This is a genomic window from Pseudarcicella hirudinis (genome assembly GCF_900115665.1).
GTDB lineage: Bacteria > Bacteroidota > Bacteroidia > Cytophagales > Spirosomataceae > Pseudarcicella > Pseudarcicella hirudinis.
Map to the genome: position 1 here is coordinate 252,600 of NZ_FOXH01000004.1, position 57,671 is coordinate 310,270.

Here is a 57,671-nt window from a genome sequence, read left to right on the forward strand (position 1 = left end):
AAATAAGCAAACTGAGACATTTTCTGATAATTGTTCGTATGAGAACAAAGGCCTGTTCCCTGCTTTGCGGCAATAATCAGCAAAGGATAGTTATTGGCATCAACCAGGTCATTACAGTATTTAGTCCAGCGCTCCAGCTTCGCTTCGATAGACTTATATCCGGAAAGTTCGGGTTTTTGCTGAGCCTTTACTGGTGTAAACAGTGGTATTAGAAGAGAGAAAATTAACAGCCGGAAATAAGCCTTCATATTTTTCATAAATACTTGTAAAGGTTATTTAACATACGGATTACTAAGCTGAAAGGACTGATATTTATTATCTGAAATTAAAAATAAGCATAAAATCCGTTAGATTTAAGTTCATAAGGTAACTTAAATCTAACGGATTTGCTTTCATTTTTTCACTGGATTATTTCCTGATCACTTTTAGCAAGCCTGACTTCGTTTTAGTTTGCAGATACAAGAGATAAATCCCAGCCGGATGATATAGTAATTTGTTATTTATGGAATCATTTAATTCTCTCAGTTTTCCTGAATTTTGCCAAATAACTTTTCCTTCAATTGTAGTTAAAGCCGCGTCAATATTATCACCGCGTAAAGAAGGTTCATTACTCAGAATCTCAACAATTCCATCTGTTGGATTAGGGTAAATATAAAACCATGAATTATATTCTACTTCACTCGCTAATAAAATCTGGGTTATTGCATCTGCATTAATGAATTGAGACTTTCCTTCACTAGTCACACTTCGCAAACGATAATAATATTTCTTATTCGGTTCCAGACCAGTATCAGTAAAAAGAAATGTTCCGGAAGGAATGTCAGCTATTTTACTAAAATTAATATTATCTGCGGATCGTTCCAGCTCACTTTTTTTAACATCTTTATTATTATCCTTCCAAGTAATATTAATACTCTGGTAATCAGAAGAAATAGCTTGCATATCACTCGGAGGATTGATAATAAATTGAAACCTTGCTTTTACAGGATAATGGTAAGTCAACAAATTTTTAGTATAATTAGTATGAATCTCCAAATTTGTCGAATTTAACAAATAGCTATTTTCCAATTCATTAGAAACCATAATATGATCAGTCAAAAAAAGGTTATAATTAGCATATAACTTTTCATCTAAAGCCTTTGTAAGTATCTGATAATTTCCGGGATCATCAACAAATATCTTGTAAGTCGATTCTTTAGTAAGAGAGGTTTCTGAAGTTGTCCGGATTATATCATCATTAAAATCACCTGCAATAAGAAGATTGTCTTTAGCGTAATATTTATCTAAAGAGTCCTTTAAAACTGTTAAATCTATCTGACGACGGCGATAAAACATATTGACAGTTTCCTCTTTACCATCGAAATCATTTGCAGCTTGAATACCAATCAAATTAACTCTTTTTTTAACTCCACCAATGGTAACATTAACTGTAAACAGGTATGGGAAACGCCCTTCACTCCAGAAAAATTTTGAACCACCAGGATAGTCAGGCAAATTACCTGTTCCCTTTAACAAAGAACCTGCCTTTATAGAATCAACTATTTCCTTTCGATAAAGGAAGCAAACCCCTCCTGTTACATCTTTTGAATAGCCATTATCATGATCGGGTGAACACAAATATTTATACTCAGGGTGTTTTTGAACAAATCTTTCCAAGAAAGGAGTCTTCGAATATGCGGATCGTATAATAACATCCTGAAGAACAATAACATCTGCCTGAAGTGAATCTATTACTTTTTGAAATTCAGCTAATCTTTCATTTTCTTCGTAAAAACCCAGATTATAAACTTTCCAGGTTGCAATATCAAATGTCTTATCATAACCTATTCCCTGGATATCTGTTTTGTATGCTGTTACTCCGGGAATATCCTCAACAAAACGAGGCTTCAAAACGAAAGTCCCATTATTCTTGCTCACAATTCCTGTAATATTTGTCTTTCCTGAAGGTTTTGCCTGTCCTTTCAGGTTAGTATGACTGTCAACCAACATAAATCCTTTATAAGTTGAATCTGTTGCTGAAACTCTATTTCCCGAATGCATCTGGTTTATTTTATATACTCTATCATTCAGGAAAAAAAAACTCTTGTCTTCCAACTCAATATCGTTTATTATAACTAACTCCCCCTCATGCATAGGCATTTCTGACAACTTTATTGTCTTTGCTAAAAGAGGCTTGGATACAACGTTAATTTTCTCAAAAAACATTTTCCCTGATACTTGTATAAGTTCATTAGATTTATCAATTGTCCCAACTACTCTGATAGAATCCCCTATCTGTACCGATTTTGATAAAGAATCATCGACAATAGCAATTCCTCCTGTTCCATCCTGTACAAAAACGGTATTCCCAAATTGACTTGAGGTGATCACCCTTCCAAAAACCTCAACTACTTGTCCTTCCGCTGTCTGTTGTATCTGTTTTATACTAGGCGGCATTGGCACAGTTCCACCCAATAACACGTAGATAGGCTCTTTTCCTTTACTAGAAAATTTCACTTCGCCTTCATATTTCCCGGGAGCTAAGTTGGGAGCCAGTCTTATTTGAAAATATGATTTCAAATCTAGATATTCCTTGGATAATTGAAATTTTTTTACAAAACAATCACCTTTTTCTATACACAGTATTTCCGGTCGAATCTCAAATTCCCCACTTACTTCTCCTTCCAGTATATTCTCATTACTCCATGCTGCTGTGAAATTTTCTTTAAAACTATTGACTGGTGTTAGTTTTTTTAATAATTCAAATCTTTCTGCATCATGACTCATATACCAAACCATTAAAGCAGCATTATTCTCATATATAGTCGGGTAAAAAGTACCTTTTTGATATGGGTATGCCCCCGGAATTCCATCTGTATATTTATCACTAACATTCAGGTTATCTACAAACAATTTTGATCCGGAAGCCCTCAAATACAATGTGTTAATTGCTTCACCTATATCCTTTTCACCACTTTTGACTACTAAATCCGGAACAAAGGTTTTATCCAATGGACTTTCATTAACTGACAAAGCTACCTCGTCATCATTATTACTTTTTGAATTGAACTTATAGCGATAAAGAATGAAGTATGTCGTATGATACTCCAATCTTCTGGCAGTCAAATAAGTAGGATTATTTGTACTTTTAGCAATACCCACATTAAAGCCTGCACCATCCTTTTTCAAAAAAAGCCTCCCAACATGCAAGGATGTATCAGCAGAACCCGTCCCAAGACTAATCAACATATTTTGATTTTCTTCTAAAGAATCTAATTTGAGCAGAAAAGAAACATAAACTTCTGCACCATCTCCGTAAATACTTTTAGACAGCGATTTTGAGATAATCTCATCCCCAGGTTCTAAAATGGCAGAATGTCCCACTAAAAACTTCAGACCAAGGTATTCTGAAAGAAGGCTTTTCTTTATAATCTTTATATTTCCCGGATTTTTCCCTGAAAAAGATTGCCAGTAGTTTTGTTTATAAACAGGTGTACCCGGATTACCTATAAAACCTTCTGAAAGAAGTGACTGGCCTGTTGCACCAAACTGTAACATTATCAAACCCATCAGATAATTGTAGAATCTGTACTTTTTTTTCACTTATTTTTAAGTTTACGTTTTGAATAGAACATGAAATCTAAAACAAGCATTTTTGTCTTTCAGACAAAGTTAGTTTTTTAAATATTATCTAACCCTCTTTTTATACGTAAAAAGAAGATTGCTATCTGGCAGATATTCTCTAAACTATTTCAAATACTACATTTCATTCCAACAGTTCTTCACAGAAAGGACGGAATTTGTTTAACGCTTTGATAATAAATTGCGAAATATTTCTGGTATCATCTTCCAGCAAAACCTATCCCAAATTTTTCAGGACCAGTCATAATTAAAAATGCCGGAGATACGGTCTGTTGGCAAGTGGTGAAAACGGCCAGGGTATAGCAATAAAGATGATTAACAACGCTACGGCAAACCAGATAGTCATAGTCCTGTATTTTTCAAGGTCTGTTTCCTGCCTTTTGGATAAAGAAGAACCTATGGTTATCAAAATAACCGAAATCGTCATTAAGGCGATGTGGATCAACCCGAAAAATAAGAAATCTATTTGCTGCAAGGCTTGTCTGGTATTGGCGGTAAAATATTTAACCGTCGGGCTCTGGAAATAAAGCAGATAGCCGATAGTCATCTGAATATGGGAAATCGTAGCCGTCCAATGCCTTATTGCATTATCCGATTTAGTAAAAGCCCGGTTTCCCAACCATCCCCTCCTCCCCCGGTATATACTGTAAACTAAACTTGCCAGAACAAGCCACCTGACAAGAGAGTGGAAAAACAACAGAATAACATACATTTTACTGAGAATTAAGTTAAAGATTTGACACAAATTATTGATTACCAACAATTTTCAGACAAAACCATTACATTGATCTTAGCCTTCTTATTATTAGATCCGATAAGGCAAAGGTCTGCAAATTCTCAGAACAATGTTAGGATTTTCGAAGCGATATTCAGGACTTTTCAATCATTTTCCGAAATTCCTGAGGAGTAACACCTTCATATTTCTTAAAAAGACGACTGAAATAAGATTGGTCATAATGCCCGACTTCTATGGCAATTTCATTGATGGTCAGATTACTTTGGTGAAGCAACACTTTTGATTCGAGAACGATTGTCTCATCAATCCATTTTGAAGATGATTTCCCGGTAATGGCCTTAACCGATTTATTCAGGTGATTGGGCGAAACATTCAATAAAAGAGCATAATCGGTCACCCTGTGCTTTGTTCTGATATTTGAAGAAATCAACTCTTTAAACCTGTTGGTAAGAATACTTGCAGCGCTATAAGGAATATTTGAAATAGGTTTGTAAACATGGTTTATCTCGCATAGAAGCGCAAGCATATAAGACTGAATTATATCCTGATTCTGAATGCCGTTTGTTGCATACTCCTCTAAGATTCTTTTAAACAGGTTATTTACAAATCCGGAAGTCGGCTCGTTGAGCCGGATTTCAGGATTTCCCCATATTCTCAGAAATTCAAAGTCTTTCAACAAATCACTTTTTCCGAATTTGCCTACTACAAAATCATCATGAAAACTGCATAAATACCCTTTATTAATATCAATATTCCGGAATGAAAAAACCTGTCCGGCAGGTACAATCAGGCATTCATCCTTAAAAATCTTATATGTTTCACTCCCGATATTCATGACTGCCTCTCCTTCTGTCAGGTAAATGATGGTATGATTGGTCGTTCTGGCAGGAGGTACCGGCAGTTTCATGAGTAAAATCATCTCTTCTACTTTTACCATGAAAAATTTGCCAAAATCTGATTTTAACATGGAATCTACTTTCTGCCCGGACCGGATGTACTTATCCCGGTAAGATTCAGTATCGTAAGTTTTTATGGAATGTTTTTTAGTCAAAATAATATATTGGCATTTCGTATAACCCGGAAAGAAAGCCAGACTCAAATTTATTCAGAAATCGGCAATCCTGTTAATTAATTTTACCATAAAAAGCAGTTTTTTTGACCAAAAATCCTGAAAATATCCCTGAAAATGGACTAGTAGTGAGCAATTGACATTTGTTATTTCAAAGCTACAACTCCATTTCTGTATAAATCCAGTGCCTTTTGCAATATTCCTTCAATTGTTTCAATTGGTAAATCAATTTCAGGGTCAAAAAGCATAATTTTCATCCTCGAACGCTTTTCAACTATTAAAGCAGGATCATCAAATCGCTTCCCCTCCACAATACCGATATAAGGTTGATGGTATTTTTTATGAACCCATAAATAACAAAACATTTTGCCTTTGTAGCAGAAAAAAGGCATGCCATATTTCCAGGCAGGTGTTATATTTTCATCCTGTCGCAGGATAATTTCTTTTAAAGCCTGCAAGCAGCTTCTGACAGGTTCGTCTTTTTGTAAATAAAAATCATCAATTGCGCTTAACATATTTTCAGAGGTTAAAGTACTGCGCTATAAGGATACTGATTTCAGGCCGATTAAAAAGCCAGCGCAATACCCTCCATCAATGCTTTTTCATAATTTTCTTTGTCAAATTCATACAAAAACGGAGAACGGTGCGGCCCGATACTTCTTTGTTCATCCAGTTTTTTCAGAATCCCTAAAGACATCAGTTTTTTAGGAAAATTCCTTCTGTCCAGTTGTTTACCCAGAATAGTCTCATACAATACGTGAATCTCCGGCAGGGTAAATTTCTCCGAAAGTAAATTATAACCGATAGGTTGATGATAAATTTGTAACCTGATGGTCTGAATAGCTTTTTCAACCATTTCATTGTGGTCAAATAATAATTCCGGTATCGACTGAATATCACACCATTGGTACTCGTCATAGAAAATATCAGGACTTATGCTCACTTTTTCAAAATCTACTACCGCATAATACCCGATTGAAATAGTTCTTTCTAATAGCCAGTTATCTTCAGGAATCGGGATCAAAAGACGCTGATCCTTATCCCAGTCTTTCTTACTTAAGCGAAAAAAACTATCTCCGAATGTGTAGAATTGTTGCAGGAATAAATCTGACAGGCTGGTTTTCTCCATCAAAATACGATTGGCCGCTTCATTCAGCGTTTCTTCATTCATGATAAAACCACCCGGTAAGCCCCATCCGTTCAGATGTTTCCATTTTACCAGTAAGATTTTTAATTGCTGATCGTGATAACCAATAATTGCACAGTCAATCGTAATATGTCTGAGATAATGTTTGTGACCATTAAGAATAAAATCCTCTACTTCTTCTTCAGTTTTCATCCGCTAAAATTCAATGTTTTCTATTGTTTCTTCTTTACAAATAAGCCCGGAAAGCTTTAAAAAAGAAGACCCGGGGGCAAATCTAATTTTTTATTGCGTAAATTATACAAAATATCGAAATTATTGCATTAAATTTATTGCGTAAAATTTACAGAATCAAAATTATTTACAATTCCTATGAAAACAACTACTGTATTAAAGTTATTGGGATCCAGGTTTTTCTGGATGCTTTTTATGCTAACCGGGCTTTTTCACATAAGCGCAGGACAAAACCGGATTCTTGTTTTCAGTAAAACAGAGGGTTTCCGTCATGCTTCCATTGAAGTCGGTAAACCTGCTCTGAAAAAAATGGGACAGGAAAAAGGTTTCATTGTTGACCTGACCGAAGATGCATCTCAATTTAATGAACAAAACCTTAAACGTTACAGGGCGGTTGTATTCCTAAGCACAACCGGAGATGTTCTCAATCCTGCTCAGCAAACTGATTTTGAACGCTATATTCAGGCTGGCGGCGGCTATGTCGGAATTCACGCGGCAACGGATACAGAATATGACTGGCCATGGTACGGCCGTATGGTAGGTGCATTTTTTCTGGATCACCCTTCTACGCCAAGCAATGTTCAGAAAGGCAGGTACAATGTGGTAATGAAAAACCATTGGGGTACGAAAATGATGCCTGAAACTTTTGAAAGAGAAGATGAATTTTACAGTTTCAAACAGATCAGTCCTAACATCAATGTGCTGGTAACGATTGACGAAAAATCATACCAGGGAGGTAAAAACCCTGATTTTCATCCGATGAGCTGGTTTCAGGAGTTTGAAGGTGGCCGATCGTTTTATACGGCAATGGGTCATACTGATCAAACTTTTTCCGAGCCTCTTTTCCTTGAACACCTTTGGGCAGGGATAAATTTTGCAATGGGTGGAGAAAACCCGAAACCATTGGATTATTCAAAAGCACGTCCTGAAGAAAACCGCTTTACCAAAGTGATTCTGGAAGAAAAACTGGACGAACCAATGGAATTAACCTTACTTGATAATAGCAGAGTATTATTTATTGAACGGAAAGGTGCTATTAAATTGTATAACATTCAGACAAAACAGCTTAAAACCATTGCTACTCTCCCGGTAAGCACAAAATATACTGATCGTGAAGGCAAAATTACAGAAGCTGAGGACGGGATACTGGGTTTGAACAAAGATCCGAATTTTGCTAAAAACCACTGGATTTACCTGTATTATTCACCGGCAGGATCAGAAGCAAAAAATATTCTGACCCGTTATGAATTGCGCGGCGATGAATTGGTAATGGATTCGAAAAAGGTTCTTCTGGAAATTCCGGTACAACGTGAGCAATGTTGCCATACAGGTGGCTCAATTGACTGGGACAAACAAGGCAACCTGTACCTTTCTACAGGAGATAACACAAACCCACACGGTTCAAATGGTTACAGTCCAAGTGACGAACGTCCTGATCGCAGTCCCTGGGATGCACAAAAGTCTTCTGCCAATACCAACGATTTAAGAGGAAAAATCATCCGTATTCATCCTGAAGCCAATGGTACATATACAATTCCTGAAGGAAACTTATTTCCAAAAGGCACAGCCAATACCCGTCCTGAGATTTATACAATGGGGCACAGAAACCCGTTCAGAATTTCGGTCGATCAGAAAACCGGATTTGTATATTGGGGAGAAGTAGGTCCGGATGCCAACAAACCGGATGCGACACGCGGGCCGGAGGGACATGATGAAGTAGGGCAAGCCCAGAAACCGGGAAACTTCGGCTGGCCTCATTTTGTAGGAGATAACAAGGCTTACAACAAATTTGATTTCACAAAAAATGTTTCCGGTGAAAAATGGGATGCTGCCAAACCAACCAATACTTCTCCGAACAATACAGGTTTGAAAGAACTTCCTGCTGCACAAAAAGCACTTATCTGGTATCCTTATGCAGAATCCAAGGAATTTCCACTGGTAGGAAGTGGTGGAAGAAATGCAATGGCCGGTCCGGTTTTCTATACTGAGAACTTCAAAAATGCACCACATGCTTTTCCGCAGTATTACAATGGAAAATTAATTATCTATGACTGGATGCGTGGTTGGATTATGGCTGTTACTTTAGACAAAAATGGCAATTATTCCTCTATGGAGCCATTTATGCCTAGCTACAAATTCAGCAACCCGATGGATATGGCTTTTGCAGAGAACGGAGATTTATATATGCTTGAATACGGTTCAGGATGGTTTTCGGCAAATGATGATGCCCGCCTGATCCGTATTGAATACAACGGCGGAAACCGTAAACCTTCAGTACAGATTGCGGCTGACAAAATGGGTGGATCAATTCCTTTAAAAGTAAGTTTCTCTTCTGAAGGAACAAAAGATGCCGATGGAGACGTATTGAAATATTCATGGAAAATCACTTCAAAGAATGGTTTCAATAAGATTCTGACTGAAAATAACCCAAGCCTGACATTTAGCAAAGCGGGTGTTTATAAAGTCACTTTAACAGCTACAGATGCCAAAGGAGAAAGCAATAGCCAGTCTATGGAAATCAAGGCCGGTAACGAATTGCCTAAAGTTACTTTTGATTTAGCTGGAAGCAATAAGTCGTTCTTCTTCCCTAACCAGAATATCAATTACGAAGTAAAAGTAAGTGATAAAGAAGACGGAAGTCTGGCAAATGGAAAAATCAAACCGGAAGATGTTTCTGTGAACATTGACTATCTGGCAGAAGGTTATGACAAAGTTGCCATAGCTCAGGGACACCGTTCAGCTGACGCTTCAGTTTCTTTGACAAAAGGATTAAAATTGATTGAGGCAAACGACTGTAAAGCTTGTCATAGTGTAACTAAAAAATCGATCGGACCAACTTACACCCAGGTTTCTCAGAAATATAAAAATGACGGAAGTGCTTTAGAGCGATTGACCAAGAAAGTTATTGCCGGCGGAAGCGGAGTATGGGGCGAAACACCAATGAGTGGCCACCCTCAGCTGGCAGCTTCAGATGCGGCAGATATGGTGAAATATATCCTAAGCCTTTCAGAGAAAAAAGCAACGGCCAATTCTCTTCCGGTAAAAGGTGTTTACACAACCAAACTTCCTGCAAATGACAAAGGACAGGGTATTTATATGATGAGAGCTGCTTACAGCGATCATGGTGCCAACGGTATTCCTTCTTTGAGTTCTGAAGAAAATTTAGTATTGAGAAATCCTAAAGTAAGTTCGCATAAGTTTGACAAATATGAAGGTGTTCAGAAAATGAAATTCAACGGAATGGAGTTCATTATTCCAAATACATCTGCAAGTTATATCGGGTTGAATAAAACGGATTTAACCGGAATTACAGAAGTCCTTCTATCTGTTTCGGCTCCTAAACCACAGTTAAATGCAGCAGGCGGAACGATAGAACTTCGTCTTGATTCTCCGACAGGCAAGCTGATTAACGAACCGCTGGTGATTGAACCTTCTGATAAAATGTCGTTTGGTGATCAGAAAAGTATTAAACTGATCCCGACTGAAGGAGTTCATGATTTATACATTCTATTCAAAAACAGTAAGGCTTCTGGTCAGTCTTTGTTTGTAATGATAGATGCTGTATTCAAAACAGCTGATTCTGATAAACAGGCGGCTGTCAAACCGGAAGCTGTCAACCTGAATGATTATATTGGAAAGTTCAAAATGACCGGTCTTCCTTTCGAGTTTATTGAAGTTAGTTTAAAAGAAGGAAAACTCTTATTAAATGCCGGAGGACAGGAAGGTGAACTTACACAAACCGGTGATGATAAGTTTGATGCAAGTGGAAAGGCTACAATTCTTTTTACAAGGGATGAGCAGAAGAATGTAAATGCACTTAAACTTGAAGCAATGGGTGCCAGTTTTGAAGGCAAAAAACAATAATAATTGTATAAATCAGTAATTTAAAAGAGGTTGTTCCTGAAAATAAAGAGGGAACAACCTCTTTGCTTTTAATCTTTATTCAGGATGTTTGTTTAAAGCAATACCAAGTCTGTTCCAGGAATTAATTGCTATAATGGCCCAAATAAACCGGGCAGTGCGTTCTTCGCCAAACAACGCTACAGCTTTATCAAAAACTTCATCGCTCACACCATGATTTGCAATAAGAGTCACCTCCTCAGTCAGGGCTAAAATGGTCTGTTCTTCTTCGCTAAACCAGTTTATTGCTTCTCTCCAGGCACTGAGCACATAAATTCTTTTAGGATTTTCCCCATACCTGATGGCGTCCTGAATGTGATGATTCATACAATAAGCACATCCGTTGATCTGAGAAGCCCTTATTTTAATTAATTCTCTTTCAATTTTACTCATTCCGGTCGAGTCCAGGTATTTATCTAAGTCCATCAGAAACTGGTATCCCTGTGGCTGAACTTCCCGCATTTTAAACCTTGTTTTCATATTCAAACATTTTAAAATAATACACTTTCATCCTCTTCGTTATTTTATCTGAAAATCAAATGAACGATGACCTATTTTGTTTTCGGCAATACTTTCAAAATTACAGGCTCATTTTATTTATTTCCATGCCAGTTATAAAAACCGAAGTAGTCCAGCCTTCGTTTGTTTGCTAAACAGATACTGTATTATTCAGTAAAGAGCTTCTTTTTTGACGTTAGAACTTTAATTCATTATTTTTATTTCTGTCGATACCGGCAAAACTATCCTTACATCTAAATGAAACACCTCACAGCTTTTCTGTTCTTTTCTGTTTCTCTTTGGCTTTGCTGGGCTTGTAAAAGCACTGCTGAAGAAGTCGGACCAAATACCAATCAGCCACCTGCCGCTTTTGTAATCAAAGCAAGTCTTTCAAAAGACAGTACCGTCATAAACCTTGCCTGGACAAAAGCTATTGACCCTGACGGAGACAAAGTGAGCTATACTGTAGTTTCAAAAGATACCCTTATCAAAAACTTAACAGATACGACTTATAATATCCGGAATGTCAGTTTCAGCATTTACTACAGTGGAAAAGTGATAGCCACTGATGCCAAAGGATTAAGTACCGAAGCCAGCTTTACCATTTTCAAAAATGCCGTTTCAAAAATTAAGGATGCTAATTTTGAACAAATACTGGTAGATAAAAAAATTGACAGCGACGGTCTAGTAAACGGGCAGATTATGTCTGCGGATGCCCTGCTTATCACAGCATTGGATCTGAGTGGATACAACAAAACTGACGGCAAGAAAATAAAGAATCTGTCAGGAATAGAAGCCTTTCTGAATCTGAAAACGCTGGATTGCTCTTTTAACAAAATGGATAGTATTGATATTAGCGGAAATCCTTTTTTAATTTCATTGGAGTGTTATTCAAATAACTTAAAAACTTTAAATATCAGTAATAATCCGGGGCTGACATTTCTGGATTGCGGAGCTAATTTATTAACAAATCTGGATGTAAGTAAAGATACTCTTCTGACCAGTATAAGATGCGATACGAATCGATTGGTATCTTTGACACTTGGGAAAAATGGTCGTCTGACTAATTTATGGTGTCCCAGTAACAGCCTGACAAGTTTAGACCTCAGTGGAAATCCTGCATTAAGCAAACTGGACTGCAGTTTTAATATCCTCCCGGTTCTTGATTTGACAAAAAATACTAAGCTGACTTTTCTTTCATGTTCTTCGAATAAATTAACACGTCTGGACCTTAGTAAAAATATTAACCTGACAAGTTTATGGTATACCGACAGCGGTTTAACCACTTTGGATATCAGCAATAATACAGCCCTGACAGACCTGAGGTGTAATGGTAATCAGTTAACAGCTTTAGATATCAGCAAGAACACCGCATTACTTACCTTAAATTGCTATAACAATAATCTGACGAGTCTGAGCGTTAGCCTTAATACAGTTTTAGTCAATCTCGATTGCAGATCAAACCCTGCTCTCCAAACTATTTGTGTGAAAGATACCGCAGCAGCCAATCTAAAGACCACCTGGTTTAAAGATAGTAAGGCCAGTTATGCAATCTGTCCGTAATACATCTCAGTCCTTAAACATTTAGGAGCACTTTTGATTGTGAAAACCTTTTTTTTCTATTTTTGTTATACAACTGTCAGTAAGACTAAACCGACATGTGAATGAAAGTCCTTCGACCTTTTATATATCTGGTGGCTACTATTTGGCTTTGTTTAGCCTGTAATAGAAAAATTGATGATGAAAGTCCAAATCATCCGCCAAAAGCTTTTTCTGCAAAAGGCATTCTTGATGTCAATGGAACTACACTTTACGTCAGTTGGACAAAGGCTGTTGATCCGGATGGTGATAAAGTTACTTATACCATTATTACTAAAGATACGCTTGCCAGGAACATTGATGATACCACTTTAGTAGTAAGAAATTTAAGCCCGGAGAATGCTGTCAACGGTAAAATAATTGCAAGAGATTCAAGAGGGCTGAGCAATATCACCAGCTTTGTTCTGACAAAAACCCAGGCTTTGTTTATTCCTGATGTGAATTTTGAAAGGGAACTGGTAAATCAAAAAATTGACAGTGACGGGATGATTAACGGACAAATGAGTCCGAACGATGCCCTGAAAGTAACTACTTTAAATGTCAGCAATTTCGGGATAAAAGACCTAACCGGGATTCAGGCATTTTTAAAGCTAAAAAGCCTTGATTGTTCGAAAAATAGCCTCACTAGTCTGGAAGTTGACAAGATTACAGGCTTAACCAGCCTGACCTGTAATGCCAATCAGCTGACAGCACTGAATGTCAGTAAAAATACAGCGCTGACTGAGTTATATTGTTTTGACAATCAGTTAGCGAGTCTGGATGTCAGTAAAAACACTTCGCTAACCTCTCTGAATTTTTATTTAAACAAACTAACGACCATAGATTTAAGTAAAAATACGGCACTAAGTACGCTGGAAGTCGGGGCTAATCAATTAAGCAACTTAGATATCAGTCAAAATCTGATGCTGAAATATTTAGGTTGCAGTTCAAATAAATTAACTAATGTTGACGTCAGTAAAAATACACTTCTGGCAACATTTTTCTGTTATTCCAATCAATTGGCAAGTCTGGATGTCAGTAAGAATACGGCATTACTCAATATTCAATGTTATTCTAATAAATTATCCGTGCTGGATCTGAGTAAAATTCTGGATTTAAATATCATTGACTGCACTTCCAATCCTGCTCTTAAAACAATCTGTGTAAAGGATGTAGCTGCTGCTAATGCTAAAAAAGACTGGAAAAAAGATGCTTCTGCTGTTTATAATGTTTGTCAGTAAACCAGCTCATTGTCTTAAAGCGCTAATATCTGACAAATGAAACAAAGAATTGCCCATATCGCCTTAGTAGTAAATGATTATGACGAAGCTATAGCATTCTATACTCAGAAACTTCATTTCGATTTAATTGAAGATACCATTTTATCTGAAACCAAAAGATGGGTTCTGGTAGCCCCGAAAGGCTCATCAGAATGCTGTCTGTTACTGGCAAAAGCGGTTGGGGAAGAACAAAAATCAAGAACAGGGAATCAGACCGGAGGGCGGGTTTTCTTATTTCTCCATACAGACAATTTCCAAAGAGATTACCAGAATTTGCTGGATCAGCAAATCAGGATTGTCCGGGAACCTTCTCATGAAGAATATGGCACTGTGGCTGTTTTTGAAGATTTGTATGGTAACCTTTGGGATTTGATCGGACGATGAGAGAAATGCGGTAAAATCATTTCTCTCATCACCTTCAATCATTACATTCGGGGAATTAGTTTAGTTTATCCTTCTGAATTAAAAAATCAGGGTATAAATTTTTCCGGCTTCTGTATTCAAATCAAATAAATTAGTTTCTGTTATCCCAACAGGATGAAGTTTAGCCTTTTCTGAAATAAGAGGGCTGGCCACTTCCTCTACCTGATAAAATGGATTCGGATTTATCCCTGAAGCTTTTGCTAATCCATTACCTGATTTCGGTGTGGCGGAAGTACGAATTCTCAGATTCCCGCCTAAATTCGACTTAACAACGGCTTTTGTCAGTTTACCATTTTTCCATTGCATATCAAGGATTTCAAAACCTCCTCTTGCCCGTAATCCACTGATATTCCCTTCCGGAAGGGCATCAGGTAAAGCAGGTAAAAGATGTAAGGCTCCATCATGACTTTGAACCAGCATCTCTGCAATACCTGCCGAACAACCGAAATTACCGTCAATCTGAAACGGAGGATGCGCATCAAACAAATTGTTATAAGTACCGCCTCCTTTCATCACTACCCCCTCCTGTTTATTAGGTACTAATTGATTCTGAATCATTTTGAAAGCATGATTACCATCTAAAAATCTTGCCCAAAAGTTCACTTTCCAGGCCATACTCCAGCCTGTTCCTCCATCTCCTCTGTAAATTAAAGACGTTCTGGCAGCATCAAATAGCTCAGGGGTACGATAAGGCGAAATCTGTTTGGCCGGATATAAGCCAAATAAATGAGAAACATGACGGTGTTCATCTTTCGGATCGTCATAATCCTGCATCCACTCCTGCAACTGGCTATATTGTCCGATCTGCATCGGAGGCAAGCGTTTTCTGGTAGCTTTCACTTTTTCAATAAAATCTTTGTCTGATCCTAATATTTTACCTGCGCTGATTACATTTGAAAACAAATCAAAAACGATTTGATTATCCATCGTTGCTCCGGCAGTGATGCATACACTATTCGGAAGATTTGGTTTATTTTCGGGAGAAACAGAGGGTGAGACAACCAGCCATTTATGAACAGGTTCTTCAACCAGAAAATCCAGGTAAAAAGCCGCCGCACCTTTCATAATCGGATAGGCTTTCTGCAAAAATTTCTTGTCCCCGCTATACAGGTATTTTTCCCATAACTGCTGACAAAGCCATGCACCGCCCTGCGTCCACATACCTGAATTAATTCTGTCAACCGGTCCTGTTATTCTCCAGATATCTGTATTATGGTGTGCCAGCCAGCCATTTGCTCCGTACATTACTTTAGCTGTTTCCTGTCCGGTTTTAGAAATATCAGTAATAAGCTGAATCAGTGGTTCTGTCATTTCAGAAAGATTGGTAACCTCCGCCGGCCAATAATTCATCTGAGTGTTGATATTGATGGTATATTTACTATCCCAGGAAGGACTCATTTTGTCATTCCAGATACCTTGCAGGTTAGCTGCCTGTCCGCCGGGTTGTGAGGAAGAAATAAGTAAATAACGGTTAAATTGAAAATAAAGGGTCACAAATTGTGGATCATTCCCTGATTTAAAAGCTTTTAATCGCTCATCAGTTGGCATATTAGCCGCCTCATTCGTTCCAAGATTCAGTTTTACACGATTGAAATATTTCTGAAAACCTGCTACATGTTTATTCAGCAACTGAACATAAGATTGGGCTAAAACTTTTGATAAATTCTGTCTGACGCGCAGCTCCGGATTCGCACTGATATCATGGTAATTGACGAAATTAGTAGCAATAGTTACATAAATAATTACTTCATCGGCATTGGAAACAGTGATGGCATCAGCCTCCGCTTTAATTTCTCCTTTTATATTTTTGATTTTGACAAGGCTTTCAAAATTAACCTTTCCTTCAACATTTTCATGTGTACTCGTTGTTCCGGTAAGAATCAATTCATCGTTTCCTTTTGTAACAACACCCGAAGGCTGGTGCTGGGTATTTTGAGAAGCGGTAAAACTGATGCTTCCCTTTTTATTTGCCGTAATTCTGATAATGAGGGCATTATCAGCAAAAGAAGTAAATGACTCCCTGGTAAAAGTCACGCCATTTACGGTATAAACTGTTTTACTGACAGCTCTTTCAATATCCAGTTCTCTGTAATAATCTGAAACCTTTGAACTGTCATGCCCGGCGAAAGTCAGACTCAGGTTACCAACAGGCTGGAATTTCATACCCCAGTTTTTGGGAGTCTGAATTTTGGCTGTAGCCAGATTATGAGCTTCCTGGCCTTTACCTTCAAAGAGTAGTTTTCTTACTTCAGGTAAAGCAGCCAATGCATCCGGATTGTCATTTCTGTTTGGGCTGCCACTCCATACTGTTCCTTCATTCAATTGAAACACTTCTTTCTCAGGATTTCCGAAAACCATGGCTCCGATGAATCCATTTCCTATGGGCAGGGCAGAGTTCCAATCTTTCCTGGCCGGATTTTTATACCATAACTTTAAACCGGATTTCTGGGCAAAAAGACTGCCCTGAATCATTATCAAAGCAAGTATAAAGGCTGTTTTTTTCATTTATTTTGAGAATTTGGATAGTTAGTTAAACAGGTTCTCCCAACCCATTTTTTATAGGCAGGGAAATTATAAAAACCATTGATTTTTTATAAGAGCGCATAAATTTGCCGATATACTCACCTCCAAAATATTCTCGCTTTTTTATTTGTAATGAATACCCTGCCTTTTCGTTTTTCAGTATTTTTCATCCCTTTCTTTCAAAGCCTGAAAATGTATTATCTCCGGCTTATAGTCAATTAATTATCCGTCAGGATATAAAAAACTTGTGGTTTTTCTGAATATTCCGGTTATTGCAGCTTCAATACAAAACCTGCTTTTATGCGCCTGCTGAAGCTTTTTCCGATTCTCTTTTTTTCTTTATTCTGCACATTTTATGCTTCAGGACAAAATGCGCATTCTGCACTGAAAATCTCTCATCTTACCGGAGATTTTTATGTTTATACCACTTACAATATTTACAAAGGAGAACCCGTTCCTTCAAATAGCATGTACCTTGTTACCAATGCCGGAGTTGTGATGTTTGACACACCCTGGGACCCCTCCCAACTTCAGCCTTTGCTCGATAGTATCGAGAAAAAACATCATAAAAAGGTTATTTTGTCTATTTCATCTCATTTTCATGAGGACAGAACCGGAGGACTTGATTTTCTCCGGGAAAAAGGTGTAAAAACCTATTCTTCTCAGATGACTTATGAATTTTGTCAGAAAAGACAGGAGAAGCTGGCTGAGTTTCATTTTCAAAAAGATACGACATTTATTGTAGGACAACATACTTTTCAAACCTTTTACGGTGGAGAAGGGCATACTAAAGATAATATTATATTCTGGTTTAAGAAGGAGAAGATTTTGTATGGCGGATGTCTCATTAAAAGTGTGGAAGCTGATGATCTGGGAAATTTGAATGATGCTAATACTTCTGAATGGCCGAATACACTTCTGAGAATAAAAGCAAAATTCCCGAAACCTTCTTATGTTATTACAGGACATCAGGATTGGTCAAGTACTAAATCAATTGATCATACACTTCATTTGTTAAAACTTTATCGGAACAATAAAGGGAAATAGTACAAAAATCTAGTCTTTCATAAGAGAAGACTTTCCGCAGATGAGATCAGAATCAGGAATAATCAGACCCGGGAATAACGCTATTATATAAACGCACAAATTCCGGAAAATCTCTTACCGGTAATCTCAGACAAGGTTTATATCCCGAGATACAAAAGCGTCTGATATTATATTGTAATCAGAGTACGAACTTATTCGTGGTCAGTCATTTGAAACAATTTCCTGTCTTTTCCTTTGTATTTACTTAATTTGTAACTATTTTAATAGCAGAAACGTTAGTAAAACAAACTAAATCATTCTATACATCAGGAATCAAACGCTTTATGTCTGCTCTGATTAACCGACGTTCTTAGCTACTAAAGCAAATGATTTTCCTAAAGTATCCTTTTAAAAATATGACAATGTTAACTTGCGAGTCAAATATTGATAAAATCAGCCAAACTTTTGAAAAGGTCAGAAGTCTTTCCTATAATGAGAAAAGAAATTTCATCTCTACGGAGGAATCAATTAATACTCTTCTTGATACAATTAATGAATTAAAACAATCCGTTAATTCTAAAAAACAAACAATCGACTCATTTGTAGGCATTTTAGAGCAAATTACATGGCTAAATGATTTAGATGAAACCTGTTTGATTAAGATCAATGAAATTATTTCCTTAAGCCGGGACTTTCACGCTACATTAATCAGATATTATAATTCCTTAGCGGAGAATCTTATAGCAAAAGGTATTGCCAGAAGAGAAATACAAAATTTCAAATTGTCTATTGATGACTTAAAAGAAATCATTGAAGACCTGGAGTCAGTATTCTTCTATCTTCCTAAAATGCCTGATTTTCAAGAAACTTCCAGAATTCTTTCAATTATATAATGTTCATCTATTCTACAGAAGAATTCAAAAATGAATTCGAGAAATTAATTAAAAATAACTCCTATAGAGACCTTGAAAAGGAAATTATTGAATACTTTTTTGATAAAAACATTCAGGATTTATGTTCAGGAACAAGGTTAAATAATAGCAATGACGCGCCATACATTAAGAAAAGATTGAATGGCAAAGGAGGTTACAGAGTATATTTCTATCTCATCTTAAAAGATGATTGCCTGTATTTAATGTTCGTACACCCTAAAACCGGTTCTGAAGGATCAGACAATATTTCTAATGAATCTAAAGCACTTTTGTATAAGAAAGTTCTTGAATGTGTGAAAAGAAATACTCCGTTTTACAAAATTGAACTTCAGGTATTTGAAAATATTCAAAAATTAAAATTCATCCTTATCACACAAGAGAGCGACTAAGAATATCATACTCTCCTGTGTTTATTGGATTTTCCTGAACTTCTCCGGATTACAATATCTGATTAAATTCTATTCTTTCGCCATCCGGCCCCAGAATATTAAAATATTTGCAGCCCTTTTCCCAGAAAGGAAGGAAAACCGGTTCCGGTTCCAACACGATAAAATCAGCTGTTTTGAGTTTGTCAAAAACTACCATTATGTCTTCTACATCAAAAGCAATATGATCAATATGCCCATTTTTTCTTTGTCTGATTTCCTCCAGCTCTTTTTCCGGCATCTGGTATATTTCAACAATCACTTCACCGCTTTTCATCATGGCCACTTCCCCTTTTCCACCATTATATTCGAAAGAGGAAGACATCACATTTTCAAATCCGAGGCTTTTGTAAAATATTTCTGACCGTTCGAGGTTTGTTACCGGAATACCGATATGTTGAATCTTTTTTATGCTAATATTCATGCTCATATGAGTTTTATTATTGTTAAAAATGGTCTGTTTTCTTTAATCGAACAATTCCTGTTCTTCTGTATACTATGTTTTCCTTCCACCGGTTTTCAATACTAATGTTTCAGCACCAGCAGGACTTTCCTCCTTTTTGGAATGATGTATGTCCTTAAAATCCCTGATTTTTGCTTAAATATTCCGGAAAAATAAAATGGAGAAAAGATTTTTAAAATCACCTTTGAATTTAGCTCTTCACCATTTATGTGTGTAATACTAAAAATGAATCTGTTAGTAATCAATAAGACTTAAAATAATTTACTCAAAGAAAGTCTTGTTTGAAAGAATGGATAGTTTTACCCCATTTTGATATTCTCTTTAAATAATTGAACAGACGGGAGGCTAAAAAGTCTGGTTTGATAAGCCTTGCAATATTGTCAAACCAGCCTGTGGTAGCATCCCGCTTTTTGTATTGCGCAATATCATGAAATAATCTTTTGCCAGTAAGGAATCGGGGAATAATTAAGAAAAAACTAACGTTACGAAAACACACGTATATACAACTGGGTGAAATGTATTTCTGCTATGATTTAATTATTTCAGTTATTCTGGCTAAATGGTGGTCATCGTGTTCTGCAACAAAAAGAAACAAATCCATTGTTCTCATTGGAGTTTTAAGTCTTGGATGCAAAGAAAACTTAAATATAGTTTCTTCATCAATGTCCTCCAGCTTACTCAAAGTCAGATTTCTAATTGCTCTGAATTGCGACAAAAGATCTTCTATATCTTTTTCATTATGATTAGCTAAATCCGTTTGTGTATTCTGTAAATCAGTAGGTCTTAATTCCTTCTCGCTATTTATAATGTCTTCAAATCGTCCTTGCCATAGTGGTTCAAGGTCAATAAGATGTCCGATATTTTCCTTAATTGTCCAGGTACCATTGATTTTTAATGATAACTTGTTTTCAGCAATAGATTTCACTTTATCCTCTAACCTTATTGGTGTCCCTAAAAGTCTTTCCAAAATAGAAGGAAATATATTCTGGTCTGTCAGGAAGTCAAAATTTCTGTCAAACCATTTTATTTGTTTCATGTTTTTCAGGTTTTAAGTTATAAAATTTAGTGTTACTGTATCTGGTTACTTAACTCGCTAATGCTGAAGCATTAACAAACAAATATGATTGAAATGCAACCGACCAGGCCTCAGCACAAATCTACATCAGAAATACGAAAATTCAATTACTTTCGCTTCTACCCTTTTACCAGTACTTTTATACTGGGGAAAATTTAACAAATACTTTCACAAAGCGTCTGATTGGTAAGTTCACAAATATCAATACAAAAGAGCAAAACTAATCACTCTAGCAATAAACCAAATAATCAACGATTAAATCCAATTTTAATCATTCTTAAAAAATATTCTTAAATATATTTTGGCAATTAACATTTTTTTGCGCTATGTTTACCATCATATTCTAACAGGCAAAATTTGTTTTACACTCAGTTCAGCACCCTAAAAACCATTCTGCCTTTGGAATAACCTTTCATAAACCTCTTATTTAAATTCTACAAATGCTCTAAAATGAAAAACATTATTTACCGTTCTGCCTTTATTACCTTGTTTGCTCTACTTCAATTTGATTCATTCTCCCAGATTAAATTCAAACTTGAACGGCTTGACCTTAACAGTTACAGACTGAGTTTAGTATGTCAAAAAAGTCTGTCTTCCTCTGAAAGTATCACCGGAACCATGCAGATTTCTATGAGAGCCAGATCCTCCGACGGATTTATCATGGATCAGCCTATATCTGTTAATCCTGAAGTTAAATGGGCAATCGGAACCATTCTGAAATCTCCCAAAGAAAACCCGGATTATGATTATTTTGCTGTGACTCTGAGTACTATGGCTATTAAGGATTTCCTCTATAAAGAAGGGGTAGATATTCCACTTTTTACCTTTAAAAATATAGGTTCAAATCCTAAAGCTTCTATTCATCTGATTGACAATGAAACGGATCAACTGGCCACAGACCCCGGTAGCTCGTTTAATATCAGAAATCATATCAGTATTATCGGTTATGGCTTTAAAAATTCCTATGTGGGGAATATAGAATCTGAAGCTGAAAACGCTCTTCCCTTACTTCGGGGCATTAAATTATCCCCAAATCCGGCCAATACTTATACCAGAGTAGAATGGCAAAATCTGATCGAGCACGAAAAAGGTGTACAGGTTGCCCTTTCTATCGTGAATGTACAAAATGGTGTTGAAATCGAAAGAAAAGCTGTTGAATCTGAGATAGGCGAATTTAGCCAGGAATTAGACCTGAGTAATTATACTATAGGAAATTATCTGGTATATCTCCTCAGAAACGGGGTTCGGACAGGTAATGCCCTTAAGCTTCAGGTATTTCATTAATTCATCTGACTATTCCATCAATTAAACACTGCTATATTCCATGCACCAGCCAGGAATATTACAACAAATGCTTTAAAACAGTATTTGCATGCGCCTGTGTATAACCTTAATAAAATCCTCTTTATGAAAAGATCAATATTAATCTTGTTTTTGCTGTCCGTATCCTTCCTTAATTATTCACAAAGCTGGCAGAAAATCAAAATTGCTAAAAAAGTTCAGGTTCCTGCGAAAGATACACCCACCAAGTTTCTGAAAGATACCCTTGAAAGAATGCAGCGCCTGAATCGTCAAAGGCCTTTTAAAGATTTGGATTATGATTATGGCTCAGAGGATACTCCGGCTCCCAGAGAAGGGGCATTGAGCTGGCAGGATGATTCCGGTAAATTCTGGGTATTTGGTGGTATAGGGATTGATGATGACTATAATTCCGGATTGTTTCAGGATTTATGGCAATATACTCCTTCCAATACTACCTGGAAACTTGTGAAAGGCTCCAGAAAAGTACTTTTGGGCAGATCAGACAATGCACAGGATATTCCTTTGCCAAGAAGAGATGCCATGACATGGGTTGATAAAAACGGGGATTTATGGCTGTTTGGAGGAAGAGACTACAGTGACAATCTGCATTATGATGACATGTGGAAATTTACGGCAAAAAGTGGTATCTGGTCTGCAATTTCCGGCACAGGAAAGTTTAACATTAAAAGCAAACGCGGGAATAAAAAGAAAGCCAATACCGGTGATTTTCCCGGAAGTCGTTCTGCTGCTTCATGCTGGACAGACCAATCCGGAACCATGTGGATGTTCGGAGGAGTAAGTTCGGGAGAGAATGGAGGCGAAGATGATTATTATAATGACCTCTGGCAGTTTGATTCTAAAAAGCAGCAATGGGCCTGGATAAGTGGAGAAGATAAACCCAATGTAAAGACCAAGCATGGCAAAAAAGGAAAGGAAGATTCACAAATTCTACCAAGTCCCCGCATGAAAACGGCAGTATGGTATGATGCTGCTGCCAACAAATTATGGCTCTATGGCGGATATGGAGCAGATACCACCGGAGCCCGCGGAGGAGGCCTGGCAGATATGTGGAATTATGATATAAAAAAAGATGTATGGACATGGATTTCAGGAACAGATGCCCTTTACTCCGATTCTGAATACGGTATTATAGACCGGGAAACCGAAATTTCACATCCGGGCTATCGATATGGCGCCATCACATGGCAGGATCGTTCCGGAAATTTCTGGTTATACGGTGGTCAAAACCGCCTTTCAGGAAATAGCATTTCTATTAATCCTTTTCTATGGAGGTTCAATATGAAAAGCCAGCGATGGGCTAATATGACTTCTCCGGTTACGGCTAATATTACCTCAGGAGGATGTTCTTTTATTGATCCGGACGGAGGATTAATGATATTCGGAGGTACCAAGCTCGATCCTTATACGCTTCAAACCAGACCTGTAAATGACATTTGGAAGATCAACACAAAATAATATTATGAAACCTACACTTAAATTTCTCTTCACCATGCTGTTGGGTGTTGCTGCGATCCAGCTTAATGCCCAAAGAAACAATGTCATAGCACCTTCTCCTCAGGCTGCCAGTCTGGGAAAATTCGGAGAAATTCCTGTAAATATAAGTACAGGAGCCATGAATTATAGCATTCCCTTATTAACTCTTACAGAAGGGAGTCTTTCTATACCTGTATCTCTGGCTTATAATTACAACGGATTCAGACCATCTGAAGAACCCGGATGGGCAGGTTTGGGCTGGTCATTACAGGCAGGCGGAGTAATTACCAGAACCGTTCAGGGCATTAAGGACGAGTATGCCAACAGAGGGTATTTTTACAAAGGAGCACTTATTAAAGATTTTGTGGATGCCCCGAATCTAACTAAAATGAATAATCTGAATATAGAAAGTGGTTATAATGACAGCCAGCCGGATATCTTTCATTTTTCTTTCGGTGGATACTCCGGAAAGTTTGTTTTTGATGAAAATGGAACACCTAGAATCATTTCCGATCAGAAAATCAAAATAGAGAGAGGCACTCTTGTCAATGATCTGGTGCATACTTCATCTGATCAAAGTATTAGTTCTTTTACCCTCACTACAGAAGATGGAACAAAATACTTTTTCAATAATTATGAGTTTTCAAGGAGTGATTTTATGTCTGAAATGCGTTGGACTACTTCTGCCTGGCATTTGTCAGAAATTGTTAACCTGGAAGGGGACAGAATTAAATTCTATTATACAGCCATTAACAGCACTAAGCCCAGAATACAGCTAAGTATATCCGATACCAAAAGCTGGGGCTTGTACACAAGCGGTACTATCAGTGGCAGCAATGGTTCAAGCAATTCAAACATTGCCTATAATTATTCAGAAGAAATTTTCCTGACTAAAATTGAAGGCACCAACTGGGAGGTTGAGTTTAACTCTTCTGAACGAATAAAGGTTGTCAATACATTGAATAGTTATTCGCGGAAATTGGATAACATTCAATTGTTTGATAAAACTGTAAGTCCAAGACAATTTCTCAAGAAATTTCTTTTCAATTATAATACTGACAGCAGCCTGAGACTGGCACTGATGAGTGTACAGGAATATTTTAGTGAGAATGATAAAGCCAATCCTTACTTTTTTACCTATAACAATATTCCATCCAATAATATAAACGGAGATTCCCGGTCTATAGATTATTGGGGGTATTACAATGGACAACCCAATACCAGCCTGATTCCTGTTAATACGGGAAATGCTGATATGGAACCCCGTCTTAACTTTACTTTGATGGGTGCCATGTCGAAAATTATTTACCCCACCCAGGGGTACACCACTATTGAATATGAGCAGAATGATTACAGCTATAATCAGGCTACAGTGGCCCAGGTTAAAAAGATTGTGGAAGATACCCGGACATTCTGGTGGGACGTTACCAGCAGCGGGACAAATAAAAGCACAAATGTTCCTGTAACTGTTTCAGTTCCCACAAAATGTAAAATAAAACTGAAAGCCCAGGGGGGCTCCAACTCAGTATGCTATACCTACAACGGTCAGAACCTTGACACATATCAGGAAATCACACTGCAACCTGGTACTTATAATGATACGGATTTCCTCAATCTTAATATTTTTTATCCCTGTAATCAGACCTTGAATCAAGTAGGCACCAATATTATTATTTCCTTATCCATTTTTAACGAAACTACTTCTAATCTGGGTAACTGCGGTGGATTGAGGGTAAAGAATATGGCTGATTATCCTAATAATAATTTCAACAGCCAACCAGTGTTCAGGGAGTTCTTTTATAAGGATTTTGCCAACCCGAGTTTGTCAAGCGGTATGCTTGGGCCACAGGCTTATTATAATCTTAGCATGTCAGCAGGTACTACCTCGTTCAATTTGTTCCGTTCACAGGCATTCAACTCTATGTCCTCACTACCTCTGTATTATTATAATGTAGAAGAAAGGATGGGTACCCAGAGCAAGCTTTATACTTTTACCTCCTATAAAGACAACACAGATAATTCAGGCCAAAGTGCTTTCTTATTTCATAAATCTTCAGCTAATGCAATATTTGAAGGTAGTGCAAACAAAGAATTAGGAGCCTATGAATCTTATGATTTTGCCAGATCACTTCCTAAATCAACCATATATAAGAACAACAGCTCAGGAGTTACCGCTTATAGCAGTACACAGAGCTTCTATATCGGAGCTCCTCAATATCAGATACCAAGTATTCATAATGAATATTTATTTCCTTATGACATAAACAATGGTGTGTCTGGTATTACAACCTATAGTGTATATTATGTAAAAACTTATTACACTATTTCAGGTTGGCCAAGAAAAGCAAGTGAAGTAACAGTAGATAATGGCTCAACCGGAACCAGTCCGGTAACTGTTTCTACTTCTTATCAATACGATAACCCCTCCCATTTACAGGTTACAAGACAACGGATTACTCAAAGTGATGCTACAATACTCGAAACCAACTATAAGTATCCTCTGGATTATTCATCGGTAACGGGTAAGGCAGCCTTCATTACACAAATGATTAATGATAATGTAGTGAATATTCCGCTTGAAAAGCTGGTGGAGCAGGAATATGGGAGTACCAGAAATGTCCTTGGTGCTGAGGTTAATACCTATAAAACCTATAGCAGTTCGAATCCTTCCAGAGCTACTTTAATTTTGCCTTACAAGAATTTCACATATAACAATGCCAATCCGGTCAGCGAAAGTAGTTTTACCAGATATGACGGCCTTTCCGATTCTCCTTCCAATTCATTTTACAGAGAGTTATCAAATTATACCTATCTGGTCAACAATGGCTTAAAAGCCAATCTGGTAGAACAGTCTATTAATAGTGGCAAGTACAAATCTGTCTATTTATGGGGATATAACTGGCAATATCCTTTGGCAAAAATTGAAAATACTGACTATGCCAGTGTAGCAGCCGGACTGACGGCCATTTCCAGTTCTCCTTCTTCACTGAATGCTACTACTGACGAAACTACTTTAAGAGCCAGAATGAACTTATTGAGAGATAACCTTGCAGGAACTTTGATAAATAGTTACACATATAAACCAATCAGAGGAACTTCTTCCGTAACTACTCCGAATAAATTATCTACTTTTTATTCATATGATAACCTGGGCAGGCTGTCAACTATAAAAGATAATAATCAGAATGTCCAGAAGCATTATATGTACCATTATTCAGGTCAAAGCGGAGAAATATATTCTACGATCGACTGGGATCCCGCTGCCATAAGCTGTGTAGTGAATAATAATGGTACAATCACTATGACCGTTGGAGTAACAGGACTTGTCAGTCCGGCGTATGCTGAGTTTACGGTAGATGCCGGAGTAACCTGGCAAAGAGCCAATATCGGAGATGCCTATTTTCTGGTTTCTTTTCCTTACAGCCCGGCGGGCATTGTAGGATTTGATGCCCGAGCTTCGGATTTACGAGGAAGAACAATTACAGGTTTTCTACAGAAATGTCAATAATTAAACCTACATCCTGATGAAAAAGAACATATTATACTTGTTATTCTTTATATGCCTGAGCATTGAAACCTTTGCTCAAAGCCTTACAATCAGTAAAAATGCAGTACTGGAAGGATCACCCAGAGAAGCATCTACCTATGAGCCTGATGCCAAAGACCCTTCTAAATCATCTGTTAAAATTCAGTATTTCGATGGGTTAGGGAGACCCCTGCAGACCTTAGGTTTACAAAGCTCTCCGCTTAAAAGAGATATTATTGAGAGCTCAGTATCTTATGATGCCATGGGAAGAAAAAAGAGGAGTGATTTGCCCATGCCTTCCCGGGATTTTACGGGTTATTATCAGAATGGACTTGCTACGGATTATTTTGGATTTTACCGTCAAAACACAGCCTATAGCTCACTCACTTCTTTTGATAGTGATCCATCTCAAAGAGTATTGACCCAAATGGGGCCTGGGGATAGCTTCGCTAATTACAACAAAGTTGTCACTTACAAATATGAAGCAGACAATGGTGTTTTGAACTTTCAGATTGCTAGTGACGGAGGTATCAGTAATGTGGTTGGTACATATGGTTATCCGGGAGGTACCCTTTTCAAGCGCACTACTATTAATGAACAAAATCAGGACGTCATAGAATACGTTGATAAAAGAGGATTAACTGTTCAGAAGAGTGTCCGGTTTGGTACAGGAGCTACAGATTATGCTATAACCCGTTATATCTACGATACCATGGGCAGACTCAGATATGTGATTCCGCCAAAAGCATACCCTACTCTTCCCAATTTTCTTTCAAAAGCCAATGCCATTCTTAACGGCGGGTTTTATATCTATGATTATGATGAAAAGGGACGGGTAATCAAAAAATATATTCCGGATGGCGGTTCAGTAAATATGGTGTATGACCAAATGGACAGAGTGGTTTTAACTCAAAACAGTAAACAAGCCGCTGAGAACAAATGGACTTTTTTCAAGTATGATAAATCAGGCAGAAACATCCTGAAAGGAGAAGTGATAAATTCCTCATCTCAGGCTACTTTACAATCCAATTTTAATACAATAACCAATATTTACGAGATATATAATGCCAGCGGAACTTTTGGTTACAGTAATCAGAGTTTTCCCATAACTATTAATGACAGTGACGTCCAGGAAGCCAGTTATTACGATAACTACACCTGGCTGGGTGGACAGTACGGATTTCAGACCAATAGCAATTATCCCCTCTCTCCTTATAATAATGCTACCGGATTAGTCACTGGCCACAGAAAGAGAAATCTGCAAAATACCGGACAAATTCTAATAGATGTAAACTACTATGATGATAATAACCGGGTAATTCAAATACAGAATACCCATATTCTGGGAGGAACCAATATCATTTTCAATAAATACAACTTTCCGGGAGAGCTTATTTCTACAACAACTATCTATCGTCAATCGGGCAAAGCTGATGTTAATACCCTGACAGAATATGAGATGGATCATATTGGCAGAAAGGTGAAAATGACGCATAAAATTGACAATAATGTTGTAAAGACGGTTAAATACTATTATGATGAAATTGGCAGAATGTCTTCGAAAGTCATTCCTACTTCTGCGGCTACCAGTCCTGCTTACTCTCAGCTTTCTTTAAAAGTTTTCCTTCAGGGAGCTTATGATGCTAACAGTGGTATTATGACGGGGTCGCTAAAAGCCCTTAATCTTTTACCGAAAAACGAACCATACAGCTTATACAATAAATACAGTTTTATTGATCCTACAGAAAATAAGCCAATGGCTAACTCTGTACTCAATGTTTTGGGGAGCAATGAAATAGTTGACTGGATTGTGGTAGAATTAAGAGATTTACCAGATAGAGTAGTTGCCAACAAAGCCTTTGTATTAAAAAGAGATGGAAATGTAGTTAATCCTGAGGATGGCACTTATGCTTTGAAAATGAAAGCACCACCGGGTAATTATTATGTTTCCATCAGGCATAGAAATCACCTTCCGGTAATGACTAAATTTCAGATAGCTTTGTCTTCGGGTTCTGCTACAATGGTTGACCTGATTAACTCTCCAACACTTTATACCAGTACAGGCATTAACACTCCGGCCAAAATAGTGAACGGAAAAACACTGCTTTGGGCAGGAGATGCCAATAAGGATGGACAGGTTATTTTCCAGGGGTCTGCCAATGATGTTATGCCAATTTATAATGAGGTCATGTATTCTCCTGAAAATACCATAAATAGTTCAGCTTATGTCCTTAAAAAAGTATATCGGGCAGAAGATGTGAATATGGATGCCCAGGTAATTTATACCGGACCGGGAAATGACCAGGATATGATTCTGTATAACGTGGTCAATCATCCCGAAAATACACAGCAAAGCAATACTTTCGTCATTAAAAATCCCCTAGTTACTAATTCATATTCCGATAATACAGCTACAGGTATTCTACAGAAAACAGACTATAGGTATAATATCCGCGGTGGACTGAATTGCATCAATTGTAATACATTAGGAGATGTTACACTAAATACTGCTGAAAATGACCTCTTTTCATTAAGATTATCCTATGATGAGACTTTACAATATTTTGATGGTAATATTGGTTCTCAGTACTATTTGAGTAAAATTGATAATAAACAGCGCAGATACAATTATTCCTATGATCTGAGCAGCAGGCTTACCTCAGCCTCTTATGATGGTGGAGAAGCGAATGAAAATTATGCCATGAACAATGTCAGCTATGACCTGAATGGTAACATTTTGAGCCTGAATCGTTATGGGCCAATTAATACCAGTTATGGAATAATTGACCAACTGACATATGGTTATTCCGGTAACAGCAACAGGTTGTCATATGTCAATGATGCGGTAACAGGCAATAATGATGTCGGAGATTTCAGAAATAATAATACTGGGACGGATGATTATGATTATTGGGCGGATGGAAGTTTGAAATCAGATAAGAATAAAGGGATTACGAATATTACCTATAATTATTTAAATTTACCTCAGGAAATCACTTTTGGAAGCGGGCAGAAAATAGTATATGCCTATGATGGAAGTGGGAATAAGCTTGAAAAGCAGGTATTGCTCAATGGTGTTTTACAGCGGAGCACAGCTTACATCCAGGCGATGGTCTATGAGAAGACTGGGGCAGGGGGCACTTACAATTTCTACCAGCTAGCCACAGATGAAGGCAGAGCAGTTTATGAAAGCAATGCCTGGGTATATGAATGGAATTATACCGATCATCTGGGCAATAACCGTTTATCATTCAGAGAAGTAGGCGGCGTAGCAGTAATCAGCCAAAGCCAGAACTACGATCCCTGGGGCATGGTTTTAAAAGGAGCTGGTCAGGTTATTGCGACAACTCCAAATAAATTTCTTTTCAACGGAAAAGAATGTCAGACTGAAACAGGAATGTATGATTTCGGAGCCAGAATGCAGGATCCTGTGTTGGGGAGGTGGTTTACTATTGATCCAATGACAGATAGTCAAGAGTCTTGGAGTCCATATCACTATACATATAACAACCCTGTAAACTATGTTGATTTATTCGGTTTAAGCCCAAGTGGTGCTTTTGAAAGTAATGCTATTGCTATTTGCCCAACCTGCCCCAAAGACCCTAAATATGATGAATATCGAAATAGCAAGTCACTTTATACCTACGATAAAGAAACTGGCATAGTATTAAACGGTGATGGAAAAGGGGCAACTGTTTATGGAAAACGAACATCTTATGATTACAATGGTTTAATCTATGGTTCAGGTCAAGCATTAAATTATTTGGGTGACAACAATATTTCTACAAGAGGAAAACTTGGTGGTACGACACCAGGTACTTCGATAGCTTCTCAATATTTTAGGCAAACATTAGGAGATACCAAAACCCCGAAATGGTTATTTAATAAACTACCTAAAAGAGTAGGTATTAAAGGTTATAGTATGCCTCTTAGGTCACCATTATTAGGAGGTGTAGCTGGAAGAACTGTTCCATTGCTAGGAAGGGGGTTTGTTGGTGTTAGTGCTGGGATTTCTATCTATAATGTGGCAACAGCCGAAAATAAAACAGAAGCCTTAGTGGTTGAAGGAGGCGGATGGGCAGGTGCATGGGCAGCAGCAACTACAACAGGTTCAGCACTTACCGCAACTGGCATTGATTTTACGGGACCTTGGGGGTGGGCAGCACATGGTGCATTAACCGTTGGGGCAGGAATCGGAGGGTTTTATGGCGGAAAAGAAGCAGGGCAGGCCATTTATGATAAAACAAAAGAATAATTATGGAATTAACATTTAACAATTTACTTTGTTTTCTTGAAAATAAGTATTCTTTTGGCGATACTTTTAATAGTGAGACAATTCTCAGAGATGCAAATAGAGAATGTCCTCTTGATGGAGGCGATGCTTTGGATTTACTTCTAAATCTTGGACAAACGTTCAATGTAACCTTTGAAACTTTTGATTTTCATAAATATTTTTTAGATGAAACGGAACTAAATACAATGACATGGAAACATTTATTTGGGTTGAAAAGGCAAAGAGAAATAAAAGAAGAACTAACTATTAAAATGCTATTTGATTACATGATTACTAATGCAAAAAGCCCCGAATAGGGGCTTTTTGCATTAGTCTAACTCTTCTAACAGTTCTTTCAATTCTTTTTCAGAGATATTACCTTTTCACTTACTTGTCGTAAATGGTAAGTAAGATAACTTCCTCATTATCCGTAATAACATAAGTGATAATCCTTGCCCCATCGCTTTTGCCTTTTCCTTTGCTTTTGATGGCTATCTGCAATCGCTCGTGCGATGCTGACTAAATCTTTGCAAAAAATAACATCAAACCCCAGCATCACCCGGACCAATTGCAGAGTGAATCGGACACGCCAATCCACGCACCAGTAAAGAAATGAACCTACTTTTTTTTTCAACTGAAAAGAAAAAAGTGCGTATCTTATGGGCAGATAGTTCTTTGAAAGCGAGTTGAATAACTGAAAAAGTGGGTGTAGAGTGATTGTAAAGAATAGATCCACTGGCAGAGAATGGAAGAAGATGGAGTCCATATACTTATGCCTTTGACAATCCTATTCGGTTTATTGATCCTGATGGAATGTGGCCTGGGGAAGGACTTTGGAATAAATTTATAAGTTGGCTGAATTCTACCCCATCAGAATCTAATAAACGAATTGGTGAGATTTATAGCCGAACTGCTTATAATAGACATACAAGAACTCCTCAGACTAATGGACAAATTGTTGTAAATGCTTTTGCTTCTTCAATCCAAGTCATATCACAGGAATATCGAGGGGGACTAGGCTTGACTAGAGGTGTTTTGCGTTCCCGTTCCCAACAAATACCTCATGTCGAAACGGTACGAGGAGGTGTGAGAAGGACAGGCCCAATAGGAGTTGATGAAAATCATCATAATGCTAATGTTAGAATTGTTAATTCTGACAATCAAACTGTAAAAGCTGAAAGGATTGTTAGCGGTAATATGACCGCAGAGGAAAAAAGTTTAGGTTTTCCGTTAAATACATTAGCAAGTCATACAGAAGCAAGAGCTGTTAATAATAATGAAAATATGTCACTATTAAATGTGTCAGGAAATCAAATGATTATTACAGGTCAGCAAGCACCTTGTCCAAGTTGTAGAGGTAAAATGAATCAAGTTTCAATACAGACAGGAACGCCTATTATTTACCAATGGAGAGAAGGTGGAGAAACTCTAACGTGGACATCCAAAATTAAACCCCAATAAAGTAATTATGAAATTTAATGCATCAAAAGTTAGTCTGACCAAAGATGAAAATGACGTTTGGATTATTGGTTTTATTGAAAATGAAAGTTACGCCAATTATGTAATTATTCAATATTCTAACGACGTAGATGAGCAAGAGCTATCTTTAAACTGGTCAAAATATTATTTAGAGTTAAGTAATTTTGGTGGAAGTTATAATTGTATTTCTAAAATTAATTTAACAAAAAATAACTTAGAGATAATTTTAAATGATAGCGGAAGTAAAAAGTTTAACACAAATCAAATACTGGTTTATTACTCTTTAAATGACTTGGAGTATAAAAATCTTCTTGAAGAGCTTAAAACTATTTTTGAAGATGAAAATGACGTAACATTTAACGTGATTACTTAACCCCTCCCTGTCCGTAGTCTTTTTCGACTACGGGCAATACATGGTGTAGAGTGTCTGTGACACAGTAAGTATTGAGCATCTTTTTAACCTTTTATACTTTTCTGTTTGCCATCTCAGCATTTAACAAATGCTTACAACAAGAGACTACAAATTATATTATGCGGTTAGATATGTGATCAGTCTCTGTTTAACCGCTTTTCGCTTTGTAATCCTGGTTCTTCATAGCAGGAGAGTTAGGAGCAAAATATACAGTTCTTTCGTTTATAATAAAATTGGAATTACTTCTGTAATTTTTACTTTCTTCCAAATTCTTTCCAAAGTCGTCGGACCCGTGTTAATCCAAACTATTTCTTATTTCTTCCGACAAACTCTTTGATGTCTTGATTGGTTTAATCATCAATACTCTCCTACCCGATTTCGTTTTGGCAAGGCTCTTCAATTTATGATAACACTTACAACCATTTGACAAACAATACATTACACCTCTGAACAAACTTGCACGAACTTGAAAAAGTCCTGAACAAGCTCTCCCATCATGATAATGTAGTTTTGGTCTGTTAGTTTTTATTAGCAACCATATTTTAACTTATCTATGAGAGAGAAAACAAAAAGAATCGGATTGTCATTTACTTTTCTATGCTTTACCTATCTTGTTTTAATAACAAACGCCTTTGTATTCGGGCAAAAGATTAATACAAGCGAATGGACTGTGCTTTCTGAAGAGAATAAAACGACGGACTTAACAGACACTACATTTTCAGGAAAATCATGCATCAAACTTGATGGTAAGAATAAGGTAATTGCATGGAAAAAAGACGCAAACTACAAAAATTTCAGAGTGGAACTGGATATTGCAGGTGCTGTGATGTCAGGCATTGGCTTTCATGTTGCCAATGAGCAGAATTACCAGTTTCTGTATTTCAGACCCGGTTATGGAGGTACCGAAGAAGCGATACAATACATACCGATTTATAACGGAACTTTGAGCTGGGTATTTTACGGGGCTTATCAGAATACTGCCGATATTAAAAGGCTCGAATGGTTTCATGTCGTTATTGAAGTACTGGGTGATAATTTAAAAGTCTTTACCAATAATAACAAAAAGCCAGATATGTCCATTAAGCTCATGAAAACGGAGGTCCAAAACGGCAGTATTTTACTTAGAACGCTGTTTGGAACATCTTATTTTGCCAACATTGTTATTAAAGAACTACCTGAATCAATAACTGAATGGGAAATTTCCGAGCAATTGCCTATCACCACTGCTTACGGTGCCGGTCAGATGAAAAAAATAAATAAATGGATAAAAATTAATGAGCAGGGCGATGATTACGTAAATTTATCCCGATATTATGACTATCCTAACGGCGTGATTTATGCCAAACACAATATCCATTCGGAAACAGAACAAGCTAATTTCCTGAATTTTGATTTTGTCGGGAAAATGAAAATTTTGTTAAACGGCGAGGAAGTGTTTAATTATGCCAAATACAAATTAGAACGGCTTTCTCCCGGTACTAACCGAATCCGCCTGAATCTCAAAAAAGGTGATAATGAATTAGTGGTCATTTCAGAAGGAGATTCTTTTCTATTTGGTAATGGTTTTAAATCAATGGGCAGACTTCAGCACCAAAACTGGGGTTTTATTGCCACTCTTGAGAAAATGAAATAGCAATATCCTGTCCTGAAATATCTTTAGGTAAGCCTTTCAGGACAGATACTTTAAATTTTAATTTAATGACCGGAAAGAGAATCATCATTGCACTGAGCTTTATCTGCTTTATTCCTTTTACCAATCTTGCACAGAATAAGGCCTTGCAAATTGACCAGCTTCTGCAATCGTATAAAGATATTCAGGCATTTAATGGCAGTGTACTTGTGGCAAAGCGGGGGAAGATTATTTTACAGAAAGGCTACGGGTTTGCAAATATGGAATCGGGAGCTCGTAACACAGTCAATACAAAATTCAGAATAGCTTCTCTCTCCAAGCAATTTACGGCAATGCTGATTATGCAATTAAAGCAATCAGGTCTACTAAATCTTGGAGATCCTATCTCTAAATTTTTGCCTTATTACAGAAAAGACATCGGCAATAAAGTGACAATTTATGAGTTATTGACACAGACTTCCGGAATTCCTGATTATACCAGCAGACCTGACTTTTTTCCTGACATTGCAACACATCATTATACACCCGACAAATTTGTAGAAAAATTTTGCAGTGATAGCCTTCAATACGAACCGGGAACAAGATATAGTTATTGCAATTCGAACTATTATATTTTAGGGGCAATAATAGAGTCTATTACCCAAAAACCTTATGCGATTGTACTAAAAGAGAAAATATTTGATGTAGCAGGAATGAAGGACAGTGGTATCGATACACCCTATGAGGTATTAAAAAACAGAGCGAATGGATATAATTACAATTATGGCAATTATACCAATGCAAGCTATATAAATATGGCTTCAGCGATTTACGCTGCAGGAGGAATATATTCGACAATCGGAGATTTATTACTCTGGGACGAGGCTCTTTATGGTGAGAAATTATTGTCGAAGGAAAATAAGGACATTATGTTTACTCCCTTTCTGAATAAATATGCCTTTGGTATAATAGTAAACAAAACCTCCATTCCCGGAATCAACCATGAAGTAACGCTCATGGTTCATACCGGTGGAATTAATGGATTCCGCTCTATTATGCTTCGGGAAGTTGAAGATCGGGAAGTAATAATTCTGCTAAGCAATTCTGTATTGAATAATAATTTTGATATTGATCTAAATCCTGTAAGTAATAGAATCTTTTCCATTCTGAATAATTTGCCATACGAAAAACCAAAACCGTCAATAGGTGAATCAGTAGGCGAAAAAGTCTATCAAAGTTCTGTTGAAAAAGCTATATCATTTTTTCAGCAGGCGAAGTTGCAGGCTAAAAAGAAGTATGATTTTACAAACTTAGAGTCGGAATTAAATTCTTTAGGGTATTCTCTTCTAAGCAGGAACCGTACAAAAGATGCAGTGGTTGTTTTTAAATTAAATACAGAAGAATTCTCCAAATCATGGAACGTTTTTGACAGTTATGCAGAAGCATTACTGAAAGACGGGCAAAAAGAAGCTGCCCTTAAAAATTACAGGCTTTCACTTAAAATAAACCCTGACAACACAAATGCTGCCACACAAATTAAAATACTTGAAGCTGAAAAGAGATAGATAAGAAGGTAGCAAACAAAGTGGTTTGATAATACGACAGGACAGTAAATATCTTCTCAGCTTTTCCAACCTGACCCTCCGTGTTTCGTCAGTTTAGGGGTCGGTAAAACAAAAAAACACTTAGCAGATTTGCTAAGTGTTTGATTATCAGAGCCTCCTATCGAGGCTCTTCGGTCACTCATAACTTGCTGATTTTTAACTCCTTGCAACCCGAAGATTGCGCCTGTACCTAAATCTGTTATTTCTTCAACTAATTATCAAATAAAATAAAAGACGGATTCATAAGTACAGGACTATACTTTCCCAATTGCGCCATTACTAGCGCATTTATGGTTTGTGTTTGTTGGTAGTTCGTTTTGGTTAAATCTTCAATCGTCTTGGTCAGGCTTTTAATCTCTTCTACAAAGTCGTACAAATAATTGTCAGATAAAGATTCTTTTTTCTCTTTGTCAAACTCTCCTTTAACAAACATTACTTCGACATCATTCATTGTATAACCAAGTTTGGATAATATTTTCAGTGCAAGGTCTTCTTTTATCATTTCTCTTTCAAGAATATTACCGACATTGGTTCTGGTCATGTCTAAAAGTCTTGCCATTTGTGATGAATTTATATTTTTTTTTCTCATCAACTCCTTGACTATCAAGCCATTGATATAAAATTTTTGCTTCATGTTCAAATTTTATTTGCGTTTGTAATATTTTTATATAACATTTGTATCAGAAATATGTCATAAAGTAAACGGAAAGTAATCAGATTTGATACATTTTTCGTCAAAAAATTTAGTTTTCGGTAGTAAATAGCTTTTTTTTAATACTTTATTAAAATCTATAAACATGAAAATCAGACTAACGGGTACGCCGGAAGAGTTTCAGCTGCTTAATGTTGATGACCTTGACAGAAACAAGTTTCTATCTTTTCGAAAGCCTCAGAAGGGAGGTAATCCCAGATACAAGCCAGGAGGCGAAAAGTATGATCCGAAAACGGGAGAAGTTCTTCTAATGTACGTTGAGGTGGCACCTCATATTTTGGATGAAATGTTTTCAGGTTGCCGGGTTAAAACTATCAGTAAACATTTAAAAGCCACGAAGAAATGAATCAACCTGAAATTGTTTTACTGTTTACTCTCTGCGTTGTTGCAGGTTCGCTTGTTAGCTTTTGTATTGGAGCGTTTTACGGTCAGATCCTTTTTGGAACTATTTTTAAGAAGGCTCTGAATAAAGTAACGCTCCCGGCTGATGAATTGAGCGACAGGGTAAAAGAATCCGGACTTTCGCTTAAGGATTTTCTTACTCAAAAGCCTGATACTTTTGAACAAATGGGGAAAAAGCTTGACGAAGAGATCAAAGCGTTTTTCAAGTAAATTTTTTTACTCTTTAAAATGTTCGAATATGGATCAGCAAGAAATTTTGGTGTTTGCCCTTTCTATTGCGGTAAGTTTGTTTGTTAGTTTTTGTGCTGGGTTATTATATGGCGGGGTTTTGTTGGTTATTTACTTTAAAAGGATGATGGCGCAAATGACTCCCCATGCTGATGAATTTATGGATGAAATAGAGAATTCAGGCCTCTCCCGTATGGAGTATTTTAGAGAAAGACCTGATGCGTTCGAGAAATTAGGAAAAAAGATTGACGAAGAACTTGTAAAGTCCAATCAACGTTGATTTTAGGAATTCTGCAAAAAGGAATCTGGTAAAGAAATTGGCTAAGACTATTCCCGAAATGAGTCCTGCTGTAAAAGTTAGAAGGTAATAGAAAAATTCTTTCATGTTAAAATAGGGGATTGAAGGTTTAACGTTTGTTCTCTGATAATTACAAATCTACTGGAAATCCCCTTAAAATCTAAACCTGTGAAAGATGTGTACAAAAGTCAAGTTCTTATCGAAATCGATAGCTATCCGAAAGATTGACGAGTATGCAGCAATTTTGGATAACAGGAAAAAACCAGTCCGATCATATAGGTGTCTTGAATGCGGATATTACCACATTACAAGTATGACAAAGAGGTCATATAAGGCACAAGAGAGGTTAATGTCCTTAAGACGGAAGTATAAGAAAGCAAAGGTACTAGAATATTACGATCAGAAATTTAACACTATAATTATGTCGCTACTAACATTTAAGGACTGGAAGAGGGTCCAAGAAAGACTTTCAAACAGGGATAAGTTTGAGTTATATAGTTATTGTATCGAATTGTTCCCGAATGTATTCCGGGTAGATTATAGGAGAAGAGACTCTCCAACGATTACATACGAGACCTGGAAGAAAAAGGTCGCAGGAAATAAAGTACTGTCTGACGTAGAGCAGATTGCTATTTGGGAGGTCATAAATTTGAAGTATAAGCATGTGGTCGAAGAAGTTGAAGCTGAGGAATTTATTTCGACATAGCTATGAAACGGAAACTACTGATTTTCTCCGGATACCTGGCAGTCGGAATTCTGTTCTACAGAATCCTCACCAATGGTGTAAGTTTGATTGATTTGGTGCTGTGTCTTGCCATTTATATTATCTGTATTGTTTCTCTTATTACTCTAAAACCGTAATTCTATGTTTCTTGTTACTCTTAATTCCCCTATATGGGGCTTCGAATCGAATTCTAAAATTTGGGTGAGCTTTGTTGATGGAGTATGTGTTTTGGCAGAAGATGTACGAAAGTCGGTAAGGCGTATAGTACCAACCGATATTTTTTATTAGTGGTTATATTTTGGTCTGAATGTAAAAACCCCGGCAAATGTCGGGGGATTTTCTTAAGAAGGTATGGAGGAACATTCTCGGGAAATCGTCGGAAATCTTTACGTAGAGGCGAAGGGATTATTTTCGGAAATCTGGGCCAATATTGCGATTTCCGGAGAGCAATATGAGAAACTTAGTCCGGATTTAACTAAAAAATTTCAAGACAGGGTTGATAAGTTGAGGAATTTGGAAACAATTGTTGACAAGTTGAATGATTGCTTCTTTATAATGCAAGCCCAACACGATGAAAGGTTTAGGAAAGCAAGGAAAGCACTGGATTTCGAAGATTCCAACATGTTCTTCCCTCCTATTTCTGGGATTTCCGTAAAAGAACAAATGATCGAAAATCTTGTGCTTTCGCAGGTAAATCGGGCGAAATCCACAAAAGAGGTAGCGGAAATTTGGACTGAGAATCATCAGTTATTGAAGCTTACGCTCTCTTACGACAAGTTTATTCAACTTCACGAAAGAGTCACCGCCAGGCATAGAGATTTACAGAAATAATGATTTAAACTGTTTAAGTATGGCTACAGATGTTGTTAATATGACGCCTCTTAAAAACGGTATTATTGTACCAAAGAGGTTTGTTTGCGATTCCGGAGCACCACCAACAACTTGGAATGATCTGTCGGAATATCCATATGAGATATGCTGTCTTAAAGAGGATTTCTCTCTAATTTATTCAGGGGTTCTTCATTATGCTATACTTAAAAAGAAGATATTTCGACCGTGGTGGGAAATTGATGCAATCAAATTTATTGAATATGATGAAGAATGTGGTTTTTCTAATCGATCGATTCAGGCAGTTATTACCCATGTGCGTCCATTTGAAGAAAAGTATGACATTCTTTTTTTTAAAATTATAGGTACTTGTAACATTTAATGATATGGTAATTGCTCACGAAACGGCTGATTTTTGTCCAAATGCAGATATTTCTTTTTTGGAACAACCAATCTTTGGGATTGTTGATTTGTTCTGCGGTGCTGGTGGAACTTCTACCGGATTTTCAAAAGCAAAAATGAAGCCTTCTAGGGTTTTTGGTAGCTTTAAGGAATTTGAAAAAATTGCCAAAAGTGCAGGATTTGACGATTTTACCATAAAAGAAACCTATAATAAATCAATTCCAGTATGTAAGGTAATTGCTGCTGTTAATCATGATCCGGGTGCAATCAAATCACACTGGTTTAACCACAAGGAAGTAAGACATTTTGAAGAGGATATTCTGACCCTTGATTTGACTGAATTTGTCAAACTCGTAAAAGAGGTAAGGGCTTTGTATCCAAGAATAAAAATAATTCTATGGGCATCGCTGGAATGCACAAATTTTTCAAAAGCAAAGGGAGGGCTTCCGAGAGATGCAGACAGTAGAACTCTGGCGTGGGGATTGCCACGTTACATCGAAGCAATTAACCCTGAATATGTCCAAATTGAGAATGTGGTGGAGTTCATGAGCTGGGGGCCTTTGGATGCAAAAGGCAAGCCTGTTTCGCGAAAAAATGGCCAAGACTGGTTGAAATGGAGGCAATTTATTTGTGAAAATTACGGATATAAGGAATACTGGAAAGAGCTAAATTCAGCAGACTTTGGGGCTTATACAAGCAGAAACCGTCTGTTCGGATGCTTTGCGAAATATGACCTTCCGATAGTATGGCCATCACCAACTCATGCTAAAAAGCCATCAAAAGGGCATTTATTTGGAGATTTGAAACCGTGGAAGCCTGTAAGGGATGTTCTGGATTTACAAGATGAGGGGCAATCTATTTTTAACCGTAAAAAGCCTTTGGTTGATGCTTCCTTGGAGCGAATCTATTCCGGATTGATTAAGTTTGTTGCTGGGGGAAAGGATGAGTTTTTACTCAAGTATAATTCAGTCAATAAAAATACCGGAGTGCATATCCCTCCTTCTATTGATTCACCTTGCCCTGTCATTCCTGCTCAAAATAGATTAGGATTGGTTTCGGTGAAACGGTTTTCCTTTATCGCAAAATATTATAGTGGTAAACCTGATGGGAAAGTTATAGGTTTAGATGGACCTGCCGGGACTATTAAAACATCAGATGGCCAGTGTCTTATCACTGCCAGTTTTCTTACCTCCTACTATGGGAATAGTAAAGGTTCTCAATCTATTGACAACCCTGCCGGAACAATATCAACAAAAGACAGATTTGGATTGCTTAAGGTAAATTGGTTTGACAAACAATTTTCAGGTGTGAATAATCATCAAAGTCTAAATCAACCTGCTGGATCAATTTTGTCAAATGACAAACATTGTTTGATGACTGCAAGTCCATTTATTGTTTCACCAAGTTTTCGGGGTAATGCTCATAGTCTGGATAATCCTGCCCCTACAATTTTAGCAAGCCGTAAGCACCACTACATTATTAATCCTTCATATGGAGGTCACTCTTCAAGTGTTATTAATCCATGCCCGGTAATTATAGCAAGGCAAGATAAATCACCATTGTACCTATTGACAGCTGAGACAGGGGAATTTCGGGTTCCAATCTATGAAGGTGATTCAGAAATTATGGTCAAAATAAAGCAATTCATGTGCCTATATGGTATCAGTGATATTAAAATGCGCATGCTTAAGGTCTTAGAATTGCTTCTAATTCAAGGGTTTTCGTCTGATTACAAACTTTTCGGGAATGAATCAGATAAAAAGAAATTTATTGGTAATTCAGTAGTACCCATCTTGCCAGAAAGCTGGTCTAAGGCATTAGGAAAGGCTATTTTATTACGCTATCTCAATTTTCACTGGAATTAAACTGAAAATAAAACCATGACAACTATCATTATTATGGTCCTGATAGGACTCGCAAATTTCCTGACACTTTGGGGAAATTCCATTTTATTGGCACAGTCAAACCGTAGATACGAGAAACTGTTCAACCCGGTGTTTTTGCGAACTCTTGGCTCTTTTGGCTTTTTAATCGCTGCCGATGGTATATTTCTGTACGACCTTGTCTCTACTTATTGGAAATGAGAGTAGTAAGATTTTATGCTGAATTAGGCAATGAGACTATACCAGAGGAGCCATTTGCGGTTGAACCTCCGGAAGAGGTGTTAAATAAGGTATGCTATAGTTGGCAGCACAATTCGAAGAGGATAGGTGAAAAGAACGATTTGCACTTGGATGCTAGGGTGTTTATGGCCAAAAGGGTTATGAATCCTAATTTTGGTGGCTACAGTGGTGGTGATTCTATTTGTGTTGTAACGGGACGAATGATTGATTGCAACGATCCAGACAAATACAAACGGTGTATAGCAGAGGTTGTAAGCTTGTGTCATGCTGAGATCGGCGGAATGAATCCATGTTTAACTTTTGATGAAGCTTATTACACAACTTTTCCCTAATTTTTAGATATGGCCCACGAATGTTGTATTTGCGGCGGTGAATGTTACTGCAATGGCAGTTGGGATGATGTAATTACAGATCAGACTCCGGAATCTTGTGAAGGTTGTAATGATTGTCAGGACGATGATGCACTACGTCATTTTTATAGTTTTCAGGATGATGATGATTTCGACGAAAATGATTGGTATGAAGATGAAGAGTGAGTCACGTGGCATAAAGCGTCTGATGGAATCCGTAATGCTCTTTTTGGTAATATTTATTGCAAGGGTGCTTAAGGCTTTTGCTCGTGGATACCGAGAGCACGAAATAAAATATCGACCTAAAAGGCGTTGCAAGTGCTGCAGGTGTTGCCTGTGTGATTTTTTTCTGAACTGATTTTATAAAAAAAACATGATTATGGAAAAATTACATCTTTTGATGGATTTATATACCGATTCGCTGCTTATATCCTCATGGATTATCGGAGCTTATTATCTGGTTAAGTATATTAAAAAGGGGGATTCTGATAATTTGAACCCCATAGATTTAGGTAGTTTGAAGGTTGGAGATACGGTTTACTGTATTATTAACGGAAAGGGTAAGGTGGCTCATGTCTTTCATAAAACTTATAAGGTTTACATTCAATTCTCGCACGGCAGGTGTTATTCATTCGAGTATAATAGTCAGATTGCATTATACAAACACCCTGTTAAAGTCACAAGAGCATGAAACAATTACCAGAATTAACAGAAACAATTATCAGTATCGATCAGGCAATTATGTTGCTTGAGAAGGCTGATGGAATTTTGATAAATGATATGCCTGCTTACTATAGGGTGTCTGCCGATAACGAGACCTTCTTTGGTTCACTATGTTTTAAGGGTTCAAGGGGACATATAGGTGAGATACTGGGAACGGCCTATTTTTATAAGAGGTATAACGAAAGCGTAAAGCAATCCGGAGCCGATTTGTTCTTTCTCACTTCCGGTGATTTGCCAGTAAAGGTTACCCTATTGACAAAATTAGTTCCGGGTTATTGAAGGGTTCCCGATAAATATTCAAATTAGAGAATTTCCGAATAAAAGACTTTAAAAACATTGGTTCTGTAATCCTTTCAATCCGTTGAAAATTGAGGAAAAGCAGTAATGATTGTATTTATTATACGCACACAAACCGTATGTGGCAAACAACAATAAGACCAATAGTCGCTGTGTAAACGCTACCCTGATACCTTTTCTGTCAGAACCAATTTAAATCAATAAAAAATGGAAGATAACCAACGCGAACAAGAAGTTCAAAAATTATGCAAAGGGGTGCTAGAAACAAATGCTGTATATGAAGGAAATTACGATAGCTACCATCCTTCAATTTATCAATGCCCTTTCTGTTTTTCTGATATTGAAGCAATTAATTATAAGGGGTTACAAACCATCATCCATGATATAGATTGCCCATATCTGATTGCCAAGGATTTATCAACTAATGTAAATCCTAAATAAAATAGACCTGAAAATATGAAGAATAGCGATAATATCATTTCTGATATTACGGAGTTCAACAGGTTGAATACCGTAAAAATTAGAGATTTTGCTGATTTCGGATGCCTTTATCAGGGGCAAAAGGTTGCAAGTATCGATTTTACGGAAAGATGTTTACCTGGCAAGGTCAGCATATGGGAGTTTTTCCTTTGTATCAGAAGAATGAGACTTGAGCTTTATGCCAGACACTCATCGAGCATATCTCATTTTTTTCCTGTTTGTGAGGTATTTAGAGCAAACTTTCAAATTATAGGTGAAGGCTGTAGTATTGGTACAATCCCTGTTATTTCTAAGCTTATAGACACCTACTACATTCCTGATGAATTTATAGCCGACTTTGGCTATAAAAGAAATACTGATCAATTGATTGGTATTTATTCTGACGGAAATGGAAGGTATCGAAAAACTAAATTTAAATAACAGACAAAAGGCTTGTCAAAAACGATTTATGAAAATGACACAGGATGATTATTTAAGTGAAATGCTATCATTAGACTGCATTATTAGTTATGCAAACTCAAGGAGGCAGGATGTTATTGAAACATACAAACTTCAAGCTGAATTCAAACCTCGTGATTTTGTCGTAATTACTCCCAAGTGTATCAACAACAAAAAAGGCCATTCGGTCAGGCTTGCAATGGTTGCTGAGGTAGAAATTGGGTCAAATGGAGAACATTTGTATGTCTTAAAGAGATGCCAAAATGGGTGTGTCCTGTCTCAGAGGGATTATTATAGCCCTAACTGTGATACTCTGAAATTGTGTAGAAATCCCGCCGGAGAGTGACAAAATCTGGCGAAAGCCTAATGGGTTTATCTCTACGTCGCTTCTTCCCTTTTTCTCTTTCAGTGTTGTCAGATACACAGAAATACAAGTTACCACCTGGCAGTAACAAGGAATTATCGGATAAATCAAACAGGATTAAACTATGGAATCATACTTTGGCGGAAAAGGCTCAGATGGCACATATCAAACTATCATTAATCAGATACCAGCTGTCGATATTTATGTCGAATCCTATGCCGGCCATGCAAGTATCTTTCGAAATATGATCCCTGCACACCTCACGATCTTAAATGATATTAATCACAGAGTTTACCAGAATCTTGTGAATCATTTTCCGGAAAGCATCAGGTTTGCTCATGATACGGACAGAAAAGATTTTATCCGGATATATCATGAAAATAACCGAGCCTGCAGTATCGGAGAAATTAAATGTACTTGCCAAGGAAACAACGATGCTGGATCTATTTTGATAATTGAAAATCTTGGTGCCATCGATCTGATTGAAAAATACAAGGCATTAATTGAAGATTTTAATTCCTTGATTTATTCAGACCCTCCTTACCCACTCGGATCAAGGAAGAGCCAGGTGAAAAGATACGAATTTGAAATGACTGACCAAGATCATATTGAATATCTGGAGTGTCTGAAAAACATTCGTTGCAAGCAGCTTATTTCTACATACCCAAATCAGATTTATCAAGAGTTGTTACCCCCCCCCTGTTATAGTTTAATTGAATTTTGGTCACAAACAAGGGGTGGATTGGCAAAAGAGTATTTATACAAAAATTATGAAAGCCCGGTCGAACTACAAGATTATAGGTATTTGGGAAGTGATTTTAGGGAACGTGATAAACTAAAGCGAATAAAGAGAAACTTCCTGAGAAAATTCAAAGAAATGCCTGTACAATTACAAAACTCCATTTTGAAAGAATTAAGATGAAAACAATTGCCGAATTCGATACAATCGCCAAGTTTAAACCGAACTCGGTTATAATTACAAAACGGTGGATTAGTTCAGAAAGATCAGAGGAAACAACGCAAAATGAGGCCTCATTGGCCAATTTGCTAAAAGATGGTGCAAAGTCTGAAAATATGAACGGATACCTGTCAGATGCTTCAAAAAGAAACTTGAAAAACCTGGCAGAAAACTTCTTAATGTCGGTTGAGCTTACAACCGGGATGAAATATGCGACAGATTCGAAAACAAAAAACGGAGAAAAGTCATTCAGTTTGCTAGCGGATCAGGTGAAGAGAATCTCGGGTGTAGAATATCAGCAAAATAACCAAGTCTATCCGACTTTCATTACTTTAACACTTCCCAGCAAGCAACTTCATCATGATAATTTTATTAAAAATGAATGCTTAGACCCATTTATTGAATGGTTGAAGAGTGATAGAGAATACATTACAAGAAAAGGCAAGGGAAAAGGGTTGCTGCAGGGCTGCAATGTAAAGGTGTACTTGTGGAGAGCCGAAACACAGAAAAACGGTCAGCTTCATTTTCACATCATAGTCGATCGTTGGATTGACAAGGACCAGATTAGATGGCGTTGGAACCAGATCGTTAACAGATTGGGCTATGTTGACAGATTCCGCAATGTGCAGCTTCATAAGTATAGAAATGGTTTTGCATGCACGGCTGAGGAGATCGAGTCAAATAGAAAAAAAATACAGGATAAGTTATTCTTTGCTCATAAAAATAATGAAATACCTAAAACCCTTCATCCCGCAATAGAAGCAGAGTTTATTAAAACTTTCAAAAATGGCAGAAAGTCATTCTCTGTTAAAAAATCTGCTGAATTGGCAAGATTAGTACTTGAATATAATTACCGTAAAAAGGTTGAGAATAATTTCACCGATCCGCCAAGCACCCAGGTGATACCCATCCAAAATGCAAAGAGTGTAACGGCGTATGTTACTAAATATATTTCGAAATCTGCTGAGGAAATTAAGCCTAAGCTTAAAGAAAATCAGGAGTTTGTCAGCACAGAAGAATTTGGAATGCTAAAAAAATATATTGTCAATTATCGTTATGAATTGTCACTTGATGGTCAGGAAGTGAAAATTGAGACTGGTCGTCAGGAATATAAACCAAAGTTTGAAACCAGAAAAGTCATAGGAAGATTATGGGGCCGAAGTGACTCTCTTTTCGGAATAAAAGCCTTCGAAAAGGCAATCTATACATACAAACTTGTTGAGGAGCCTGTTTATGAAACAAGGGTTGAAAATAAAAAGATTTCACATACAATAACGGACCTCTGGGGAAATCAATCATTGAAATATGAATATAAGGAGGTCTTAATTACTGACACTCACTATAAGCGACAAGCTTACGGAACTGAGGATAAGGTAGGTTGGAATTACATCGATTCTCTGAAAAATATAGTCGGAAAGGCTCAAATCGATGAAGCAACGAATAAAGTCGGTGGCAGCTTCGTGGCCTTTGGCGGGCAGATAATCCCTGTCTATAAAATAGAAGAGGGGAAGGTAAAATATCAGAAGCATTATATGCAGGAAAATGCTCCGGAATTGTACAGCGAGTACTTAAATCACTATGGCCAAATCTTCAAAACGCTCTACGCTTGATAAATTCGGCACCTGGGAGGTTCTTGAGGATGGTAGTTTATTTGAAACATCGAATAATTATCATATTACCCCGGATCGTTTTAATGAGCCAGATTGGTGGTCTTTCTTCCGGACTGATCCTTCACACAATTGGGGCGACTATATGAAAGCGTTATTTCGAGCCTGTGAGGTGGGGAAGATCAAGGAGTTAAATATGAAAATGTCAGACGAATAAACAATACCGGTTATGGATAATAAACCTGAAAAAATAAGCTTTTCAAAGAACTGGAATCATAAGCTGGATTGTGAATATTTCACTACATTCAGGCTTTACAACCCGGATAAATATTATGAAGGGCGAGCAGTTGAAATACATGAAAACGGTGTATTGAAGAAAGCAGCCATTATTCAGTCTGTTAGAGTATTATACCTTAGCCAGGTAAATAACTGGATGACTGCGATTGATGCCGGGTGCAATGTCGAATACTTCGAAAAAGTTATCAAGACTATGTACAAAAACAAGGTTTCAGACTTTACTACTCAAAAATTTCATTTTCTTTTACTGAGAACTTTACAATAATTTTAACCAATCTATCTAATGGAAAAGAATGACAAAAAAGGAATGACTTGGTCTGAATTGCTTGCAATAATCAGCAATCCGGAATTTCAACGTATTAATAAGGATAAGGAGATTCATACTTGGGTAGAAGATGACGAGGTAGCAAAGGGTGGTTTAGGTGTTTGGGTACTGAACGAGGATTATGTTAATCCATCTGGCGAGTGCATAGAGCCTATAAGTAATTATAATCAGGATAATATAGAAAGTGAAGATTTACTGACTAAAGATGATTTGATAGTTATGGCATGTAAGGGTTATGCGTTTTTAACAATCAATTGGCAAACAAAAGAGTAAATAAGAAAGGGAACTTGAATATTTCATGTTCCCTTTCTTTATTCTAAAAGTGCCTTAAATGATTGAAAAAGGCATATTTAAATATATTTTGAAAATATTTTGAAATATATTTGTAAATGTCAAATATATTTCAAACATTTGGTCTGTCAATTAGATAAGGCATGCCTAATTGACGTATAAAATGCCATTTCATATAAAATAAAGCCGTGGACGTATTCCGCAAACAAAAAAAATGGAAAATCAAATTATTTTAGAATTTGTAGTAAGTGAAAGAAAACAGGTTGAAGAAATTAATAAAGGTAATTTCGTTCTGAAAGATGTTCGGTTGAAATTCACTTCTGAGGAGTGGTTAGAAGTACCAGATGAGATAAGGCAAATTATCTTGTCTGACTCCCATTTTAGAAGAGAAAAGATGGAGTTTCAATTGCGTTATAGTTTAGATGCCATTGGTAAAGATCAAGCAATTGAATGTTTGCAAGACATTCATCAAAAGAGGGTTGATAAAGCCAATTTTGATGAAGAATTCAAGAAATTTGAAATAAAAATGGTGAAAGAATTGGAAGGTTTAAAGAATGATTTCAAATTAGAAGATATTCGGTTTTATGAGTTCCCTGATATAGTATTTGTGACTATCCAGAAGGATACGATCAGGGTAGATACTAATATTTCAGCGGGTGAGTACTTGAAATTCGAGGGGTATTTACCTCGTTTATCCGAGTTAATTTCCGAAAAAATATCTGAAAAAGAAGAGGCTGAGAAAATAGCATTAGAGGAAAAAATAACTTTAGACACCGCCAAGTTAGCTATGAAAAATTGGGCCTTACAAAATGGGTCTGATCTATTAAAAGCGAGGATTGAAGAAGATATGAATTGGATTTCGTTAGCTGAGTCGGAATATTTAAAATTAAATTTTCCACTTCTTGAAAAATGGCAAGTCATTTACACCAACAATGATGAAGCCAAAAAATCATGGGAGATTAATAACGCAACTCTGGCTCAAATAGAGGCTCTTAGAGCAGAACGGAAGAAGTTTGGAAATGCAGCGTTAGAAAGAGTGAGATTTGAGGATGAGTACGGTGAAGTGAGCCATTGTGATTATGTAACAACCACGGTCAAGCTGCCCTCTTCCACTGAAGTGAAATTATGCTATTATCTCAATGATTACCCGGAAGATTCTGAAGATTAATATAAACCGGGGCTTTAACTTAAAGCCCCATAAATTTTATTTATTATGATTAAAACTTTGACAATTGCGGTTGACGAGTCAATTGTTAATTTCATGAAAGGAATTAACGAACAAAATTCCCAGACAAAAAATACACAAGAATTTGTTGAGGGATTCTTCTATGTCTATAAACATACTCTTTTTGAATTAAAGGGGCTGTTTACCAGAGGTGAGATCATTGCATTGTTCGATATGCAAAATGGTCTAATGTTAACACCACAATTTCAGGCAAGTGCAAATATCTTTTGCTCACACTGTCAGGAGGCGGAAGAGTTAGACGGAACGTTTAGCAGGCATGGAGCCGATTCAGCAATAGCAATTGAAAAAATTAGAAACCTGACTTCATCACAGGTATTTGTTCTTCAGGCGGAAATTGCAAAATTCTGGAATTTAAATGAGGGCCAGGACTTAGAAAAAGCAATTGTTCCTTTTGTATCACAGGAAAATTAAGGTTAAAAGAATGAAAAAACCGTTTCCATACCAACAAAAAGCAATCGCAAAAGGCGTTGAATATTTCTCGAAAAATGCCAGAGGAAAAATGATAATGCCATGCGGTTCCGGTAAAACACTTACTGGACTGTGGTTAGCTCAGGAATTGGAAGCAAAAAGTCTAATTATTGCTTTCCCAAATTTACATCTTGAAGCCCAAACGGTTGAAACTTGGTTGAGTGATTTCAAAGAACTAAGAAATGATTTCAAAATTTTGGTTTTAGGCAGTGATAAGAAGTTGGGGAAACTCTTCGAGGTTGAAGTAACAACCAATGAAGATGACATAATCAACTTTCTAAAAAAAAATCAAAAAGAAAATATCGTCATTTTTACGACGTATCATAGTAGCAAAGGGATGGTAAATGCCTCAAAAAAAACAAAGTTCACCTTTGATTTGGCAATTTTTGACGAAGCCCACCACACCGCCGGAGTTGATAAGGCCCTCTTTCAATTGCTTCTGAATAATAATGACATTAAGATAAGAAAGCGTTTATTCATGACTGCAACTCCAAAGGTTTTAGCTGGATTGGGTGACAACCAGTTTGTAAAATCAATGGATGATGAAAGGGTTTACGGTTCAGAATTCTATAATCTGACTATTCGTGAGGCCATATCAGCAGGTATTATTTCAGATTACAAGGTTATGACTTTATACTGTTCAAACGAACAGGTTAGGTCAATGTATTATGAGAATATAGTTTTCAAGGATTCTTCCAATTATTTTGATGAGGAACACTTAAGGATTGTAAGCATCGCTGTATCCGTGTGCAAGGCGATCAATAAGAATAACCTTAAAAAAGTTATTTCTTACCATTCGAATATTAACAAAGCCAAACACTTTGAGTTGGTCATTGCTCAGGTTGCCAGTAAAATGGGCATTAAACTTAAAACTTTTCACCTTAATTCCACTGACAACGCATTAACCAGGGAGAAAGTCGTTAGAAAATATTCTAAAGCTGGAATTGCATTAATTACGAATGCCCGGCTTTTAAACGAAGGTTTTGACATTCCTGCTGTAGATGCCGTTTGCTTTGCAGACGAAAGGCATTCTGCTACTGACATAGTACAAGCAGCTGGGAGGGCATGGCGGGTATCTCCGGGCAAAGAGTTTGGGTATATTCTGATTCCCTGCTTGGTCGGAGATACGGTGGACTTGGATCACGATAATGTTAAGAATTTACGAAGGACATTATCGGTATTGGCGGGTCAAGATGAACAATTGGCTGCCTATTTCCGTCAGAGACAAAGAGGTCGTGCTGAAAATATGCCCAATCAGGGGGAAATGGTTATTCATGACAACTCCTCAATTTCATTAAATTTTGAGGAATTGTTAGATGATATAAATGTAAAGGTGTGGACTAATATCAGAAGTTTATACTATCGATCCTATACCGATGCCCAGCAATGGGTTCGGGAGAACTTAGTACCAAATGGTATTGATACGATTATTAAATGGAGAGATTATGTAGAAGGGCTTTACCCTGAACTACCACCATTACCTGGTGACATTCCCAAACAACCTGCTGTTCCTTACAAGTCGCAAGGTTGGAGTGGATTTCCAGACTTTTTGGGAACAAAAAAATGGGATTACCAAACCGCAAAATCATGGGTACAAGATAATTTGGTACCACTGGGAATAGATAGACAGTCTAAATGGGCGGAATATAGGGCGGGCAAGTTTCCTGACATTCCCGAATTACCAAAGATGATATTCTCTCATCCACCATCCTATAAGGAATTTAGGGGTTGGGATGACTGGTTCGGAAGGGAAAAGGCTTTTTATTGGGATTATGAAACGTCAAAATCTTGGGTTCAGGATAATTTAGTGCCTGCTGGAGTTACAACTTTCAATAAATGGTTTGATTATCTTAATGGTCTTTATGAAAATGCTCCAAAAATGCCGAAGGGGCTTCCTCGGTCACCTGATAAAATTAAGGGTTTTAAAAGTTGGCCTGATTTTTTTGGACGGGAAACCTTTGAAAAATGGGATTTTGAAACGGCAAAATCATGGGTTCAGGAAAATTTAGTACCCAATGGGATTATTAATTCAAGCCGATATAGAAAATACGTTGAAAACAAATATCAGGATGTGCCTCCATTTCCAAATGAATTATATAAGACTCCAGATAGATCATTTAAAGAATGGAAAGGTTGGGATGATTGGTTTGGAAAGTGAAATATTACTACGGACTTCCATTACTGAAGTCCGTTTTTTAGTAATTTAAAGGCTGTTATCTTTTAGCCATTTATGAAAGCATTATCCAAACAAAGGCAAATTCTAATCTCTTATGCAATAGATTCGACGGAAATCGTGGATTTCGCTGAAAAGTTGGAAAAGATCCTGAATTACGAAAATTTCAAAGTCAGCCGGGAAATCCTAAAAAATGTACCTGCCACAATTCTGTTGGAAACGCAACGAAGAATAGTTGAATCGTTTGATTTCATCATAATGCTTTTGAATCCTTCATATAAATATCTCTCTGAACAGAAAATCATTGAAACCTATTCAGGTGATATTTTTTCAAGGATTTCCGTGAAAAAGGGGCAATTATCAAAAATTATTCCTGTCATAGTTTCAGGAAATCGTTCATTATCAATGCCGGATTGGATTTCCACAAGATTTTACCTCGATTTCTCGTCAGAAGCCATGTTTGAGCAGAATTATGAAGACTTGATATGTACTTTAAATTACAAGAAGTATGTTGAGCCTTTGATGCAGGATTTTGAAAAAGAATTTTATGCAACGGAAGTCTTTCAGGAAATCCACTTGAAAGGCTTAATTCTCACGGAAATCAGCTATTTCAATGAAATGATAACGCTGCCATTTGCCCTTAACTCAAAACCGTCTAAAAACTGGGGAATATTTCTGAGCCGTTACATAAATAACGGGAATTCTGAGAGGGTACTTTTATCGATTTTCCACGATACTATTCAGATTTCAACAGATAATCTGTTTGATTATTATCAGTTGCGAGCAAAACTACTTGCTGCCATTGAAGGGGCAAACGAAGCCCATAAGATTTTTATTTCAAACTTCAACGAGTTACTGGATAATTAAGCCAATATTCTCACTCCTGCCAGTCTTGCCAGCTTTGGGCACTCACCTAAAAACTGCATGATTATAACTGCCTCATGAGGATAAATCACCGCACGATAATTCAAGATTTTAGGAAGTCGTTGAGATAGTCCGCTGTTTTGAGCGTGAAATTTGAATGTAGAGACTTTGGTTGAGTAGCAATTTGCTATTTGTGTTAATGAATATCCGATCATTTGCTGCCAAGTTACCGTGAACTTACTGTGAACCTCCCGGAAACTGTGTGCCTATTGTGAATGGAAATCCGTTCAGCTAGCTTTGTTTCAAGGAAAAAGAGGGTGGTATCAGTAGTACAAAGGTCGAATGTTGATGCTAAGATACGCCCTTATTCTCATTTTGTCAATAGTCACGAAATCCAACGAAATCCGATGAAAAAGAGCAGAAACAACGGAATCCACAATACAACCTCTCCAAAAGTCAGCCAGAAACTTCTTGAAAAGATTAACAAAGAAGCTGAGGAGTATGAAGACGGCAAAGCAGGAGTAATCCGGGAAGCCTTAACGGAGTATTTTTTTCCGGAACCAGTCGAGATTTCCATTCCTGAGCCGGAAATCCTCGAAGAAAGAACCTATACAATTCAAAGTCTTGTAGGCTTAGACGTTGCTCATGCCTTAAATAATTTTTCACATCAGAAAGATGTGGGAATCGAGGTAATTTCCGGTAGCATTTTAACGGATTTTGTCAATCAGCGTTGGAAATCCAAAAAATCTGATCCAGATTCTGAGATTATTGAAATACCCGCCGAATCCTCAGATTTACGGGAAATCCGGAAATTATTCGAAACTTCTCCTGACACAATGGCTTGGGATGACTTCCTGATCGATTTGTTAAGAGCTGGAATCCTTCAAAAGAACTCAGAAAACCACGGAAATCCTGTATTTAAGAATCCAGAGATTAACGAAGGCCAGATTGAGGCTTCATCGTCTCTTATTATAAATTATTCGGAAATCGAAAGTGAGATCGTACGGGAATCCTTGAAAACAAACGGATTTCAGGAAGATCGATATTTAACAACGTCGAGGGAAATAGAAGTAGAAGCGAAGTTTTCTGAAATCTTGAAAGCTGAGATTTCCAAAAAAGATGCGGAAATCAGGGCGTTTTCTGAAAGGGAGTCACAATCAAGAGAAATTAAAGAGAGTTTCATTGAATTACGGAAGGGTACTTCAAAGGTGATTGAGGATTTCGTAAACTTCACTGAGAGGCCTATATGGTCAAAAATGGTTAGAATCAATAAAACGGAAATCATCCGCGGTTGTTTTCCAACAGGGTTTTGGCATCTCTTTAATGACTAAATATGAAAGTTTTAGCAGTAGTTGAAATCAATCTTTTAGGGGAAATCGTGACAAACAGGCCAGATGAGGTATTCTTCAAAGATTGCGATGCAACCAGGGCAGCCGCTTTTTTCGAAAAAGTTGAGATGTTGGAACAAAAGCATCGAAATCTCACAGAAATCGAAAATTACCGGATAAATAACCTGAATGCAACGTTTCAACATGTGAAAGATTGGGGTTTTGTTCATCATTCCGAGTTAAACAAGTACTGGGAGAAAAAGATGGTAGAGTTTGAACATCGAATTACCTGGAAACTTGTTTTAAAATACCGAATCTGGAGTCCCATTAAAAAGTTGTTTTATAAAACTATTGGAAAGATCGGTACTCCGCTTATTAAACACATATTAAAATGATCGACTACGGCAATTTGTTAAAAAACATAGAGGACAAAACAGAAGGGCTGTTTAGCTTTAGCGAGATTCCGGAGGCGGTCGAAGAGGCTTTACCCCATCGGGGAACCCCGTATTCTGATGTTGGGGTTGAGGGGAATACGCCACCCGCTGAACGATTCGAGTTTCTGCCAAAGCCAGAAAGTACATATCAACCCCGGTATTCCGATGAAGATTTGGAAACCCGTGCAGAGTTGCTTACGAAATTGCTAATGACCAAATTTCACTTATATCTGGGTTTGGGCAAAGGTGGGCTTTCGGAATTAGTCGTTAGTCCAGAGGATTACGACAAGCTCAGACAACACCAGGCAGAAGGTGGTCCGGAAACACCGGAAATAAAGGAAATCCTCGAAAGATGTGAGATTAAAAAGAAGCTTGAGGAAACTCAGCCTTCCGATACTGCAGCAAATGAAAGAATCTTGAAAAAGGCCGTAAAATACGATTTACAGCGAAAAATGAATGCCGGAAAGCTACAGGAATTAAGTATTGAAAAAATGATGTTGATGATGGTTGCAAGCGAATTTTCGGTGTTGGTTGGCAAAAATTATGGCGTTTTCTCTGTAATCGGTAAAAACATCATCCGCAAAACAAAATCTTTTATTTGATATGAACCCGAAGGGAAATGTATGGTGGATAGGCGGAAAAAAGGATACTGGAAAGAGTTTCGAAGCCTTAAAAATTGCAGAATACTTCCGAAAACGTGAGGTAAACCCGAAACGGACAATAATTTTCGATCACACTTTTAATAATTCAACCTACCACGGGATTCAAATCATAGATATTAAGGATTTGGATTATGTTCTTCCCAAAAAAGCTTCGGTTCGGGTTCAAACCACTGACTGGAGGTTGTTTATTGAAAAGTGCTTCAAGATTAAGAATGCAGTGATAATATTCGACGATGTAACGGCAATTTTCCGTGGTAATATTCCTGACGTGTTGTTGACTTTGTGTGGTAAGGCAAAGAATGAAAGATTGGAGATTATGTTTCAATTCCATACGATTAACGAAACGGCTCCTTCACTCATTCGGGCATCAGATATGATGGTAATCAAGCAGACACTTGACTCTTTGCCGGTAAAAAGTTCTTGCCGGGAGAACGTGCTTATTTCGCATATTATACAGGATTGCAGGACGGAGAATAAAAGCCTGCCTGAAAAGAAAAAGTATGCAACCAGGCTGCTTGATACGGTTGACGATAAAATTTATATAAAAAAGCTGGGTGAGGAAAAGTTTGAAAACTCCTATATAGACTTTATCGAAATTGATGATTATAAAATGGAAAAAGGCATTTCAAAAACTCTGTAGTAATGAAAAAAATTAATTGGATGAATGTGATACAGCTATTAGGGCTGATAATCGGTATTATTCTATTGCAAAATTTGGTAAAATGGCTTTTTGGCAAAATAGGTGTTAACCGAAAGCGTTCTCAACCTGACCATGTTGCATCTGAGTCAAAACAGGTGCTTCAGCGGGAAATTGCAGAAAAAAAAATATCGGCTGAACTTACTGAAACTGAATTGCAAAAGTTGGCAGAGGAGAAGGTTCAGGAGATTCTTAACGAAAACTCTTGCGATCCAGAACCTGAATATAAGGCAGTTTAAAAATTCCAAAATGAATAAAACATGAGTGAATTGAGACCAGCTCAAAGGCCTGATCCAAAGCAAACTTTGAGTGATATTTGTTTCTATTTTGGTTTTACTTCAAGGCGTGGAAAGCATCAACGGGCGGATATTCCTGCCCTCATTCGAAACCTCTCTCCTTACGAGAAAATAATTAAAAAACGCTTTGGATTGGATATTCACAACCTTCCGAAGCGAAAATATGTTGACTATAGTCTTATCTGCTTCATACACAACAAGTTCAGAGTATAGCTTGTGCATTCCTCGTGCATAAGCTATGTGCATTTTAGGCCCGCCCAATAGCCGTATAAAGCCCATCGTTTAAAATTTATTTAAAAACCTCATTTATCATTGTGTCATGAATTGTTAAGCCGAAATGGTTTCAAAAAAACAAAACAATTATGTCACAGAAATTGAAATTCCTAATTGCCGGAGCTACATCGGATTGTGTTCTGGTGTTATATCCAGGCATCGCAAAAGATATTAATCCGGAGGGTAAGTTTATTTCAGATAAGCCATTCAAGCCTATTTGGGGTGCTGAACTTGAATTGACGGCTAAACTTGAAATTGAGGGTGTTGCAAATGCCCATATCGATGATTTAATCGCATACCTGATTCAAAAAGGGAATTTCGAGATTGAGAGCATTACTGTTTTAGCAAATCCAGGAGAGGTTCAAAATCCTGTAAAAGAATTTGTTTTAACTGAATTGAATCCATTCAAGGAGCCTGTATCTATTCCACTTAATGCTATTCTTTCAACAGGAAAAACTGAGGACGGCCGATATTTCGATAAGCACACGCTTAACTCTCCTATTGTCTTGACTCCTCTGACTATTCTTGCCATCCAGGTAAGCGGTAGTGAGCACCCTATTGAAATTATTTTCAATGAGGGCGTAGCGAAAACTGTTTTGGAAGAGGATGATGACAAGGAAAAGGAGGCTGACAAGGAAGAGGACAAGCCTGTTTATTGAGATTTAAACAGGGTGGAATTAAGGCGTTTAACCTCATAATTTTCAAAAGGAAATGAGATTTTCAAAACAATATACAAACGGTGAAACGGTGCTCCTGT

General features: G+C 37.2%; 58 protein-coding genes (2 of these 58 cut by a window edge). 47 read left to right on the forward strand and 11 right to left on the reverse strand.

Annotation, left to right across the window (positions count from 1 at the left end; all coding sequences use genetic code 11):
• From BM179_RS09130 to BM179_RS09155, 6 genes are all read right to left on the reverse strand, one after another.
• Positions 1–257, reverse strand: partial view of a tetratricopeptide repeat-containing sensor histidine kinase gene (locus tag BM179_RS09130; RefSeq protein ID WP_092015610.1) — the start only. Its footprint begins 1,858 nt before the window's first position; only the first 257 of its 2,115 coding nucleotides appear in the window; its start codon is at positions 255–257; its stop codon lies beyond the left edge, outside the window.
• Positions 258–408: 151 nt separating this feature from the next.
• Entirely contained in the window at positions 409–3,363 is a 2,955-nt protein-coding gene (locus BM179_RS09135; protein WP_177219347.1) for a DUF5689 domain-containing protein, read from the reverse strand.
• Between the two features lie 505 nt (positions 3,364–3,868).
• Positions 3,869–4,333 (reverse strand): hypothetical protein, encoded by a 465-nt coding sequence (locus BM179_RS09140; protein WP_092015616.1) that lies wholly within the window; start codon positions 4,331–4,333, stop codon positions 3,869–3,871.
• A gap of 157 nt (positions 4,334–4,490) precedes the next feature.
• Entirely contained in the window at positions 4,491–5,408 is a 918-nt protein-coding gene (locus BM179_RS09145) for an AraC family transcriptional regulator (RefSeq protein WP_143095188.1), read from the reverse strand.
• Positions 5,409–5,572: 164 nt separating this feature from the next.
• On the reverse strand, positions 5,573–5,941 hold the full coding sequence (locus BM179_RS09150; RefSeq protein WP_092015622.1) for a DUF1801 domain-containing protein: 369 nt from the start codon (positions 5,939–5,941) through the stop codon (positions 5,573–5,575).
• A 50-nt stretch (positions 5,942–5,991) separates the two neighbouring features.
• A complete protein-coding gene (locus BM179_RS09155) occupies positions 5,992–6,765 on the reverse strand; it encodes an NUDIX hydrolase (RefSeq protein WP_092015625.1) in 774 nt (257 codons plus the stop codon).
• A 177-nt stretch (positions 6,766–6,942) separates the two neighbouring features.
• Between BM179_RS09155 and BM179_RS09160 the strand changes: the two genes are divergently transcribed.
• Positions 6,943–10,668 (forward strand): ThuA domain-containing protein, encoded by a 3,726-nt coding sequence (locus BM179_RS09160; protein WP_374754573.1) that lies wholly within the window; start codon positions 6,943–6,945, stop codon positions 10,666–10,668.
• A gap of 75 nt (positions 10,669–10,743) precedes the next feature.
• Here BM179_RS09160 and BM179_RS09165 read toward each other — a convergent pair whose 3' ends face one another.
• Positions 10,744–11,184, reverse strand: a complete 441-nt coding sequence (locus BM179_RS09165; protein ID WP_092015627.1) for a carboxymuconolactone decarboxylase family protein — start codon at positions 11,182–11,184, stop codon at positions 10,744–10,746.
• Positions 11,185–11,460: 276 nt separating this feature from the next.
• Between BM179_RS09165 and BM179_RS09170 the strand changes: the two genes are divergently transcribed.
• The 3 genes from BM179_RS09170 to BM179_RS09180 all read left to right on the forward strand — a co-directional run bounded on the left by BM179_RS09170 (position 11,461) and on the right by BM179_RS09180 (position 14,444).
• Positions 11,461–12,765 carry a leucine-rich repeat domain-containing protein gene (locus tag BM179_RS09170; protein WP_092015630.1) on the forward strand — a complete coding sequence of 435 codons (1,305 nt, stop codon included), beginning with the start codon at positions 11,461–11,463 and terminating at the stop codon, positions 12,763–12,765.
• Between the two features lie 101 nt (positions 12,766–12,866).
• Positions 12,867–14,021, forward strand: coding sequence for a fibronectin type III domain-containing protein (locus tag BM179_RS09175; protein ID WP_092015633.1), 1,155 nt, complete (start codon positions 12,867–12,869; stop codon positions 14,019–14,021).
• Between the two features lie 36 nt (positions 14,022–14,057).
• Complete coding sequence (locus tag BM179_RS09180; RefSeq protein ID WP_092015636.1) at positions 14,058–14,444, forward strand: VOC family protein; 387 nt, start codon at positions 14,058–14,060, stop codon at positions 14,442–14,444.
• 78 nt (positions 14,445–14,522) lie between these two features.
• Here BM179_RS09180 and BM179_RS09185 read toward each other — a convergent pair whose 3' ends face one another.
• A complete protein-coding gene (locus BM179_RS09185) occupies positions 14,523–16,988 on the reverse strand; it encodes a glycoside hydrolase family 95 protein (RefSeq protein WP_092015639.1) in 2,466 nt (821 codons plus the stop codon).
• Between the two features lie 324 nt (positions 16,989–17,312).
• On the opposite strand from BM179_RS09185, the gene bla reads away from it, so the two are divergent.
• From bla to BM179_RS09200, 3 genes are all read left to right on the forward strand, one after another.
• Entirely contained in the window at positions 17,313–18,053 is a 741-nt protein-coding gene (gene bla, locus BM179_RS09190) for a BlaB/IND/MUS family subclass B1 metallo-beta-lactamase (RefSeq protein ID WP_374754577.1), read from the forward strand.
• Between the two features lie 395 nt (positions 18,054–18,448).
• Positions 18,449–18,925, forward strand: a complete 477-nt coding sequence (locus BM179_RS09195; protein WP_143095189.1) for a hypothetical protein — start codon at positions 18,449–18,451, stop codon at positions 18,923–18,925.
• Positions 18,925–19,353, forward strand: coding sequence for a hypothetical protein (locus BM179_RS09200; protein WP_092015648.1), 429 nt, complete (start codon positions 18,925–18,927; stop codon positions 19,351–19,353). The genes BM179_RS09195 and BM179_RS09200 overlap by 1 nt, the downstream gene beginning before the upstream one ends.
• A 49-nt stretch (positions 19,354–19,402) precedes the next feature.
• Here BM179_RS09200 and BM179_RS09205 read toward each other — a convergent pair whose 3' ends face one another.
• Together BM179_RS09205 and BM179_RS09210 are read right to left on the reverse strand one after the other, a co-directional pair.
• The gene (locus tag BM179_RS09205; protein WP_177219349.1) at positions 19,403–19,813 is read right to left on the reverse strand and encodes a VOC family protein; all 411 of its coding nucleotides are present in this window, start codon (positions 19,811–19,813) and stop codon (positions 19,403–19,405) included.
• 565 nt (positions 19,814–20,378) lie between these two features.
• Positions 20,379–20,888 (reverse strand): DinB family protein, encoded by a 510-nt coding sequence (locus BM179_RS09210; protein ID WP_092015654.1) that lies wholly within the window; start codon positions 20,886–20,888, stop codon positions 20,379–20,381.
• A gap of 489 nt (positions 20,889–21,377) precedes the next feature.
• On the opposite strand from BM179_RS09210, the gene BM179_RS09215 reads away from it, so the two are divergent.
• The 9 genes from BM179_RS09215 (at position 21,378) to BM179_RS09255 (ending at position 36,587) form a co-directional block, all read left to right on the forward strand.
• Positions 21,378–22,211, forward strand: coding sequence for a T9SS type A sorting domain-containing protein (locus BM179_RS09215; protein WP_092015657.1), 834 nt, complete (start codon positions 21,378–21,380; stop codon positions 22,209–22,211).
• Between the two features lie 123 nt (positions 22,212–22,334).
• On the forward strand, positions 22,335–23,705 hold the full coding sequence (locus BM179_RS09220; RefSeq protein ID WP_092015660.1) for a Kelch repeat-containing protein: 1,371 nt from the start codon (positions 22,335–22,337) through the stop codon (positions 23,703–23,705).
• Between the two features lie 4 nt (positions 23,706–23,709).
• Positions 23,710–27,231 (forward strand): hypothetical protein, encoded by a 3,522-nt coding sequence (locus BM179_RS09225; RefSeq protein ID WP_143095190.1) that lies wholly within the window; start codon positions 23,710–23,712, stop codon positions 27,229–27,231.
• 16 nt (positions 27,232–27,247) lie between these two features.
• Entirely contained in the window at positions 27,248–31,504 is a 4,257-nt protein-coding gene (locus tag BM179_RS09230) for an RHS repeat domain-containing protein (RefSeq protein ID WP_092015668.1), read from the forward strand.
• Positions 31,505–31,506: 2 nt separating this feature from the next.
• Entirely contained in the window at positions 31,507–31,839 is a 333-nt protein-coding gene (locus BM179_RS09235) for a DUF1493 family protein (RefSeq protein WP_092015670.1), read from the forward strand.
• 496 nt (positions 31,840–32,335) lie between these two features.
• The gene (locus tag BM179_RS09240; RefSeq protein WP_092015672.1) at positions 32,336–32,983 is read left to right on the forward strand and encodes a hypothetical protein; all 648 of its coding nucleotides are present in this window, start codon (positions 32,336–32,338) and stop codon (positions 32,981–32,983) included.
• A gap of 7 nt (positions 32,984–32,990) precedes the next feature.
• On the forward strand, positions 32,991–33,374 hold the full coding sequence (locus BM179_RS09245; RefSeq protein ID WP_092015675.1) for an Imm10 family immunity protein: 384 nt from the start codon (positions 32,991–32,993) through the stop codon (positions 33,372–33,374).
• A 592-nt stretch (positions 33,375–33,966) separates the two neighbouring features.
• A complete protein-coding gene (locus tag BM179_RS09250) occupies positions 33,967–35,046 on the forward strand; it encodes a 3-keto-alpha-glucoside-1,2-lyase-like domain-containing protein (RefSeq protein WP_092015678.1) in 1,080 nt (359 codons plus the stop codon).
• Between the two features lie 65 nt (positions 35,047–35,111).
• The gene (locus BM179_RS09255; protein WP_092015681.1) at positions 35,112–36,587 is read left to right on the forward strand and encodes a serine hydrolase domain-containing protein; all 1,476 of its coding nucleotides are present in this window, start codon (positions 35,112–35,114) and stop codon (positions 36,585–36,587) included.
• 250 nt (positions 36,588–36,837) lie between these two features.
• On the opposite strand, the gene BM179_RS09260 is transcribed toward BM179_RS09255, so the two are convergent.
• Positions 36,838–37,260, reverse strand: a complete 423-nt coding sequence (locus BM179_RS09260; protein WP_092015684.1) for a helix-turn-helix domain-containing protein — start codon at positions 37,258–37,260, stop codon at positions 36,838–36,840.
• Positions 37,261–37,423: 163 nt separating this feature from the next.
• Here BM179_RS09260 and BM179_RS09265 point away from each other — a divergent pair, with 163 nt between their 5' ends.
• From BM179_RS09265 to BM179_RS09420, 31 genes are all read left to right on the forward strand, one after another.
• Positions 37,424–37,684, forward strand: coding sequence for a hypothetical protein (locus tag BM179_RS09265; protein WP_092015687.1), 261 nt, complete (start codon positions 37,424–37,426; stop codon positions 37,682–37,684).
• Positions 37,681–37,950, forward strand: a complete 270-nt coding sequence (locus tag BM179_RS09270; RefSeq protein ID WP_092015690.1) for a hypothetical protein — start codon at positions 37,681–37,683, stop codon at positions 37,948–37,950. The genes BM179_RS09265 and BM179_RS09270 overlap by 4 nt, the downstream gene beginning before the upstream one ends.
• A 28-nt stretch (positions 37,951–37,978) precedes the next feature.
• On the forward strand, positions 37,979–38,248 hold the full coding sequence (locus BM179_RS09275; RefSeq protein ID WP_092015693.1) for a hypothetical protein: 270 nt from the start codon (positions 37,979–37,981) through the stop codon (positions 38,246–38,248).
• A gap of 439 nt (positions 38,249–38,687) precedes the next feature.
• Positions 38,688–38,972: a hypothetical protein gene (locus BM179_RS09280; protein WP_143095191.1), complete on the forward strand. Its 285-nt coding sequence runs from the start codon at positions 38,688–38,690 to the stop codon at positions 38,970–38,972.
• 2 nt (positions 38,973–38,974) lie between these two features.
• On the forward strand, positions 38,975–39,127 hold the full coding sequence (locus tag BM179_RS25250) for a hypothetical protein (RefSeq protein WP_177219350.1): 153 nt from the start codon (positions 38,975–38,977) through the stop codon (positions 39,125–39,127).
• A 214-nt stretch (positions 39,128–39,341) separates the two neighbouring features.
• A complete protein-coding gene (locus BM179_RS09285) occupies positions 39,342–39,821 on the forward strand; it encodes a hypothetical protein (protein ID WP_092015698.1) in 480 nt (159 codons plus the stop codon).
• Positions 39,822–39,840: 19 nt separating this feature from the next.
• Positions 39,841–40,200 (forward strand): hypothetical protein, encoded by a 360-nt coding sequence (locus BM179_RS09290; RefSeq protein ID WP_092015701.1) that lies wholly within the window; start codon positions 39,841–39,843, stop codon positions 40,198–40,200.
• A 4-nt stretch (positions 40,201–40,204) separates the two neighbouring features.
• Positions 40,205–42,085 (forward strand): DNA cytosine methyltransferase, encoded by a 1,881-nt coding sequence (locus BM179_RS09295; protein WP_092015704.1) that lies wholly within the window; start codon positions 40,205–40,207, stop codon positions 42,083–42,085.
• 15 nt (positions 42,086–42,100) lie between these two features.
• Positions 42,101–42,304, forward strand: coding sequence for a hypothetical protein (locus BM179_RS09300; protein ID WP_092015707.1), 204 nt, complete (start codon positions 42,101–42,103; stop codon positions 42,302–42,304).
• The gene (locus BM179_RS09305) at positions 42,301–42,675 is read left to right on the forward strand and encodes a hypothetical protein (protein WP_092015710.1); all 375 of its coding nucleotides are present in this window, start codon (positions 42,301–42,303) and stop codon (positions 42,673–42,675) included. The genes BM179_RS09300 and BM179_RS09305 overlap by 4 nt, the downstream gene beginning before the upstream one ends.
• 9 nt (positions 42,676–42,684) lie before the next feature.
• Positions 42,685–42,879, forward strand: coding sequence for a hypothetical protein (locus BM179_RS09310; RefSeq protein WP_092015713.1), 195 nt, complete (start codon positions 42,685–42,687; stop codon positions 42,877–42,879).
• Positions 42,880–43,072: 193 nt separating this feature from the next.
• A complete protein-coding gene (locus BM179_RS09315) occupies positions 43,073–43,384 on the forward strand; it encodes a hypothetical protein (RefSeq protein ID WP_143095192.1) in 312 nt (103 codons plus the stop codon).
• Positions 43,381–43,695 carry a hypothetical protein gene (locus BM179_RS09320; RefSeq protein ID WP_092015719.1) on the forward strand — a complete coding sequence of 105 codons (315 nt, stop codon included), beginning with the start codon at positions 43,381–43,383 and terminating at the stop codon, positions 43,693–43,695. The genes BM179_RS09315 and BM179_RS09320 overlap by 4 nt, the downstream gene beginning before the upstream one ends.
• A 225-nt stretch (positions 43,696–43,920) precedes the next feature.
• The gene (locus tag BM179_RS09325) at positions 43,921–44,154 is read left to right on the forward strand and encodes a hypothetical protein (RefSeq protein WP_092015722.1); all 234 of its coding nucleotides are present in this window, start codon (positions 43,921–43,923) and stop codon (positions 44,152–44,154) included.
• 15 nt (positions 44,155–44,169) lie between these two features.
• A complete protein-coding gene (locus BM179_RS09330; RefSeq protein ID WP_092015725.1) occupies positions 44,170–44,613 on the forward strand; it encodes a hypothetical protein in 444 nt (147 codons plus the stop codon).
• A 506-nt stretch (positions 44,614–45,119) separates the two neighbouring features.
• Complete coding sequence (locus tag BM179_RS09340; protein WP_092015731.1) at positions 45,120–45,917, forward strand: DNA adenine methylase; 798 nt, start codon at positions 45,120–45,122, stop codon at positions 45,915–45,917.
• Entirely contained in the window at positions 45,914–47,563 is a 1,650-nt protein-coding gene (locus tag BM179_RS09345) for a hypothetical protein (protein WP_092015734.1), read from the forward strand. Before BM179_RS09340 ends, BM179_RS09345 begins: the two co-directional genes overlap by 4 nt.
• On the forward strand, positions 47,532–47,777 hold the full coding sequence (locus BM179_RS09350; protein ID WP_092015737.1) for a hypothetical protein: 246 nt from the start codon (positions 47,532–47,534) through the stop codon (positions 47,775–47,777). Before BM179_RS09345 ends, BM179_RS09350 begins: the two co-directional genes overlap by 32 nt.
• A 12-nt stretch (positions 47,778–47,789) precedes the next feature.
• A complete protein-coding gene (locus tag BM179_RS09355; protein ID WP_092015740.1) occupies positions 47,790–48,122 on the forward strand; it encodes a hypothetical protein in 333 nt (110 codons plus the stop codon).
• An 18-nt stretch (positions 48,123–48,140) separates the two neighbouring features.
• Positions 48,141–48,455 (forward strand): hypothetical protein, encoded by a 315-nt coding sequence (locus BM179_RS09360; RefSeq protein ID WP_092015742.1) that lies wholly within the window; start codon positions 48,141–48,143, stop codon positions 48,453–48,455.
• Between the two features lie 232 nt (positions 48,456–48,687).
• Positions 48,688–49,641, forward strand: a complete 954-nt coding sequence (locus BM179_RS09365; protein WP_092015745.1) for a hypothetical protein — start codon at positions 48,688–48,690, stop codon at positions 49,639–49,641.
• A 93-nt stretch (positions 49,642–49,734) separates the two neighbouring features.
• Positions 49,735–50,130 carry a hypothetical protein gene (locus BM179_RS09370; protein ID WP_143095193.1) on the forward strand — a complete coding sequence of 132 codons (396 nt, stop codon included), beginning with the start codon at positions 49,735–49,737 and terminating at the stop codon, positions 50,128–50,130.
• 10 nt (positions 50,131–50,140) lie between these two features.
• The gene (locus BM179_RS09375) at positions 50,141–52,345 is read left to right on the forward strand and encodes a DEAD/DEAH box helicase family protein (protein ID WP_092015750.1); all 2,205 of its coding nucleotides are present in this window, start codon (positions 50,141–50,143) and stop codon (positions 52,343–52,345) included.
• Positions 52,346–52,417: 72 nt separating this feature from the next.
• Entirely contained in the window at positions 52,418–53,227 is an 810-nt protein-coding gene (locus tag BM179_RS09380; protein ID WP_092015753.1) for a hypothetical protein, read from the forward strand.
• A gap of 404 nt (positions 53,228–53,631) precedes the next feature.
• Complete coding sequence (locus BM179_RS09385) at positions 53,632–54,555, forward strand: hypothetical protein (protein ID WP_092015756.1); 924 nt, start codon at positions 53,632–53,634, stop codon at positions 54,553–54,555.
• A 2-nt stretch (positions 54,556–54,557) separates the two neighbouring features.
• Positions 54,558–54,947: a hypothetical protein gene (locus tag BM179_RS09390; RefSeq protein ID WP_092015759.1), complete on the forward strand. Its 390-nt coding sequence runs from the start codon at positions 54,558–54,560 to the stop codon at positions 54,945–54,947.
• Entirely contained in the window at positions 54,944–55,588 is a 645-nt protein-coding gene (locus BM179_RS09395) for a hypothetical protein (RefSeq protein WP_092015762.1), read from the forward strand. The genes BM179_RS09390 and BM179_RS09395 overlap by 4 nt, the downstream gene beginning before the upstream one ends.
• 1 nt (position 55,589) lies before the next feature.
• On the forward strand, positions 55,590–56,288 hold the full coding sequence (locus BM179_RS09400; RefSeq protein WP_092015766.1) for a hypothetical protein: 699 nt from the start codon (positions 55,590–55,592) through the stop codon (positions 56,286–56,288).
• Between the two features lie 2 nt (positions 56,289–56,290).
• On the forward strand, positions 56,291–56,584 hold the full coding sequence (locus BM179_RS09405) for a hypothetical protein (protein ID WP_092015769.1): 294 nt from the start codon (positions 56,291–56,293) through the stop codon (positions 56,582–56,584).
• A gap of 419 nt (positions 56,585–57,003) precedes the next feature.
• Entirely contained in the window at positions 57,004–57,573 is a 570-nt protein-coding gene (locus BM179_RS09415) for a hypothetical protein (RefSeq protein WP_092015775.1), read from the forward strand.
• Between the two features lie 52 nt (positions 57,574–57,625).
• Positions 57,626–57,671 carry the 5' portion of a hypothetical protein gene (locus BM179_RS09420; protein ID WP_092015778.1) on the forward strand. The gene runs 452 nt beyond the window's last position, so 46 of the gene's 498 nt are visible here — the first part of the coding sequence; it begins with the start codon at positions 57,626–57,628; its stop codon lies off the right edge, out of view.

Excerpts from the sequence above, each read along its gene's own strand:
- BM179_RS09140 (WP_092015616.1), bottom strand. The coding sequence starts at position 4,333 with ATGTATGTTATTCTGTTGTTTTTCCACTCTCTTGTCAGGTGGCTTGTT.
- BM179_RS09150 (WP_092015622.1), bottom strand. The coding sequence starts at position 5,941 with ATGTTAAGCGCAATTGATGATTTTTATTTACAAAAAGACGAACCTGTC.
- BM179_RS09155 (WP_092015625.1), bottom strand. The coding sequence starts at position 6,765 with ATGAAAACTGAAGAAGAAGTAGAGGATTTTATTCTTAATGGTCACAAA.
- BM179_RS09160 (WP_374754573.1), top strand. The coding sequence starts at position 6,943 with ATGAAAACAACTACTGTATTAAAGTTATTGGGATCCAGGTTTTTCTGG.
- BM179_RS09165 (WP_092015627.1), bottom strand. The coding sequence starts at position 11,184 with ATGAAAACAAGGTTTAAAATGCGGGAAGTTCAGCCACAGGGATACCAG.
- BM179_RS09170 (WP_092015630.1), top strand. The coding sequence starts at position 11,461 with ATGAAACACCTCACAGCTTTTCTGTTCTTTTCTGTTTCTCTTTGGCTT.
- BM179_RS09175 (WP_092015633.1), top strand. The coding sequence starts at position 12,867 with ATGAAAGTCCTTCGACCTTTTATATATCTGGTGGCTACTATTTGGCTT.
- BM179_RS09180 (WP_092015636.1), top strand. The coding sequence starts at position 14,058 with ATGAAACAAAGAATTGCCCATATCGCCTTAGTAGTAAATGATTATGAC.
- BM179_RS09185 (WP_092015639.1), bottom strand. The coding sequence starts at position 16,988 with ATGAAAAAAACAGCCTTTATACTTGCTTTGATAATGATTCAGGGCAGT.
- BM179_RS09195 (WP_143095189.1), top strand. The coding sequence starts at position 18,449 with ATGACAATGTTAACTTGCGAGTCAAATATTGATAAAATCAGCCAAACT.
- BM179_RS09200 (WP_092015648.1), top strand. The coding sequence starts at position 18,925 with ATGTTCATCTATTCTACAGAAGAATTCAAAAATGAATTCGAGAAATTA.
- BM179_RS09205 (WP_177219349.1), bottom strand. The coding sequence starts at position 19,813 with ATGAATATTAGCATAAAAAAGATTCAACATATCGGTATTCCGGTAACA.
- BM179_RS09210 (WP_092015654.1), bottom strand. The coding sequence starts at position 20,888 with ATGAAACAAATAAAATGGTTTGACAGAAATTTTGACTTCCTGACAGAC.
- BM179_RS09215 (WP_092015657.1), top strand. The coding sequence starts at position 21,378 with ATGAAAAACATTATTTACCGTTCTGCCTTTATTACCTTGTTTGCTCTA.
- BM179_RS09220 (WP_092015660.1), top strand. The coding sequence starts at position 22,335 with ATGAAAAGATCAATATTAATCTTGTTTTTGCTGTCCGTATCCTTCCTT.
- BM179_RS09225 (WP_143095190.1), top strand. The coding sequence starts at position 23,710 with ATGAAACCTACACTTAAATTTCTCTTCACCATGCTGTTGGGTGTTGCT.
- BM179_RS09230 (WP_092015668.1), top strand. The coding sequence starts at position 27,248 with ATGAAAAAGAACATATTATACTTGTTATTCTTTATATGCCTGAGCATT.
- BM179_RS09235 (WP_092015670.1), top strand. The coding sequence starts at position 31,507 with ATGGAATTAACATTTAACAATTTACTTTGTTTTCTTGAAAATAAGTAT.
- BM179_RS09240 (WP_092015672.1), top strand. The coding sequence starts at position 32,336 with ATGTGGCCTGGGGAAGGACTTTGGAATAAATTTATAAGTTGGCTGAAT.
- BM179_RS09245 (WP_092015675.1), top strand. The coding sequence starts at position 32,991 with ATGAAATTTAATGCATCAAAAGTTAGTCTGACCAAAGATGAAAATGAC.
- BM179_RS09250 (WP_092015678.1), top strand. The coding sequence starts at position 33,967 with ATGAGAGAGAAAACAAAAAGAATCGGATTGTCATTTACTTTTCTATGC.
- BM179_RS09255 (WP_092015681.1), top strand. The coding sequence starts at position 35,112 with ATGACCGGAAAGAGAATCATCATTGCACTGAGCTTTATCTGCTTTATT.
- BM179_RS09260 (WP_092015684.1), bottom strand. The coding sequence starts at position 37,260 with ATGAAGCAAAAATTTTATATCAATGGCTTGATAGTCAAGGAGTTGATG.
- BM179_RS09265 (WP_092015687.1), top strand. The coding sequence starts at position 37,424 with ATGAAAATCAGACTAACGGGTACGCCGGAAGAGTTTCAGCTGCTTAAT.
- BM179_RS09270 (WP_092015690.1), top strand. The coding sequence starts at position 37,681 with ATGAATCAACCTGAAATTGTTTTACTGTTTACTCTCTGCGTTGTTGCA.
- BM179_RS09275 (WP_092015693.1), top strand. The coding sequence starts at position 37,979 with ATGGATCAGCAAGAAATTTTGGTGTTTGCCCTTTCTATTGCGGTAAGT.
- BM179_RS09280 (WP_143095191.1), top strand. The coding sequence starts at position 38,688 with ATGTCGCTACTAACATTTAAGGACTGGAAGAGGGTCCAAGAAAGACTT.
- BM179_RS25250 (WP_177219350.1), top strand. The coding sequence starts at position 38,975 with ATGAAACGGAAACTACTGATTTTCTCCGGATACCTGGCAGTCGGAATT.
- BM179_RS09285 (WP_092015698.1), top strand. The coding sequence starts at position 39,342 with ATGGAGGAACATTCTCGGGAAATCGTCGGAAATCTTTACGTAGAGGCG.
- BM179_RS09290 (WP_092015701.1), top strand. The coding sequence starts at position 39,841 with ATGGCTACAGATGTTGTTAATATGACGCCTCTTAAAAACGGTATTATT.
- BM179_RS09295 (WP_092015704.1), top strand. The coding sequence starts at position 40,205 with ATGGTAATTGCTCACGAAACGGCTGATTTTTGTCCAAATGCAGATATT.
- BM179_RS09300 (WP_092015707.1), top strand. The coding sequence starts at position 42,101 with ATGACAACTATCATTATTATGGTCCTGATAGGACTCGCAAATTTCCTG.
- BM179_RS09305 (WP_092015710.1), top strand. The coding sequence starts at position 42,301 with ATGAGAGTAGTAAGATTTTATGCTGAATTAGGCAATGAGACTATACCA.
- BM179_RS09310 (WP_092015713.1), top strand. The coding sequence starts at position 42,685 with ATGGCCCACGAATGTTGTATTTGCGGCGGTGAATGTTACTGCAATGGC.
- BM179_RS09315 (WP_143095192.1), top strand. The coding sequence starts at position 43,073 with ATGGAAAAATTACATCTTTTGATGGATTTATATACCGATTCGCTGCTT.
- BM179_RS09320 (WP_092015719.1), top strand. The coding sequence starts at position 43,381 with ATGAAACAATTACCAGAATTAACAGAAACAATTATCAGTATCGATCAG.
- BM179_RS09325 (WP_092015722.1), top strand. The coding sequence starts at position 43,921 with ATGGAAGATAACCAACGCGAACAAGAAGTTCAAAAATTATGCAAAGGG.
- BM179_RS09330 (WP_092015725.1), top strand. The coding sequence starts at position 44,170 with ATGAAGAATAGCGATAATATCATTTCTGATATTACGGAGTTCAACAGG.
- BM179_RS09340 (WP_092015731.1), top strand. The coding sequence starts at position 45,120 with ATGGAATCATACTTTGGCGGAAAAGGCTCAGATGGCACATATCAAACT.
- BM179_RS09345 (WP_092015734.1), top strand. The coding sequence starts at position 45,914 with ATGAAAACAATTGCCGAATTCGATACAATCGCCAAGTTTAAACCGAAC.
- BM179_RS09350 (WP_092015737.1), top strand. The coding sequence starts at position 47,532 with ATGGCCAAATCTTCAAAACGCTCTACGCTTGATAAATTCGGCACCTGG.
- BM179_RS09355 (WP_092015740.1), top strand. The coding sequence starts at position 47,790 with ATGGATAATAAACCTGAAAAAATAAGCTTTTCAAAGAACTGGAATCAT.
- BM179_RS09360 (WP_092015742.1), top strand. The coding sequence starts at position 48,141 with ATGGAAAAGAATGACAAAAAAGGAATGACTTGGTCTGAATTGCTTGCA.
- BM179_RS09365 (WP_092015745.1), top strand. The coding sequence starts at position 48,688 with ATGGAAAATCAAATTATTTTAGAATTTGTAGTAAGTGAAAGAAAACAG.
- BM179_RS09370 (WP_143095193.1), top strand. The coding sequence starts at position 49,735 with ATGAAAGGAATTAACGAACAAAATTCCCAGACAAAAAATACACAAGAA.
- BM179_RS09375 (WP_092015750.1), top strand. The coding sequence starts at position 50,141 with ATGAAAAAACCGTTTCCATACCAACAAAAAGCAATCGCAAAAGGCGTT.
- BM179_RS09380 (WP_092015753.1), top strand. The coding sequence starts at position 52,418 with ATGAAAGCATTATCCAAACAAAGGCAAATTCTAATCTCTTATGCAATA.
- BM179_RS09385 (WP_092015756.1), top strand. The coding sequence starts at position 53,632 with ATGAAAAAGAGCAGAAACAACGGAATCCACAATACAACCTCTCCAAAA.
- BM179_RS09390 (WP_092015759.1), top strand. The coding sequence starts at position 54,558 with ATGAAAGTTTTAGCAGTAGTTGAAATCAATCTTTTAGGGGAAATCGTG.
- BM179_RS09395 (WP_092015762.1), top strand. The coding sequence starts at position 54,944 with ATGATCGACTACGGCAATTTGTTAAAAAACATAGAGGACAAAACAGAA.
- BM179_RS09400 (WP_092015766.1), top strand. The coding sequence starts at position 55,590 with ATGAACCCGAAGGGAAATGTATGGTGGATAGGCGGAAAAAAGGATACT.
- BM179_RS09405 (WP_092015769.1), top strand. The coding sequence starts at position 56,291 with ATGAAAAAAATTAATTGGATGAATGTGATACAGCTATTAGGGCTGATA.
- BM179_RS09415 (WP_092015775.1), top strand. The coding sequence starts at position 57,004 with ATGTCACAGAAATTGAAATTCCTAATTGCCGGAGCTACATCGGATTGT.